The sequence below is a fragment of the Pseudomonas poae genome, assembly GCA_028869255.1.
Taxonomy (GTDB): Bacteria; Pseudomonadota; Gammaproteobacteria; order Pseudomonadales; family Pseudomonadaceae; genus Aquipseudomonas; species Aquipseudomonas poae_C.
Genome location: CP110972.1, coordinates 3,575,138 through 3,632,808, shown reverse-complemented (window position 1 = coordinate 3,632,808; position 57,671 = coordinate 3,575,138). Strand labels below are relative to the sequence as shown.

Annotated in this window: 42 protein-coding genes, 2 rRNA genes and 10 pseudogenes (2 of these 54 running past the window's edge); 29 read left to right on the top strand and 25 right to left on the bottom strand. The window is 60.9% G+C overall.

The window, feature by feature from the left end; genetic code table 11:
- From LRS56_16245 to mrdA, 3 genes and pseudogenes are all read left to right on the top strand, one after another.
- Nucleotides 1-448, top strand: a 23S ribosomal RNA gene (locus LRS56_16245) (it extends 2,444 nt beyond the left edge of the window).
- Between the two features lie 156 nt (nucleotides 449-604).
- Nucleotides 605-720 (top strand): 5S ribosomal RNA (gene rrf / locus LRS56_16240).
- Between the two features lie 297 nt (nucleotides 721-1,017).
- Nucleotides 1,018-2,909: pseudogene (gene mrdA / locus LRS56_16235) on the top strand (penicillin-binding protein 2).
- A gap of 1 nt (nucleotide 2,910) precedes the next feature.
- Here the strand turns inward: mrdA and LRS56_16230 are convergent.
- On the bottom strand, nucleotides 2,911-3,312 hold the full coding sequence (locus LRS56_16230) for a GFA family protein (GenBank protein WDU60453.1): 402 nt from the start codon (nucleotides 3,310-3,312) through the stop codon (nucleotides 2,911-2,913).
- Nucleotides 3,313-3,410: 98 nt separating this feature from the next.
- Between LRS56_16230 and LRS56_16225 the strand changes: the two genes are divergently transcribed.
- Complete coding sequence (locus LRS56_16225; GenBank protein WDU60452.1) at nucleotides 3,411-3,878, top strand: SRPBCC family protein; 468 nt, start codon at nucleotides 3,411-3,413, stop codon at nucleotides 3,876-3,878.
- 40 nt (nucleotides 3,879-3,918) lie between these two features.
- Here LRS56_16225 and LRS56_16220 read toward each other — a convergent pair whose 3' ends face one another.
- Nucleotides 3,919-4,506 (bottom strand): hypothetical protein, encoded by a 588-nt coding sequence (locus LRS56_16220; GenBank protein WDU60451.1) that lies wholly within the window; start codon nucleotides 4,504-4,506, stop codon nucleotides 3,919-3,921.
- A 45-nt stretch (nucleotides 4,507-4,551) separates the two neighbouring features.
- Nucleotides 4,552-4,879: pseudogene (locus LRS56_16215) on the bottom strand (TonB-dependent siderophore receptor).
- A gap of 139 nt (nucleotides 4,880-5,018) precedes the next feature.
- On the opposite strand from LRS56_16215, the pseudogene LRS56_16210 reads away from it, so the two are divergent.
- The 4 genes and pseudogenes from LRS56_16210 (at nucleotide 5,019) to LRS56_16195 (ending at nucleotide 9,412) form a co-directional block, all read left to right on the top strand.
- A pseudogene (locus LRS56_16210) lies at nucleotides 5,019-7,374 on the top strand (DNA polymerase II).
- A 68-nt stretch (nucleotides 7,375-7,442) separates the two neighbouring features.
- Complete coding sequence (locus tag LRS56_16205) at nucleotides 7,443-8,021, top strand: GNAT family protein (GenBank protein ID WDU60450.1); 579 nt, start codon at nucleotides 7,443-7,445, stop codon at nucleotides 8,019-8,021.
- 12 nt (nucleotides 8,022-8,033) lie between these two features.
- Nucleotides 8,034-8,666: a glutathione S-transferase gene (locus tag LRS56_16200; protein WDU60449.1), complete on the top strand. Its 633-nt coding sequence runs from the start codon at nucleotides 8,034-8,036 to the stop codon at nucleotides 8,664-8,666.
- 164 nt (nucleotides 8,667-8,830) lie between these two features.
- On the top strand, nucleotides 8,831-9,412 hold the full coding sequence (locus LRS56_16195) for a DUF4174 domain-containing protein (GenBank protein WDU60448.1): 582 nt from the start codon (nucleotides 8,831-8,833) through the stop codon (nucleotides 9,410-9,412).
- Between the two features lie 60 nt (nucleotides 9,413-9,472).
- On the opposite strand, the gene LRS56_16190 is transcribed toward LRS56_16195, so the two are convergent.
- The 15 genes and pseudogenes from LRS56_16190 to LRS56_16120 all read right to left on the bottom strand — a co-directional run bounded on the left by LRS56_16190 (nucleotide 9,473) and on the right by LRS56_16120 (nucleotide 29,311).
- Nucleotides 9,473-10,522 carry an acyltransferase family protein gene (locus LRS56_16190; GenBank protein ID WDU60447.1) on the bottom strand — a complete coding sequence of 350 codons (1,050 nt, stop codon included), beginning with the start codon at nucleotides 10,520-10,522 and terminating at the stop codon, nucleotides 9,473-9,475.
- 22 nt (nucleotides 10,523-10,544) lie between these two features.
- A complete protein-coding gene (locus tag LRS56_16185; protein WDU60446.1) occupies nucleotides 10,545-11,954 on the bottom strand; it encodes an oligosaccharide flippase family protein in 1,410 nt (469 codons plus the stop codon).
- On the bottom strand, nucleotides 11,954-13,387 hold the full coding sequence (locus LRS56_16180; protein WDU60445.1) for an O-antigen ligase family protein: 1,434 nt from the start codon (nucleotides 13,385-13,387) through the stop codon (nucleotides 11,954-11,956). The genes LRS56_16185 and LRS56_16180 overlap by 1 nt, the downstream gene beginning before the upstream one ends.
- Nucleotides 13,384-14,487, bottom strand: coding sequence for a glycosyltransferase family 1 protein (locus tag LRS56_16175; protein ID WDU60444.1), 1,104 nt, complete (start codon nucleotides 14,485-14,487; stop codon nucleotides 13,384-13,386). The genes LRS56_16180 and LRS56_16175 overlap by 4 nt, the downstream gene beginning before the upstream one ends.
- Nucleotides 14,478-15,696: pseudogene (locus LRS56_16170) on the bottom strand (glycosyltransferase family 4 protein). Before LRS56_16170 ends, LRS56_16175 begins: the two are co-directional and overlap by 10 nt.
- 8 nt (nucleotides 15,697-15,704) lie before the next feature.
- Nucleotides 15,705-17,033: a cellulase family glycosylhydrolase gene (locus LRS56_16165; GenBank protein ID WDU60443.1), complete on the bottom strand. Its 1,329-nt coding sequence runs from the start codon at nucleotides 17,031-17,033 to the stop codon at nucleotides 15,705-15,707.
- A complete protein-coding gene (locus LRS56_16160) occupies nucleotides 17,023-18,213 on the bottom strand; it encodes a glycosyltransferase (GenBank protein WDU60442.1) in 1,191 nt (396 codons plus the stop codon). Before LRS56_16160 ends, LRS56_16165 begins: the two co-directional genes overlap by 11 nt.
- Nucleotides 18,214-18,223: 10 nt before the next feature.
- A pseudogene (locus LRS56_16155) lies at nucleotides 18,224-20,202 on the bottom strand (exopolysaccharide transport family protein).
- A 14-nt stretch (nucleotides 20,203-20,216) separates the two neighbouring features.
- Nucleotides 20,217-20,993: a polysaccharide export protein gene (locus LRS56_16150; protein WDU65762.1), complete on the bottom strand. Its 777-nt coding sequence runs from the start codon at nucleotides 20,991-20,993 to the stop codon at nucleotides 20,217-20,219.
- A 28-nt stretch (nucleotides 20,994-21,021) separates the two neighbouring features.
- Complete coding sequence (locus LRS56_16145; GenBank protein WDU65761.1) at nucleotides 21,022-21,933, bottom strand: glycosyltransferase; 912 nt, start codon at nucleotides 21,931-21,933, stop codon at nucleotides 21,022-21,024.
- Between the two features lie 6 nt (nucleotides 21,934-21,939).
- Nucleotides 21,940-23,394: pseudogene (locus tag LRS56_16140) on the bottom strand (mannose-1-phosphate guanylyltransferase/mannose-6-phosphate isomerase).
- On the bottom strand, nucleotides 23,394-24,833 hold the full coding sequence (locus LRS56_16135; protein WDU60441.1) for an undecaprenyl-phosphate glucose phosphotransferase: 1,440 nt from the start codon (nucleotides 24,831-24,833) through the stop codon (nucleotides 23,394-23,396). The pseudogene LRS56_16140 and the gene LRS56_16135 overlap by 1 nt, the downstream one beginning before the upstream one ends.
- Before the next feature lie 444 nt (nucleotides 24,834-25,277).
- A complete protein-coding gene (locus tag LRS56_16130) occupies nucleotides 25,278-27,764 on the bottom strand; it encodes a TonB-dependent siderophore receptor (GenBank protein WDU60440.1) in 2,487 nt (828 codons plus the stop codon).
- A gap of 106 nt (nucleotides 27,765-27,870) precedes the next feature.
- A complete protein-coding gene (locus tag LRS56_16125; protein ID WDU60439.1) occupies nucleotides 27,871-28,809 on the bottom strand; it encodes a FecR domain-containing protein in 939 nt (312 codons plus the stop codon).
- Nucleotides 28,796-29,311 (bottom strand): sigma-70 family RNA polymerase sigma factor, encoded by a 516-nt coding sequence (locus LRS56_16120; protein WDU60438.1) that lies wholly within the window; start codon nucleotides 29,309-29,311, stop codon nucleotides 28,796-28,798. The genes LRS56_16125 and LRS56_16120 overlap by 14 nt, the downstream gene beginning before the upstream one ends.
- Nucleotides 29,312-29,471: 160 nt before the next feature.
- On the opposite strand from LRS56_16120, the gene LRS56_16115 reads away from it, so the two are divergent.
- Together LRS56_16115 and LRS56_16110 are read left to right on the top strand one after the other, a co-directional pair.
- Nucleotides 29,472-30,101 carry a LysE family translocator gene (locus LRS56_16115; GenBank protein ID WDU60437.1) on the top strand — a complete coding sequence of 210 codons (630 nt, stop codon included), beginning with the start codon at nucleotides 29,472-29,474 and terminating at the stop codon, nucleotides 30,099-30,101.
- A 313-nt stretch (nucleotides 30,102-30,414) separates the two neighbouring features.
- The gene (locus LRS56_16110; GenBank protein ID WDU60436.1) at nucleotides 30,415-31,842 is read left to right on the top strand and encodes an FAD-binding protein; all 1,428 of its coding nucleotides are present in this window, start codon (nucleotides 30,415-30,417) and stop codon (nucleotides 31,840-31,842) included.
- Between the two features lie 42 nt (nucleotides 31,843-31,884).
- On the opposite strand, the pseudogene LRS56_16105 reads toward LRS56_16110, so the two are convergent.
- Nucleotides 31,885-32,564: pseudogene (locus LRS56_16105) on the bottom strand (DJ-1/PfpI family protein).
- 90 nt (nucleotides 32,565-32,654) lie between these two features.
- On the opposite strand from LRS56_16105, the pseudogene LRS56_16100 reads away from it, so the two are divergent.
- Nucleotides 32,655-33,619, top strand: a pseudogene (locus LRS56_16100) (GlxA family transcriptional regulator).
- 63 nt (nucleotides 33,620-33,682) lie between these two features.
- Here the strand turns inward: LRS56_16100 and LRS56_16095 are convergent.
- Nucleotides 33,683-34,594, bottom strand: coding sequence for a TauD/TfdA family dioxygenase (locus LRS56_16095; protein WDU60435.1), 912 nt, complete (start codon nucleotides 34,592-34,594; stop codon nucleotides 33,683-33,685).
- A complete protein-coding gene (locus tag LRS56_16090) occupies nucleotides 34,591-35,586 on the bottom strand; it encodes an isocyanide synthase family protein (GenBank protein ID WDU60434.1) in 996 nt (331 codons plus the stop codon). The genes LRS56_16095 and LRS56_16090 overlap by 4 nt, the downstream gene beginning before the upstream one ends.
- Nucleotides 35,587-36,090: 504 nt before the next feature.
- Between LRS56_16090 and LRS56_16085 the strand changes: the two are divergent.
- Nucleotides 36,091-36,264, top strand: a pseudogene (locus LRS56_16085) (ATP-binding protein).
- On the opposite strand, the gene LRS56_16080 reads toward LRS56_16085, so the two are convergent.
- From LRS56_16080 to LRS56_16070, 3 genes are all read right to left on the bottom strand, one after another.
- Nucleotides 36,261-37,154, bottom strand: a complete 894-nt coding sequence (locus LRS56_16080; GenBank protein WDU60433.1) for an alpha/beta hydrolase — start codon at nucleotides 37,152-37,154, stop codon at nucleotides 36,261-36,263. The pseudogene LRS56_16085 and the gene LRS56_16080 overlap by 4 nt on opposite strands.
- A gap of 103 nt (nucleotides 37,155-37,257) precedes the next feature.
- Nucleotides 37,258-39,084: a glycoside hydrolase family 15 protein gene (locus tag LRS56_16075; protein ID WDU60432.1), complete on the bottom strand. Its 1,827-nt coding sequence runs from the start codon at nucleotides 39,082-39,084 to the stop codon at nucleotides 37,258-37,260.
- Nucleotides 39,077-39,877 (bottom strand): glucose 1-dehydrogenase, encoded by an 801-nt coding sequence (locus LRS56_16070; protein ID WDU60431.1) that lies wholly within the window; start codon nucleotides 39,875-39,877, stop codon nucleotides 39,077-39,079. The genes LRS56_16075 and LRS56_16070 overlap by 8 nt, the downstream gene beginning before the upstream one ends.
- 254 nt (nucleotides 39,878-40,131) lie before the next feature.
- Here LRS56_16070 and LRS56_16065 point away from each other — a divergent pair, with 254 nt between their 5' ends.
- The 15 genes and pseudogenes from LRS56_16065 (at nucleotide 40,132) to LRS56_15995 (ending at nucleotide 54,724) form a co-directional block, all read left to right on the top strand.
- A complete protein-coding gene (locus LRS56_16065) occupies nucleotides 40,132-40,881 on the top strand; it encodes an HAD-IA family hydrolase (GenBank protein WDU60430.1) in 750 nt (249 codons plus the stop codon).
- Between the two features lie 128 nt (nucleotides 40,882-41,009).
- A complete protein-coding gene (locus LRS56_16060) occupies nucleotides 41,010-42,086 on the top strand; it encodes a transaldolase (GenBank protein WDU60429.1) in 1,077 nt (358 codons plus the stop codon).
- Nucleotides 42,083-42,811 carry a sulfotransferase family protein gene (locus tag LRS56_16055; protein ID WDU60428.1) on the top strand — a complete coding sequence of 243 codons (729 nt, stop codon included), beginning with the start codon at nucleotides 42,083-42,085 and terminating at the stop codon, nucleotides 42,809-42,811. The genes LRS56_16060 and LRS56_16055 overlap by 4 nt, the downstream gene beginning before the upstream one ends.
- Nucleotides 42,812-42,821: 10 nt before the next feature.
- Nucleotides 42,822-43,547 carry an SDR family NAD(P)-dependent oxidoreductase gene (locus tag LRS56_16050; protein ID WDU60427.1) on the top strand — a complete coding sequence of 242 codons (726 nt, stop codon included), beginning with the start codon at nucleotides 42,822-42,824 and terminating at the stop codon, nucleotides 43,545-43,547.
- Nucleotides 43,544-44,680 carry a hypothetical protein gene (locus LRS56_16045; GenBank protein ID WDU60426.1) on the top strand — a complete coding sequence of 379 codons (1,137 nt, stop codon included), beginning with the start codon at nucleotides 43,544-43,546 and terminating at the stop codon, nucleotides 44,678-44,680. The genes LRS56_16050 and LRS56_16045 overlap by 4 nt, the downstream gene beginning before the upstream one ends.
- Nucleotides 44,681-44,687: 7 nt before the next feature.
- Nucleotides 44,688-45,458, top strand: a complete 771-nt coding sequence (locus tag LRS56_16040; protein ID WDU60425.1) for a class I SAM-dependent methyltransferase — start codon at nucleotides 44,688-44,690, stop codon at nucleotides 45,456-45,458.
- A gap of 10 nt (nucleotides 45,459-45,468) precedes the next feature.
- Nucleotides 45,469-46,697 (top strand): annotated as a pseudogene (locus tag LRS56_16035) (MFS transporter).
- Complete coding sequence (cysC, locus tag LRS56_16030; GenBank protein ID WDU60424.1) at nucleotides 46,694-47,308, top strand: adenylyl-sulfate kinase; 615 nt, start codon at nucleotides 46,694-46,696, stop codon at nucleotides 47,306-47,308. Before LRS56_16035 ends, cysC begins: the two are co-directional and overlap by 4 nt.
- A 96-nt stretch (nucleotides 47,309-47,404) precedes the next feature.
- Complete coding sequence (locus tag LRS56_16025) at nucleotides 47,405-48,049, top strand: CGNR zinc finger domain-containing protein (protein ID WDU60423.1); 645 nt, start codon at nucleotides 47,405-47,407, stop codon at nucleotides 48,047-48,049.
- 91 nt (nucleotides 48,050-48,140) lie between these two features.
- Complete coding sequence (locus LRS56_16020) at nucleotides 48,141-48,641, top strand: sigma-70 family RNA polymerase sigma factor (protein ID WDU60422.1); 501 nt, start codon at nucleotides 48,141-48,143, stop codon at nucleotides 48,639-48,641.
- A 29-nt stretch (nucleotides 48,642-48,670) separates the two neighbouring features.
- Complete coding sequence (locus tag LRS56_16015; protein WDU60421.1) at nucleotides 48,671-49,624, top strand: FecR family protein; 954 nt, start codon at nucleotides 48,671-48,673, stop codon at nucleotides 49,622-49,624.
- Between the two features lie 96 nt (nucleotides 49,625-49,720).
- Nucleotides 49,721-52,126, top strand: a complete 2,406-nt coding sequence (locus LRS56_16010) for a TonB-dependent siderophore receptor (GenBank protein ID WDU60420.1) — start codon at nucleotides 49,721-49,723, stop codon at nucleotides 52,124-52,126.
- Between the two features lie 420 nt (nucleotides 52,127-52,546).
- Nucleotides 52,547-53,212, top strand: coding sequence for a hypothetical protein (locus LRS56_16005; protein ID WDU60419.1), 666 nt, complete (start codon nucleotides 52,547-52,549; stop codon nucleotides 53,210-53,212).
- Nucleotides 53,213-53,476: 264 nt separating this feature from the next.
- Entirely contained in the window at nucleotides 53,477-53,638 is a 162-nt protein-coding gene (locus LRS56_16000) for a type III secretion effector protein (GenBank protein ID WDU60418.1), read from the top strand.
- Between the two features lie 321 nt (nucleotides 53,639-53,959).
- The gene (locus tag LRS56_15995; GenBank protein ID WDU60417.1) at nucleotides 53,960-54,724 is read left to right on the top strand and encodes a type III secretion effector protein; all 765 of its coding nucleotides are present in this window, start codon (nucleotides 53,960-53,962) and stop codon (nucleotides 54,722-54,724) included.
- A 9-nt stretch (nucleotides 54,725-54,733) separates the two neighbouring features.
- On the opposite strand, the gene LRS56_15990 is transcribed toward LRS56_15995, so the two are convergent.
- A complete protein-coding gene (locus tag LRS56_15990; GenBank protein ID WDU60416.1) occupies nucleotides 54,734-55,885 on the bottom strand; it encodes an MFS transporter in 1,152 nt (383 codons plus the stop codon).
- 144 nt (nucleotides 55,886-56,029) lie between these two features.
- Between LRS56_15990 and LRS56_15985 the strand changes: the two genes are divergently transcribed.
- Nucleotides 56,030-57,004, top strand: coding sequence for a diaminopimelate epimerase (locus LRS56_15985; GenBank protein ID WDU60415.1), 975 nt, complete (start codon nucleotides 56,030-56,032; stop codon nucleotides 57,002-57,004).
- Between the two features lie 294 nt (nucleotides 57,005-57,298).
- On the top strand, nucleotides 57,299-57,671 hold the beginning of the coding sequence (tssI, locus tag LRS56_15980) for a type VI secretion system tip protein TssI/VgrG (GenBank protein WDU60414.1). It continues 1,646 nt past the right edge of the window; the window shows 373 of its 2,019 coding nt (coding positions 1-373); its start codon is at nucleotides 57,299-57,301; its stop codon lies off the right edge, out of view.

Here is a 57,671-nt window from a genome sequence, read left to right as displayed (position 1 = left end):
TGATACCGCCCAAGAGTTCATATCGACGGCGGTGTTTGGCACCTCGATGTCGGCTCATCACATCCTGGGGCTGAAGCCGGTCCCAAGGGTATGGCTGTTCGCCATTTAAAGTGGTACGCGAGCTGGGTTTAGAACGTCGTGAGACAGTTCGGTCCCTATCTGCCGTGGACGTTTGAGATTTGAGAGGGGCTGCTCCTAGTACGAGAGGACCGGAGTGGACGAACCTCTGGTGTTCCGGTTGTCACGCCAGTGGCATTGCCGGGTAGCTATGTTCGGAATAGATAACCGCTGAAAGCATCTAAGCGGGAAACTAGCCTCAAGATGAGATCTCACTGGAACCTTGAGTTCCCTGAAGGGCCGTCGAAGACTACGACGTTGATAGGTTGGGTGTGTAAGCGCTGTGAGGCGTTGAGCTAACCAATACTAATTGCCCGTGAGGCTTGACCATATAACACCCAAGCAATTTGCTGACCTGAGAAGGCGCCAGATTGCGGTGTGTGAAGACGAAATGAACCGAAAGTTCGACGCTTACAAACACCGAAAGCTATCACATACCCAATTTGCTGAAGCGAGGCCAGCTGGTCACGACTCAGTACCCGAATTTCTTGACGACCATAGAGCATTGGAACCACCTGATCCCATCCCGAACTCAGTAGTGAAACGATGCATCGCCGATGGTAGTGTGGGGTTTCCCCATGTGAGAGTAGGTCATCGTCAAGATTAAATTCCAGAACCCCTGTTTGCTAACGCAAACAGGGGTTTTGTTTTGGGCGGTCGGAAAGTGGACTTGGCAGGGCGCGGCAGATTTCCATCGGCAGTGACCATGCCGCCTTCGGCTTGGCGGCCTTATTGGGCCCTGAACCCTCCTTTTATGAAAAATATGCACCCACCGCATGCCGTTGGGGAAATCGATGCAAAGTGTTTCTGCATTTTTGGTATGGTGCAGCACATTTTCACAAGGATTGATCTTTATCCGCAGGATGCGGCGTCGACCTTCTTCAATGAGATGCTGTAGAAATGCCTGAACCGATACCCATCAAGGATCACGAAAAAGAAAACCGCTTGGTTAACAAGCGCCTGCTCGCCTGCGCGCTGTTGGTGATTGGCATTACCTGCGCCCTGGTGGGCCGCATGTATTTCCTGCAAGTGGTGCAGTACGACTACCACTCCACTATTTCTGAAAACAACCGGGTGCACGTACTGCCCATTACGCCGACTCGCGGGTTGATCTACGACCGCAACGGCGTGGTGCTGGCCGACAACCGCCCCAGCTATAACCTGACCATCACCCGCGAGCGCACCACCGACCTCAAGGGTGAACTCGACGCCATCGTCAACGTGCTGCACCTGCCTGCCGAAGACCGTGCCGTGTTCGACAAGGCTTTAAAGCAGGCCCGCCACCCGTTCGTGCCGGTAACCCTGTTTTACGAGCTGACCGAGGAGCAGATCGCGGTACTGGCCGTGAACGAGTTTCGCTTGCCCGGAGTAGATGTAGAACCGCAATTCGTCCGTCACTACCCGTTGGGCGCGCACTTTGCGCACTCCATCGGTTATGTGGGGCGTATCAACGAGAAAGAGTCCAAGGCCCTCGATTCGGTGGAGTACCGTGGCACCCAGTCCATCGGCAAAACCGGTATCGAGCGTTTCTACGAGTCCGAGTTGCATGGCCATGTCGGTTATGAAGAGGTCGAGACCAATGCCCAGGGGCGCGTGCTGCGCGTACTCAAGCACACCGACCCGATCCCCGGCAAAAACATTGTCCTGAGCCTCGACGTCCATCTCCAGGAAGCGGCAGAAGAAGCCCTGGGCGACCGCCGGGGATCGGTGGTCGCTCTCGACCCACAAACCGGCGAAGTGCTGGCCATGGTCAGCAAGCCGAGTTTCGACCCGAACCTGTTCGTCACCGGCATCAGCTTCAAGGAGTATGCCGCGCTGCACGACTCCATCGACCGGCCGCTGTTCAACCGCGTCCTCAGGGGGCTCTACGCGCCGGGCTCGACCATCAAGCCGGAAGTGGCGATCGCCGGCCTCGACAGCGGTGTCGTGACTGCCCAAACCCGCGTGTTCGACCCCGGCTACTACCAGCTCCCCGACTTTGACCACAAATACCGCAACTGGAACCACAGCGGCGACGGTTGGGTGGACATGGACGCCGCCATCATGCGCTCCAACGACACCTACTTTTACGACCTTGCCCATAAACTCGGCATCGACCGCCTGCACGACTACCTGGCCGAGTTCGGGCTGGGTCAGAAAGTCTCCCTGGATATGTTCGAAGAGTCCGCCGGCCTGATGCCCTCCCAGGCATGGAAACGTGCAACCCGCCGCCAGCCCTGGTTCCCTGGCGAAACCGTAATCCTCGGCATTGGCCAGGGCTACATGCAAGTCACGCCATTGCAACTGGCCCAGGCGACGGCGCTGATCGCCAACAAGGGCGTGTGGAATCGACCGCACCTGGCCAAGACCATCAATGGCGTGCCGCCGGTGGACGAGAACCCGATGCCCAACGTGGTCCTCAAGGACCCGCGTGACTGGGAACAGGTGAACCACGGCATGCAACTGGTGATGCATGACCCGCGCGGCATTGCCCGGGCCGCCGCGCAGGGCGCGCAATATCGGATTGCCGGCAAGAGCGGTACTGCGCAAGTGGTCGCGATCAAACAGGGCGAGCGCTACAACCGTGAGAAGACCTTGGAACGTCACCGCGACAACGCCTTGTTTGTTGGCTTTGCCCCGGCGGAACATCCGAAAATCGTGATTTCGGTGATGATCGAAAACGGCGAGGCGGGGGGCGCGTGGCAGGCCCGGTGGTGCGGCAGATCATGGATGCCTGGTTGCTCGACCAGGAAGGCCACCTGAAGCCGCAATACGCAACCCCGGCCAAAGCACCGGGAGACCCACGCGTCTAAGTCATGCCTCCCACTCGTCCCACTGCTCTATGCCTTCACAGGCCAGCCAGGGCACGTCGTGGGCCGTCCAGATGTGCGCGGTGGGCCTGACGCCCGGATCATCATCCAGCGTCGCCACCCGCACGATCACATGGGGCTGATGCCCACGTTCGGCCATCAGATGTGAGCCGCAACGTGAGCAGAAATGCCTGAATTTGCCTGGCGAAGACTCGAACGACGACAGCAGTGCCTCGCCTTGCGTCCAGCGAAAATGCTCGCGCATCACCCCAGCTGTCGCTACAAACGCGGCTGCATGCACCTTGCGGCAACTGTCGCAGTGGCAGTGGCTGATGGGCATGTCCAGGCTGTCGACCTGGTAGCGCACACCTTTACAGAAGCAACTTCCATTCAATGGATCAGTCATAACGTATTGCCGGGTCAAGGACGGGATCATCATCATTGCTTACAACCCAAGGTTGCGCATTGTTTGATGTCGCCTACTGTCAATGGAGGAGGTGACTTATGCACGTATTAGATCGCATAGAACGCAAGGTCCTGCTGAACGCTTCACGCAAACAGGTTTGGGAAGCACTCACCAATGCCGAGCACTTCGGCAACTGGTTCGGGATTGCCCTTAAGGGCAAAACCTTTGTCGCGGGGGAAACCATCGAGGCGCCGATCACTTATCCGGGTTACGAACATGTGATCTGGAAAGCCAAAATCGAACGCATTCTGCCGCAAACGCTGTTTTCTTTCTGGTGGCACCCTTTTGCGGTCGAGAAGGGCGTCGACTACGACCAGGAGACCCCGACACTGGTGGAATTCACTATTGAGGACCGCGCACCGGGCATTCTGCTACGGGTGGTCGAGTCCGGCTTTGACGCAGTGCCGCAGGCCCGCCGCCAAAAAGCCTTCAAGATGAACTCCCGGGGCTGGGATGAGCAGATGGGCAACATCGAGACCTATCTCAGTCGCGCCCGTCAGGCCTGACCTCAACGGGCATCATGATTGATGCCCGTTTTTACGGCAGTCAGCCTTCGTGAGCGGTGGTGATTTCCAGGGTGTCGGTAAACGTCACCAGCACACTTTGCCCAACCTTGAGGTCTTTGAGGCCGGCCTGGATTTGCGGTTTTTCCACGTTCAACACTTTCTTCACGCCGGCTGGATTTTCCAGGGTGACCTGGTTTTTCTGCAGGTCGATATGGGTGATCTTCAGTTGCACCTGCACCTGGCGGAAGGCTGCACCACCTGGGTTGGGGTTATCGGCGGTGGCGCGGATCACGCCGGTTTTTTCGCTGGCATCCGGCGCGCTTTTGTCCACGTCGGTGTCCAGCACGGCAGCGACCGAGTGCGTGGTCAGTACATTCACCTGGTCGCCAACCTTGAGGTTGCCCAGATCCTTGGCGGCATCGCTGAGTTGTACATGCACCGGGCCACCATCGGCGCCCTGGAGTACCACCTGGTGCTTGGCGGCGTCCACGGCCAGCACCTTGGTGGTGACTTCATCGGCTTCAAGGGATTTGGACAAGGGGATATCGGCAGCGAAGGCGCTGAGGTTGCCGGCGGCCAGGAGCGTAGCCAGGGCGATGGCCTGGCGAAGAGGGTGAGCTGCTTTCATTGACAGGACTTCCTTGTGAGTTAAGCCACTGAGTCTAGTGGTGAGTCAGCGATGCGCAAATCCACGGTCGCCTCGGGTCAGGTAGCCGCCCAACGCCGATTCCCAGTATTGGGTATTGGCCACGTTCTCCACTGTGGCCCCCAGTGTCACGTCACGCTGTAGCGCGCCCATATCGAAGCGGTTCCAGGTCGGCAGGCTCAGGTTGTTGGCGGCGTCGGCGTACTGGCCGTCGGTGCGCAACTTACGCCCGTTCACGCTCACGCCTTGCAGGCCGGGCAGGGGCTCACCGAACACAGTCAGCGCTGCACCCGAGTGTCGCACCGTAGATGTGCCTATCGACGTTGACGCCAACTTCAGTCTGCTTTGAACGGGCGGAAAGGGCTCCGATGCAAAGGACAGGAATTATTATTAACGTATTGCAACAAATTTATGAGATTGCACTCTGCGTGCACGTGTTTGTGCGGATGCCGAGTAGAATCACGCCCTGAAAGCGATTCCTGAGGTGCGGTACGGTGGATTTACAGCAGGGTTTTGTCCTGACCCGGCATTGGCGCGATACCCCGGCGGGCACGGAGGTCAGTTTTTGGCTGGCCACTGACCAGGGCCCACGGTGTCTGCGCCTACCCGTGCAGACCTCGGTGATGTTTATCCCCGAAGCCCATCGCAAGCCGCTGGATTGGCTGCTCAAGGGCGAGCGCGATATCGAGTTGCGCCCACTGCAGCTGTGCGATTTTCACCACCGCCCCGTGTTGGGCCTCTACACCCGCCAGCACCGCCAGGCGATGGACGTGGAAAAACGCCTGCGCGCCGCCGGCGTCGATGTCTACGAAGGCGATGTACGCCCGCCCGAGCGTTACATGATGGAGCGCTTCATCACCGCTCCGGTGTGGTTCGGCGGCACACCGGATGCCGACGGCACGCTGCTCGACGCGCAGATGAAGCCCGCGCCCGATTACCGGCCGCCACTGAAACTGGTGTCCCTGGACATCGAGACCACCGCCCAGGGCGACCTCTATTCCATCGCCCTCGAAGGTTGCGGCGAGCGCCAGGTGTACATGCTCGGCCCGCCGAATAAACCCGATGCAGTGGACTTCAAGCTCGACTACTGCGACACCCGTGCCCAACTGCTCGAACGCCTTAACCAATGGCTTGCCACCCATGACCCCGACGCGATCATCGGCTGGAATGTGGTGCAGTTCGACCTGCGCGTTCTCCACGAACACGCCCAACGCCTCGGCGTGCCACTGCTGCTGGGGCGTGGTGGTGAAGCCATGGCCTGGCGCGAACACGGCAGCCGCAATCACTATTTCGCCGCGGCGGCGGGCGCTTGATCATCGATGGCATCGAAGCCCTGCGCTCGGCCACTTGGAGTTTCGAGTCCTTCAGCCTGGAAAACGTCGCGCAAACCCTGCTCGGCGAGGGCAAGGACATCTCCACGCCGTACCAGCGCATGGACGAAATCAACCGCATGTTCGCCGAGGACAAGCCCGCCCTGGCCCGCTACAACCTCAAGGACTGCGAGCTGGTCACGCGGATTTTCGCGAAGACTGAACTGCTCAAGTTCCTGCTCGAACGCGCCAGCGTCACCGGGCTACCGGCCGACCGCAACGGTGGCTCGGTGGCGGCGTTCACCCACCTGTATATGCCGCTGATGCACCGCCAGGGCTTCGTGGCGCCGAACCTGGGGGACAAACCGCCCCAGGCCAGCCCCGGCGGGTTTGTCATGGACTCGCGCCCCGGCCTCTACGAATCGGTACTGGTGCTCGATTACAAAAGCCTTTACCCGTCGATCATCCGCAGTTTTCTGATCGACCCGGTGGGCCTGATTGAGGGGCTCAAGCACCCCGACGACAGCGAGTCCGTGGAAGGCTTTCGCGGCGCACGTTTCTCGCGTACCCGGCATTGCCTGCCATCCATTGTGGCGCGGGTTTCCGAGGGCCGCGAAGAGGCCAAGCGCAACCACAACGCGCCGCTGTCCCAGGCATTGAAAATCATCATGAACGCGTTTTACGGCGTGCTCGGCTCCAGCGGTTGCCGGTTCTTCGACACGCGGTTGGCCTCGTCGATCACGATGCGCGGGCACCAGATCATGCGTCAGACCCGTGAGCTGGTCGAAGCCCAGGGCTATGAAGTGATCTACGGCGACACCGATTCCACCTTCGTCTGGCTCGGCAGCGCGCATTCCCAGGAGGATGCCGGGCGCATCGGCCAGGCGCTGGTGCAGCACGTCAACGCATGGTGGCGTGAGCATCTGCACAGCGCGTACGGACTGCAAAGCGCCCTGGAGCTGCAATACGAAACCCACTTCAGCCGGTTCCTGATGCCGACCATTCGCGGCGCGGAGGAGGGCAGCAAAAGCGCTACGCCGGCCTGGTGGTACGCGGCGACGGCAGCGAAGAGATGGTCTACAAGGGCCTGGAAACCGTGCGCAGCGACTGGTCGCCCCTGGCTCGGCAATTCCAGCAAGAGCTCTACCAGCGCATCTTCCACCGCCAGCCCCATCAGGACTACATCCGCGACTACGTGCGCCGCACCTTGAGCGGTGAGTTCGACGAATTGCTGATCTACCGCAAACGCCTGCGCCGTCGGCTGGATGACTACGAGCGCAACGTACCGCCGCATGTGCGCGCCGCACGCCTGGCCGATGAGTACAACGACCGCCTGGGGCGCCCGCGCCAGTACCAGCGCGGTGGCTGGATCAGCTATGTGATCAGCGTCAACGGCCCCGAGCCGTTGGAAGTGCGCCAGGCGCCGATTGACTACGACCACTACGTCACTCGGCAACTGCAGCCGGTGGCCGATGCGATTCTGCCGTTTGTGAATGACGATTTCGCGACCTTGGTCGGTGGGCAGATGGGCCTGTTCTAAAACGCTTGATTCAGGTTGTCGGGAGGCTGCACTCTTGGGCTCTCACGACCCCTGACGGCGCTGCTTCCATGACGCATATCACCCTGACCGGCACTACGGTCGAACTGCTGCCCCTGCAACCGGAACACAAGCCTGCGCTGCTCGAAGCCGCCGCCGATGGCGAGTTGTGGAACCTCAAGGTCACCAATGTGCCCGGCCCGGACACGGTCGACAACTACATCGACACCGCGATGGCCGGGCGGGAGGCGGGCAGCGTGATCCCGTTTACCATCGTGCGCAAAGCCACCGGCCAGGTGGTCGGCAGTACGCGGTTCTGGAAGGTCGACCGGGTCAATCGCAAGCTGGAAATCGGGCATACCTGGCTGGCGCAATCCACGCAAAAAAGCGGCATTAACACGGAAGCCAAACTGTTGTTGCTGACCTACGCTTTCGAGGTGCTGGACTGCGTGCGCGTGCAATTCACCACCGATGAACTTAACGAAAAGTCCCGCGCCGCGATCCTGCGCCTGGGGGCCGTGCAAGAAGGCATCGTGCGCCACGAACGCATCATGCCCGACGGGCGCAAGCGCAACTCGGTGCGCTTCAGCATCATCGATGCGGAATGGCCGCAGGTGAAGGCCAATTTGCAGGCCAAACTGCAACGCTAGGAGGAATGGCCCATGTACACGCTCTATGGCATCGACGAATCCGGCTCCTGCATGATTGAAATTGCCCTGCAGCGCTGTGCAGTGCCGTGGCGACGGGTGGATGCAGCCTCTTGGGCGGACGGCGCGGGCAGCGATGAACTGGCCCGCATCAACCCGCTCAAACAGGTGCCCACCCTGGTCACCCCCGAGGGCCAGGTGCTGACCGAAAGCGCGGCGATTCTGATCCACCTCGGCCTGGAGTTTCCCGACGCGCATCTACTGGGCGGGGATCGCGGTCAGGTCCTGCGTGGCCTGGTGTACATCGCCGCCAATTGTTACTCGGCAATCGGCATCATCGACTACCCGCAGCGCTGGCTGGGCAACGCCGATGAGGCAGTGCAGGCGCAATTGGTCACCGGTACTCGCCGTTACTTGCACCAGGCCTGGGTGGTGTTTGCCGAACAGTTTGCCGGCCAGCTGTTCGCCGCGAACGGTGCGCCGAATGCACTGGGGATCATGGCGGCGGCGGTGTCGCGCTGGGATGAGGCGCGGGAGGCGTTGGGCGCCCTGGCCCCAGGCTTTTCCCAGACCCTGGCGCAGGTGGATGCCGACCCCGTCGTAGCGCCCGTATTTGCGCGGCATTGGCCGGACTGGAACGCCGCCTGATGTTGCGCAATCAAACGAAACAATAACCCTGGAACCCGGCCAACCCCTTGCGTAGCGGGCGTCCTGACCTAGGCTTTCTGAACGTGGTGCAGGAATCATCCTTGAATTTGACTGTCGCAGACATGAAACTCAAGAACCCTGCATGAAATTCAAAGGAGGTGCGCATGCTCATCCGGTCGCTGACCCTGGCTACCTTGATGGCTTTTACGGGGCCGCTGTTGGCTGCTGATGATATCAACCCGCTCAAGCAGGACTTGGGCAAAGCCCGGCCGCTGGTGGTGGTGGAGCTTGATTCCGGCAACGAGACCTTGGCGACGCTCAAGAAACAGCTGGATGAGCCTGCCACCAAGCAGTCCTTTGAAGAGCGCAGCATGGTGTTCTACACCGTGAAGTTCGGCAGCATCGGTGCTGAAGGCGAGAAGTTCGCCAAGGACCCGAAGGACAACAAGAAACTCACGCCGCCTGAAACCAATGCGCTGATCCGCGCCCTCAAGCTGGGCGCCGGCAGCGGCACCAAAGTGATCCTGGTGGGTAAGGACGGCGAGAAGAAAGTCGAGAAGACCGTGCCACCGGATACCCTCGACCTGAAAGAGTTTTTCAGCGCAATCGACCAGATGCCGATGGCCGAAAAAGAAACCGCCGCCCCGGCCGAGCCCGAACCTGCCGCAGCGGCCCCGGCCCCGGCCAAAGGTGCCAAGCCGGCCAAGCACGGCAGCAAGCCCGCCCCTCAGCAACTCGACGATTGAAACACCATGCCCAATGTGGGAACGACGGTGCGCCGCTCCCACGTTGGCTCTCCAGCGCTCTTAAGTTGTAGCCTTTTCCCTGGTCGCTTTACGCACCGGAAACGGAAAGTAGAAAAACCGCAAAAACGCCACCCGCTTGATCACTTCCCCGATCAACAACGGCACCACCACCGCCACCACAAAACCGATGCAGGCCGCGACAAACGCGTGCAGCCCCAGACGCTCCATCAGGTCGAAGGTCTTGTGCTGGATCTCGCCATGAAAAATCAGCAGGATCAGGGTCGACTGGCCGATATAGGTCATCACCCGGGTGATCAGTGCCGACACCATCAACACCTTCGCCAACGCCCAGCACAGGTACACGCCAATCACCGCCAGCAGGCTGGTCCACAGCCAGTGGTCGTAGCGGCGCTGCGCCAGGTCCATGGTGTCGCCCCGGTAGAGGAACACGGCGGCAAACAGCGCCACCGAGATCAGCAAGGTCAGCAGTGACCCGGCATGGCTGCGCAGCCAGTCACGCAGCAGGTAGCCGTAGACGAAACAGGCGCTGCTGATCAGGGTGATATCCAGGCTGAACGGCAGCCCGGGCAGCACCCAGGTTTGCCCGCCGAGGGTGACCGGCAATTGCCAGAAGAGCGGCAGCATCCAGATGCCCACCAGCAACGGCACCAGCATCAGCGCGCAACTCACGGCCAGCGGCAGGCGCTGGATCAGTCGCAGCAACACCCAACTGAACAGGATCGCTACCCAAAAGTGCGGCAGGAACCACAGCGCCTGCCACGGGATGGTATCCACCGAGGCGTACAGCACGCCGCCGATATCCGGCAGCAACGGTTGGCCCCGCAGCACATCGCGCACGATCACATACACCAGCATGGTGAAGAAAAACGGCTTGAGCAGGCCATCCGCCTTGCGCACCGCCATCTCCCCAAAAGGTTGTTCCGGCTTGAACAGCACCCCCGACAGAAAGAAGAACAACGGCAACACGAACGACGCCAGGATCGGGTACATCAGGTCCCGGGACGTGGCGACAAACCAGCTGTGGGCATACACGATCACCAGGATGCCGATGCCTTTGGCGATGTCCATTTGTATCCAACGATGTTTCATTCGAGTTTCCCCGCCCAATCAGTCATGCCTTGCGCCACGGCTTCAGCCATAGCCCCATCCCAAGCAACACCCCGGCGCCTGCCAGGGTGCTGAGCCCCAGTTGCAGCCACAGGTCTTCAATGCCAAACAGCGCCAACGCGGCCAGCCCCATCAGCAGCGCGCTGAGCAACCCGTGCCGGGCCCATGGCAGGGCGCCAAGCAGGGCTTGGCGTTGCATCAGCAATAGCGCGGTGCAGATCACCCCGGCCAGCGCGGCCAAGGGGATACCGGCCAGGCCGAAGGCAAAGGGCAGGGCGCCCAGCAGCAACACGTTGACCAGGCTGCCGAGCAATTCACACCGCAGCGGCTGGCGCGTATCGCCGGCCGCATAGGCATAGCGTGCGAGCAGGGCGTTCCAGGCGCCGAATACCAGCGGCACGGCAAACCCGGCCAACAGCAGCGGCAACGGTGAGTCCGCCGACTGCTTGGGCAGCAACAGGGCCACCAGGCTCGGCGCTGCCGCCACCAGGCCGACGCCGGCGGGCAGGGTCAGCACGCTGGCGGTTTCCAGGCCGCGCTTGAGCAAGGCCAGGCGCTCGTCACCCTGGCGCCGGCTCATCATGCCCAGCAGCACCTGGTTGAGGCTCATCAGCGCAATCAGCGGCAGGTTCATCAGCTTGCGCGCCAGGTTGACCCAGGTCACCGCGCCTTCCCCCAGCAGCGACGCCACCAGGCGCTCGATCAGCGCCAGGCCCTGGCTGGCCCCGTTGCTTATCAATAAGGGGCCGATACGCTGGCCCAGCTCCCGCAAGGGCGCCAACGTCAGCTGCCAGCGCCATGGCCGCCAGCCCTGGCGCCACACCGACGGCAGCAGTGCCAACGGCATCAACAGGCTGCCGGCCAGGCAGGCCAGGGCCAGTGAGTGAGGTTGGCTCGCAGTGCCCGCCAACGCCAGGTAAGTCACCGGCGGCAGGTTGAACAGCAACGAGCCCAGCCCCGCCAGCACAAAGCGTTCGCCGGCCTGCAACGGAATGCTGAACAGCGCATGCAGCATCAACCCCGGCACGCACCACGCGACGATCTGCAGATTGCCCGCCGCCAGGGCCGTGGCATTCGCCGCCAGCCCCGGGCCGAGCACCTGCACCAGCCACGGTGCCAACAGCGTCAGCAGCAGGCTGGTGGCCAGCGCGATCAGCAGCAAGGCCGGAAACAACACCGCCAGCCAGCCCAGCCGCTCGTCGTCCTTGCGGGCCAGGTACAGCGGCAGCGCGGCGGCGCTCAACACACCACCGGCTAACGACATGCGCAGCGCTTCCGGCAAGAACAACGCGATCAGGAATGCATCACTGCGCTCACCCGCACCCCAGGCCGCCACCAGCAACCATTCGCGGGCGAACCCCAGGCACAGGCCCAGCAGGGTCGCCAGGGTCAACCAAACAGCCGAACCGAGCATCAGGGCTGCGCGCCATCGGGCAGCGGCCGGCTATGCACCACCCGCTTGAGTTGCGGCAGACGCGCCGGAAACAAGCGCCGCGCCTCCAGCACATTGATGCCGACCATCAGCCAGAACAGCGCCACCATCACCACCGCAAAGCTGAAGTAGTGGTCGAACAAACCGCTGACCAATGCCGACAGAATCCCGCCGGTGGTGCCCAGCCACAGGGCGTTGTCCTTAGTCAGGCGGATCGGGCCTTTTTCCGGGCGCGCTTCACGCCACCAACGCACGGTTACCGCGACAAAAAACAGCATGCCGACGATGCCGATCTTGTAGATGTAGTTCAGCCACAGGTTGGAAATCCCCAAAAAGTGAGTGTCCGGCACCGGCGGGTCGACCTTGAAGCCGATGCCGAACGGATAGGCCGCCACGGCCTGGGGGAACATGCGGTATTCGTCGAAGCGTACTTCGGTACTGGCGTTGTTCGACGAGAAAATCGTCGCCAGCCGTTCCTGCAGCGGCGGGTAAGCCATCACCAACGCCACCGTCAACGCCGCGCCTATCATCAGCAGGCGCCCGGTGTACGGCACCCGGCGCGTGGCCATCCACATCAGCACCAATGCCAGGCTGACCATCGCCCCACGGCTACTGGCCAACAACAGCGCGGCCGCGCCCAGGCAGGCCACGCCCAGGCCCAGTGCGCGTTTCCAGCCTTGCTCGGTCATGCCGAAACAGAAGGCCAGGGGCAGCAGCAGCGCCATGATCCCGCCGATGGCGTTCGGGTGGGTCCAGGGCGAGCCCATGCGCGAGGACATGGCCTCCAGGCCGAATTTCAGCATGTCGAAGTTGGCGTAATTGAACAGGGCCAGGATCGGCGCGATCCCGGCCCCGGAGCGCGTGCGCACAAACACCGCAATCGACAGCACCAGCATCGCCAGGGTGCCCAGCAACAGGGCGATGACCAGGGATTCGCGGTGTTTTTGATCCACCAGCAAGCGGGCGGCGATAAACACCCCGGACAAGTTCAGCAGCCAGCGCAGCCAGTTGGCCACGCCGCTGGTGTCGGCCTGGATGGTGACCTGGCCGACAATGAACGGGAATACGCTGAACAGCATCAGCCACAGCAGCATCTGGTCGGTGGGGCGTCGCGCCAGGCCCGGTGTATCGGGCAGGCGCGCCAGGAAACCGTGCCACAGGATCGCGCCCCAGGTCAGGGCCAGGATCGCTTCGCTGACCGTGCTGCGAATGCCCAGGTTGACCGTGGAAAACGGCATGAACGTCGCCACAAAGGCGAACAGCAACAGGCCCCAGAACGGAAAGCGCAAGATGGTCACCGCACCCGCCAGGCCGACCACGGCGAGGAACGCCTTGGCCGGTGACAGCAACAGGGCCACTGCGCCAAACAGCAGGCCGAAGAGAATCGCGACGAGGCTTGCCAGGTTTACTTTCACTGCAGTTCCTCGATCAGTTCGGCCAGGCGCCGGCGATAGGCGTGATGGTTGAAGCGCTCCGCCCACTGGCGCCGTTGCTCGGGGGAGTCTTCGTCGGGTTGGTCCGCCAGGCCGACCATCAACTGCACCAGCGCCGGGCCGTCGGTGGGCGAAAAACGTGGCGCCGACGGCGGGGTGATTTCATCCAGCGACGTGCCGCTGGCCACTGCAACCGGGGTGCCGACGCTCAGCGCTTCGATTACCGGCAGGCCAAAGCCCTCGGCATACGAGGGTTGCCACAGCCGCGAGGCCTGGCGGTACAGCGCGTGCAGCTCGGCATCCGACACGCCGCTCAGCGCCCGAATCCCCGGCAGTGAGCGCTGCGCTTCGGGCAAATGCTCCAGGCTGCCCACCAGCACCAACTCCGGCACGGCAGGGGATTGGCGCCGCGCCTGCTGCCAGGCATCGACCAGAAACGGCACGTTCTTGCGCAGCTCGCGGGTGCCCACCAGCAGCCAGTAGCGTTGTGGCAGTTGGCGGGCGGACAGGTCCGCCGCCAGTTCGGCAAAACCGTCGACCTGGTTGGGCAGCACACGAATCTTGCCCGCCGCCTTGGGAAACAGCCGTGCAGTCTCGTCGGCGCTGTACTGCGACGGGGTCCAGACGCGGTCGGCGCTGTGCACCGCGTAGGCAATCGACAGGCGATCGCTGGTCTTGTAGATCAGCGCCTTCAAGCGGTTGGCGTGGTAGTTGTTCAAGGTGATCTGAAACAGATCATGCAACAGCACCACCGTACGTAAACCCTTGGGTTTGGGGGGCAACGGCAAGCCCATATTGAAGGTGCTGATGTACAGGTCGATATGCTGTTCACGCAAGGCTCGCGGCAAGAAGCCGGCTTCGAAACGCAGGCGATTCTGCGGCTGGTGCATGGCGGTCTTGGCGCAACCCCATTCCGGGCAGTGCGCCTGCAAACGGGTTTCATCGCCCAGGGGCGCCACGGTAAACCGCTCCAGCTCGATGCCGGGCAGGCTGTACAGGGCGCTTTCCAGTGCATACACCTGGCGGCTGATGCCCGATTGCGGCGAGGTGCCGACAGTGCGGTAATCCAGGCCTATACGCATACCGGCGCCTTTTGCTTTTGCGGCGCAAGGCTGGTGTACACCTGCTCCAGTTGGCTGGCGGCGACGCTCCAGTCATGGGCGCGGCGCACATAGGCGCGGCCGGCTTCGCCCATCGGGGCGGCGGCATCGGGGAATTGCAGCAGGCGTACCACGGCGTCGGCCAGGCTGCTGGCGGTCTGGCCGCCGAGGTAGTCCAGGCCTTCCACCAGGTCCAGCCCCGACACACCTTGCGCGGTGCTCGCCAAGGGCAGGCCGGCGGCCAGCGCTTCCAGCACTTTGAGCTTGGAACCGCCCCCATGGCGCAACGGCGCCAGAAACACCGAACAGCTCGACTGCAGGTTCAACAGGTTGGGCACAAACCCTTGCCATTCGATACGCGGGTCCGGCCAGCGTTCGCGCCAACTGCCCGGCATACCGAAACCGCACACGCTCATGCGCGCGTCCGGGCAGCGCTCCCAGACCTTGGGCAGGATCTCATCCAGGGCCCATTCGATGGCATCCACGTTCGGCGCATATTCATAGTTGCCGAGGAACAACACACGCCGTGCCGACGGGTCCGGACGGGCTGCGGCGAAGTGGTCGCAGTCCACACCGTTGACCACCACCGGTACCGGTTTGCCGGCGATCTTGGCCAGCACTTGCGCATCGCTCTCGGTGACTGCCACCACCTGCGTGGCCTGGCGCATCACCCGGCGTTCCCAGCGGGTGTAGCGCCATTGATCGTAGCGAACAAATGGCAGCGCCCAGCGCGGAAAACGGTCGTACGTGGCGGCGCCGAGGGCCGATTCGACGTTGTGCTCGGTCAGCACAAAGGGCTGGGATTTGCGCGCCAGCGTATCTTCGTAAGGCTGGAAGCTGTAGCTGTGCTCAATCTGCACCACGTCCCAATGGTCGTTGAGCAACCAGTTGAAGGTGTCCTGCAATTCGCCCGCCAGGCCATTCACGCTGGCCAGCAGCGGGTAGGGCGCAAACAGCCCGGCCAGCAGGGTGGTGACGCTGCGCAGCGGGCGGCGCGGCAGGATGATCAGCTGTTCGAGAAACCCCTCCAGCACCTGGCGGTCGGTGAGCGACACCGGGTGTTTGTCATGCAGCAGCAAGGTGATCCGATGGCCACGCGCAGCCAGGCTGCGCAGCAGGGTGGAACTGGCGCGTTTTGCCGCCGCTGGTGGCGGGCCAGGGCGAGTAGGGCAGGATCCATAAAATACGCATGGCAGGCCTCAGTCCCATAACAGAATTTGCAGGTTCGGCTTGACCGGTACAGTCAGTCCGTTGGAGCCGCTGACCGGCGTTTGCGTGCCGCGCAGCGGGTCATACAGGGTGGCGCCGGCAAGCCCGGGCAAGTGCGCGTTGCCGCCTTCGGCCGACCAGAAAAACCACAGCTTGCGCCCGTCGGCGCGGGTCCAGCCGATGCTGAACAGGCCGCCCGGCAACTGGTCGGCGCCGGGTGGGTCGGCGGGGGTCAGCGCCGGCCCGCTCACGTCGAGGAAGTTTTTCAGCGCGGTATAGGCGGGCTTGGGGTTTGCATCGATATCGAGCAAGCCATAGGACTGGTCACGCACGCTGGCGCGCTGGTCAAGGTCGCTCAGGGTGAACAGGAAAATCTTGTCGTAATCCATCGCGCTCATCAGGGCCAGGCGGCGCAGGATGTAATCGGCCTGGCCTTGCCGGGTGATGATGTCCTGAGCGTCTTTGGGCCCGGGGTAGGTCGACCAGCCCCACTCGGTGCTCCACAGGGTGTTCACGCCGGCGTTGCGCAGGCCCTGGTTGAGGGCGCTGGTCTTGGCGATAAAGTCCAGGTTGGCCGGGTCATTGCCTTCGGGCAATTGGGTGTAGGGGTGGTAGGACACGGTGCTGTTCAAACTCGCCAGGCCGAGGGCGCCGAGTGCGTCGAACATGGTCTGCCCGTTGGGCATTTCGCTGAAGAAGGCCATGCCGGCGGCCACCACTGGTTTGCTCGGGTCGACCGCACGCAGTGCCGCGGCGGTGGCTGTGAGCAGCGTGGCGTAGCCGGCCGGGTCCGCTACCGGGCGCCAGAAGCCCAGCAGGTTCGGTTCATTCCACACCTGCCAGGCGTTGACGCTGGGATAGCGCTGCGACAACAACGCCATGCGGTTGGCGAACACATTCGGGTCTTTGGGCGGGTACTGGTCCTGATAGGGCGCACCGACCGGCGCGGTGGTGGCGAAGGGCGCCGAGCCCACCAGGTAGAACACCGACTTGAGTTGGTTGTCTTGCAGCTTGCCCACCAGTTGATCGAGTGTCGCGACCTGGTACTGGGTTTCCACCGGTTCCAGTTGGTCCCAGTGCAGGTCCAGGCGCACCCACTCCAGGCCCAAGTCCCTGAGACGGTCGATCTGCATCTGATAACGCGCAGGGCTGAACCACAGGAACTGCGCGTTCACCCCCAGAAAGTCTTTCCACACCACGACCTTGTTGCCCTTGAGCACATGGTTTTCGGCATCCGCCTGGCGCCCCCATAAAAATGCAGTCAGTCCCAAGACGGCAACCACCGCGAGGGTGGCCACCCAGGTGCGTTTACGCGCCATGGTGGGCTCCTTTGATGGCCTCGCCAAACAGCTCGGCGAACTTCTGCGCGGTCAGCGGCCACAGGCGTTCACGGCCGATTTCCCCGGCGCGCTCGGCCCAATCCCGAGCCAGTGACGGGGTGCGGGCCAGGCGCAGCAGTTGCTCGCTCAGTGCGGCCACATCGCCTTCGGGGTAGATGGCGCCGTTGCCGCTGGCGACTTCCTCGGCAAACGCCCGCGCATCGGAGGTGATCGCGCCGCGCCCGCAAGCGGTGGCCCAGGACAGCGCCCCGCTGGTGCCGCGCTGGCGTCCCAGCAGGCCGAGTTTTTTCGATTCGCGATAGGGCAGCACCATCACATGGTGGGCCTGGATGGTCCGGGCGATTTCGTCGGCGGGCAGGTTCAGCCGCCAGTCGATGGCGCCGGTCAGGCCGAGTGCGGCGATCTGACTCTTCAGTTGCTCCAGATAATTGCCGCCTGCGCCAAACGCCATTTCCGCGGCGGTGCCACCGGCCAGGGTCAGGCGCACACGGTCGCGCAATTCGGGGGCTTGTTCGAACACATTGGCCAGGGCCTGCACCAGGTCTTCGATGCCTTTGCCGCGGTAGATAAACCCGAAGTACAGCAGGCGCAGGGGCTCGAGGGCGGGCAGCGGCGCCGGTGGTACGGCCAGGTTGGCGTGGTTGATCACCGCCACTTTGCCGGGCGGCAATTGCATGCGTTGGCTCAGGCAATCAGCGCCCAGGCGGGTAAGCGTCACCAGCCGGGTCAGGCCTTTGGCGACCTGGCGTTCTTCGCGCAAGGTCAGGGGGTCGGCCAGCACCACCGCCGCCTGGGGCAATGGGCTGGGCAGGCGCTCCAGCAGGTTCAGCGGAAACGGCAGTTGCTCACGCCGCCACACCATGCGCTCCGGGTCGTGCACGGTGGCCGTCAGCGGCAGGTGCGAATAAGCCTTGCGCAGTTCGCGCAGGGCCAGAAATTCCCCCAGGCGCCCGCCGCCCAGCTCGGCGTGGACCAGGTCCACACTGTGCCAGTTGAAGGTGGCGACCGCGTGTTTGATCGCCTGCGAGTTGCTCGCCACCCCGGTCAGCGGTGTCAGCACCGTCACCCCGAGTTGTTCCAACGCCGTGCGGAAGTGGTTCGCGTAGTCGGCGATCCCGTTTTTTTCCGGTGGCAAGGGCGCGAGCAGGGCGATACGCATCAGAACGCCCCCGGTACTTGGCGATGGTGCGCAGCACTTTGCTCGGCACTTCAAACTTGCGACGGTTGATGATGATGCCGTCCACCTTGCCGAACGCGGTGTTGAGGATCGACAGCGCGTGCTCCACCACCGGCACCGTGCTTTTGCGCGCTTCCACGACCAGGCCGATCAGGTCGGCGCGGCGCAAGGTGATAAACGCATCGCGGTTGTCCAGCAGCGCCGAGGCGTCCAGCAGCACCACTTCGCCCGGCGCCGCCGCTTCCAGCCCGCCGACCCGTACATTGATGCCGTTCTCACGCAGCAACAGGCGCAGCTGCTCCACCACAAACGTCACCCCTTCGCCATGCCGCGCCGAGGTCAGCCCCAGCACCAGGCCCTGTTCGGCGATGCGCGCCGGCTGCAACAGGCTGTACAGCCGGTAGATGCTTGCATGGAAAGCGTTGGTACTTTGCGCGGTGGTGGTGTCCAGCTCCGGCAGGGTAGTCCACAGCGGCAGGCCGAACTTGCGTTCCACCAGGCCGCCATCGTGGATACGCTGGTCGAGCAGGTAGCACAGGTAGATCACGAGCAGGCCGACGACGATCGCGAACGGGATCGCCAAAATCAGCATCACCAGGGTTTTCGGGAAGATGCGGCCGGGGTTCAGGGTGGCTTCTTCGATCACCGCGATGTTGCTGATCTGGCTGTTGTCCAGCTCACGGTCGATGCGCGATTTCTCCAGGTTGTCCACGTACAGCGCGTAGTTGCGCTCGGTGGTATTCAGCTCGCGGGAGAGGCGCGCCAGTTCCGGTTCAATCTCCAGGGCTTCCTTGCGCTGACCCTCAAGGTTCACCAGTTGCTTCTGTTGCTGAACCAGTTGGGTGCGCAGCGCCAGGTTGTTACTCGACTCATCCAGCAGCACCCGCTGCAAGTGGATTTCAGGGTGTTCGGCGCACGGTTTTCCGAGGCCTGCACGGTGTTGCTCTCGCTGGCGACCATGCCCTGCATTGCACGGATCGACGCATCCAGGGCTTTGACCGGCGGCGCGTTGTCGGTGTAGGTGCGCATCATGTCGGCTTTTTCCAGCAGCTTCTGGTTAAGCAGGCGACGCAAATCCTGCTGCTGCGGGTTCAGCGCGATCTGGCGAACGGTGGTGACTTCCTTGGGCTGGCCCTTGAGCTGGTTGCGGGTGCTCTGGATCGCGCTGTCGGACGAGGCGATCAGGCGCGTGGTGTTGAACACTTCGCCACGCAGTACGTTGATGCGTTCGGACAAGTCTTCCAGGCGGTCGGTGATGCTCGCGGCGCCGATCTGGTTGAGGTGCGTGAGGATCTGTTCCTTGTAGCTCTTGATCTCGGTGGCGCTGTTTGCCGCCTGGCCTTCATAGAAGGCGTACAGGCTCTTGCGCCCCAGGGCCTGGGTGCGTTCGTTGATATAGGTCTCGACCCAGTCCTTGACCACCGCCTGGGCAATCTCCGGATCGCCCCAGGTGAAGGTGATATCCATCACCGTGGAGCCGGCGGCGTGGCTCACGTCAAAGCTCTTTTCCAGGCTGGCGGCCAGGCGTTCCACGGGGGTGGTTTTTTCAACCACGCCGACGGTTTCCAGCACCACGCGCAGGCCGTCGAATACCGCGCCCACCGCGCTTTTGACGGTGTACTTGACGCGCTTGAAGAAGCCTTCGGGCGGCGGCGCGTTGTCGATCACTTCCAGGTAGTGCTCGGCCACCGCACGCACGATCGGGCGCCCGGTCAGCAGGCGCTCTTCGTCGACAATCGGGTCGCGCTGGGTGCTGGGCATCACCAGCGCCTGGCGGTTGCTGATCTCGATCGGCAGCGTTGAATCACGCCCTGGCTTCACCAGCAGGCGCGCGGTGGATTCGTACTTGGCCGGCAGCAAAAAGGCGCCCAGCAAAATGATCACCAGCGCCGCGATGGCCGCCAATTTGAACTCGTGCCGGAAGATGAAGAACAGGCGCAGAAGATCACGAAAAGAACGGATCTCGATCATGGGATGTCGCTCCTTTAGTTATTGCCGCCGCTGGTTCGGGTGTAGTTGTAGCCAACCCCAATGGACTTGGTGAACGGGATCAGTTGGTTCAAGTAGGTATCCACTCCCTGGATGCGCTCGCCCACGTTGGACTTGGGTACGAACACCACATCGCCGCGTTGCAGTTGCACGGGTTTGCGCCCGTTGGGGCCGGTTTTGAGGTACTGGCTGAAGTCCAGGAAGTAGGCGTGGTAAGCGCCTTGGGCATCTTCGCGCAGCAGCGCGACCATGCTCGCGTTGCCTGACGGGTTCACCCCGCCGGCGCCGATAATCGCCTGTTCCAGGGTGTTGGCCGTGGCGATCTGCACCGCCGTCGGGTTATTCACCGCGCCGCCGACGATCACCGAGTTGCCCGGTGCCTGGTTGATGTTCACCGTCACACGCGGCTCGCGGTACACCGGCGCGAGGCTTTTGGTCAGGTCGGCTGCCACCTCGGCGGGCGTGCGCCGCGCCACCTGGATCGGCCCCAGGAACGGGTAGTTGATCTTGCCGTCGGTTTGCACCGTATACAGCGTCAGCTCGTAGATGGTGCTGACGTTGAACGCCGACAGGGTGGGCATCTCGCCGGCGTCGCGCACGATGCGCAGTTGGTCGCCGATGCGGATGCGTTCCACCGCTGGCGGCAACTGGGCGAGCTGGTCGAGGGCGCGCTTGCCATCCTCGACGGCCTGGTCGTCCGGCGGCACGATGCGCGCAGGCGTATTGCAGGCCGCCAGGGCCAGCATGGCCAGGACGAGCATACTGCGTTGGATCAAGGGGGACTTCCTGTTCGTCATGCTGCTACCTCCAATAACCGGGAAACATGCTGATGCGCCGCTTCAGAGACAGTGGCAGGCGACGTTCCAGGTGGCCCAGCCGGTAGCCGAGCAATTTGAACGCGCTGCGCACCAGCACTTCGGGCACGCGGTGCAGGGCACCGGCTTTACGCAAGGCGGCGAGTTCGGCCAGCACATAGCGCTTGCCTTCGCCTCCTGCATCGCCAAAGGCCTGCTTGATCCATGGCTCGCGCCCGTAGAACACGCCGATGTCGAAGTAGCGGTGAAACTCATCCATCAGTTTGTAATCGTGAGAGTGATGCACCAGCGCCGTGGCGGCGTAGCGCACCTTGTAGCCTTCAAGCAGCATGCGCGCCGCCACAAAGGCGTCCTCGCTGCCGATCACGTCGGCGGGAAAGCCGCCCACCGCTTGCAGCACGCTGCGCCGGTAGACGGAGAACGAGTCGGAACTGAAACAGGTCTTGATCCCCAGTTCCGGGGCATCCGCCAGGGTTTTGCTGCGGCTCTGTTCCGGGTAGTTGAAGTGCCGCGACTGTGCCCCAAGCACGCCGGCATCGGGGTGCGGCAGCTGGCGGCCGTAGGCCACGCCGTTGAGCGGGTCCTGCTGCAATTCGTCGAGCAGGTTGGCGAAGGTCTCGGGCGTGGCGGGGATGGCGTCCTGGGTCATCACGATCAGCGCATCGCCGCCCACCTGTTCACTGGCCCAGCGCCGGGTGCCGCCGTGGTTGAAGTCGCGGGCGTCGATCACTTCGACCCGCGCACCGAAGGCGCGAAAGCGCGCCACGGTGTCATCGTTGGAGGCGCTGTCCACCACCAGCATTTCGTCCGGTTGCAGGGTTTGCATCTTCAGCGCCGGCAGCAGGCGCGCCAGGTGGCTGGAGGCGTTACGGGTCGGGATGATCAGTGACGTGCGCATATCATTTTTCACGTCAGCGGGCGCACGCCCGTAGATGTCGTCAAAGCGCACAATGTCGTCCTCGCCCAGGTACTCGCCGCTCTGCACCTCGATCATCACCAGGTCGATGATGCCGGGGTTGGTCAGGCGGTGTTTGTGCCCGGCCGGAATGTAGGTGGACTCGTTGGCGTTGATCAGGAATTCACGCTCGCCGTTGGTGATCTGCGCGGCGCCGCTGACCACCACCCAGTGCTCGCTGCGGTGGTGGTGCATCTGCAGCGACAGCGAAGCCTGGGGCTTGACCACGATGCGCTTGATCTTGAAGCGGCTGCTTTCCTCCAGCACCGTGTAGGTGCCCCACGGCCGGGTGACAGTGCGGTGCAGGCTGTACGCCGGATGGTTCTGGCGCTTGAGTTCGGCGACGATGTAACGCACATCCTGGCTGCGTTTGGCGTCGGCGATCAGCAGCGCGTCGGGGGTGTCGACGATGATCAGGTCGCGCACGCCCACCGCGCCGAGGACGCGCTTGGGCGAGTCGATGTAGCAGTTGTGCACGTCATGCAAAATGGCTTCGCCATTGACCTGGTTGCCATGCGCGTCGCTCGGGGTGAGCGCACGCAGGGCTTCCCACGAGCCGATATCGCTCCAGCCGATGTCGCAGGGCACCACGGCCACTCGCTGGGACTTTTCCATCAGGGCCACGTCGATGGAAATATCCGGCGCGCTGCCGAATGCCTCCGAATCCAGTTCACGCTGGCGCGAGGTTTTATTCTGCAGGCTCTGGCTGTGCTCCAGCGCGGCGCGGGCGGCTTCCAGTACGTGCGGGGCATGCGCGGTCAGCTCATCCACCAGGGTGCTGGCCTTGAAGCAGAACATGCCGGCATTCCACAGGTGCTTGCCGCCGTCGAGGTAGCCTTGGGCGGTGGCCAGGTCGGGTTTTTCGACGAAGCGTTTGACCCGGTTGCCGTGGCTCAGCGGTTCACCTTGCTCGATATAGCCAAAGCCGGTCTCCGGGTGGTCAGGCTGGATGCCGAAGGTCACCAGGTAGCCGGCTTCGGCGAGGTCGCGGGCCTGGGTCACGGCCTCGGCGAACGCCACTTCGTTGAGGATCAAATGGTCGGCGGGCATCACCAGCAACTGCGCGTCGCCGCCGAAATGCTCCTGCACATGCAGCGCCGCCACGGCAATCGCTGCCGCCGTGTTGCGGCCGAACGGCTCCAGCAGCAGGTCCAGGGGCAGGTGGGCCGTGTTGACCAGGCGGTAGTCGTCCAGGGTGCGAAACAGCAAATCGCGGTTGGTCACCGTCAACACGCTTTCCACGCCGGGCAGTTTGGCGGCGCGCTGGAAGGTTTTCTGCAGCAGGCTCTGGCCATCGCGCATGCGCATGAACGGCTTGGGCATGTTCTGCCGCGACACCGGCCACAGCCGCGTGCCCGAACCACCGGAAATGATGCAGGGAATTAATCCGTTGAGTGTGTTCATCAATAGACTTCCTTGGTGGAAAGGACGGCCGGGACCGTCATGAAAACGATGTACAGGTCAAACCACACCGACCACTTGGAGATGTACTCCAAGTCGTACTCGACACGTTTCTGGATCTTGAACAGGGTGTCGGTTTCACCCCGGTAACCATTGATTTGCGCCCAGCCGGTAATCCCGGGTTTTACCCGGTGGCGCGAACTGTACTCGCTCACCGCCACTTCAAACGGCACACCCGCCGCTTTGGTCGCCGTGGCGTGCGGGCGCGGGCCGACCATGGACATGTTGCCCAGCAGCACGTTGAACAGTTGCGGCAGCTCGTCGATGCTGGTCTTGCGGATGATGCGGCCCACGCGGGTGATGCGCGGGTCCTGGCGGGTGGTCTGGCGCTCGGCGGTGAAGTCGCTCTGTTCGGTGAACATCGAGCGGAACTTGAACACGCGGATTTCATTGTCGTTGTAGCCATAGCGGTTCTGGCGGAACAGCACCGGGCCCTTGGAGTCGAGCTTGATCGCAATCGCCGTCGCCAGCATCACCGGCGACAGGCAGACCAGCGCGATGCTTGCCAGCAGCAAATCCTCACAGCGCTTGATCACCGGCGACCAGCCTCGCAGCGGCAGTTGCGAAGTGTTGAACATCAAGATGCCGCCCACGTCGGTGATATGGCTGTGGCCGTAGCGCAAGGCGGCCATGTCGGGCACCAGCATCACGTTTACCGACAGCTGCCGCAGGCGGTTGACCAGCCCGTGGATGCGCTGCTCGGCGGCCCAGGGCAGGCAGATCATCACCTGGTTGACCTGTTCGGCGCGGATCAGTTTTTCCAGGTCGCGGGTGTTGCCGAGCAAGGGCAGGTTGCTCAGTTCCTTGGGAATGCGCTCGGTGCGGTCGTCGATAAAACCGATCAGGCCGGAGCGGATATCACCGTTGCGCTGCAGATGGTCGGCGACGTGCATGGCGGTGTCGGTAAAGCCCAGAATCACCGTGCGTTGCAGGTATTTGCCGGCGCGCATCAGCTTGCGGTACAGGCGCAGCATCAGCAGGCGTTCGAGGCAGAACAGCAGCAGGCTGGCGAAGTACCAGGCCACAAGGTTGCGGGGGGTCAATTGCGGGAAAAACAGCAGGATCTGGTACATGAACAGCAGGATACAAAATGCCGCCGACCAAGCTTTGACTTTGGTTTTCAGGCGCAGGCGATTGCTGAACAGCTCCTCGGAATAGATGCCCAGGGCCTGGAACAGAATGATGGTCAGGACCGCGAAAAACACCAGCAGCCCGATGAAGTGGGCGCGCAGCTCCGGGTCCATCGGGTCGATGAAAATCACCAGTACCAGAGGCGGCAGTATGGCGCTCAGGCCATGGATCAATTTGATAAAAACAACAAAGAACTCAACAAAACCGGCGCGCGTTAAAAACAGGCTGTCGACGGACGACTTTTCTCGCATAAAACATCCCTCATTGCACTCCAGACTCTGCTGTTCGGTTGTTTGTTCAATAAAGCAGCAGGCCGCTTTAGAGGGCAATTCGAACTACGACTACTCTGGGTAATACGCAACTATCAATCCAAATGCGCATACAGAAACAGCTGCCCATTTGAAGGGAATTTGCGGGGGTAGTGGCTAAAGGAGTGTTTCCTTTTCTGCTTAGTCAACGAATTGACAGTGGCGCGGAGGTGGCGTGCTAGACAGGTTGATTAGTCTTTTTTGCGGCATTTTATTGACATTCCTTGTCCGAACACTCGGGTAATAGGGCCTGTTTTTGAGTGTAGGAACAAATGCAGGATTTTTCCTGCTTAAAGGAAAAACCTTTTTCAAACAGCGGCGGGATTGGGGGACAAAGAGGGGGTGGCAAGGCGCACTAAGTGCCCGGCCACCGGGGGGTTCGCTGGATCAGAAGTTGCCTTTCAAACTCACCGTGAAATTTCGCGGTTCACCATAAAAGTTGCCCTGGGAGGCTGTACCGACAGTGTTGTAATAGTTTTTATCAAACAAATTGTTGCCGTTCAGTGCCAGCGTCCAGGTGTCGTCGAGACGGTAAGCCAGGCGCGCGCTCCAGACCGCATAACCGGCCTGTTCCAGCTTGATGGTCTGTACGCGGTAGTTGCTGCTCTGGGCGTTGACTCCGGTGCCGACGCTCCATTTCGACAGGGCTCCGTCGAGCGTGTAGTCGCCCCACATCCGTAGCATGTGGCGCGGTACGTAGGTGTTGGAACTACCGCCTTCGAGGGTGCTGTCGATGTTCTTCAGCGACTTGGTCTGCGTGTAGGTGTAGCCCCCGGACACTTGCAGACGCTCAAGCACTTCACCGCTGATTTCGGCTTCTACGCCCTGGGCGCGCACCTTGCCGGTGTCGGTGTAGCAATAGCCGTCGGCAGAGGTCGGGCAGAAGCGGGTGTAATCGGTTTCGGCGCCGTTTTTCTCGACGGCGCGGAACAACGCCAGGGAGCCGTTGAGGCGCCCGTCGAACCACTCGCCCTTGATACCCAGCTCGTAGTTGTCACCGATTTTCGGCTTGAGCGCGGCGCCATCGGCGGTGGCATAGGCACTCTGCGGCTGGAAAATATCGGCGTAGCTGGCGTACACCGACAGGTGCTCGTTGAGGTCGTAGATCAGCGCGGCAAACGGCGTGACCTCGCCGGTTTCCTGGGTGTGTGCGTCTTGCGACGTCCATTCGCCCCAGCCCAGGCCGTAGGACTGGCGGCGGTTCTCGTACCAGCTCACGCGGCTGCCCACGATGAACATCAACGGCTCGGCAAGGCGCAGGCGCAAGGTGGCGTAGGTGCCGTACTGGGTGGCGGTTTCCTTGATCGTGCCGCCGCGGTACATGTTCGGCCAGAAGGTGCTGTCGGCCGGCTCCGGGAAGTGGTGGTCGGGTTGATAGATGCTCTGGCGCGTAGGCAGGTTCTGGATCGCGTAGATGTCGTCCTGGGTGCCCCGGCTGCCGTTGGCGCCGAGGATCAGCTCGTGTTCCAGGCCAAAGGCTTCGAACTTGCCGTCCAGGTAGGCATCAAGGCCGAAGTCCTTATGGTCGTAGTCCATCAGTGCTGCATAGGAGAGGGCGGTGGGGGCCGGGTTGCCATAAGCGATGGTGCCTTCGCTGGCGGCGTACTTCATGTCTTGCAGGTTGCGGCTGTGTACCGCCGCCACCTTGAGTGTCCAGTCGTCGTTGAGGTGGTGGGTGAGGTCGGCGAAAAACGTGGTACGCCGGCTTTGCCAGTCGTTCCAGGATTGGCCCAGGCAGGTGGAACGGCTCAGGTTGGCATTTTTGCCGTCGGCATAGCGCGGCAGGCCGCCCCAGCAGGGTGTGGCGTCGACGTCTTCGTAGCTGGCGCCGACGCCCAGGGTGGTGTCGGGGCTGAGGTCGAAGTCGAGGGCGCCGTAGAACGCCTGGTCCTGGCGCTTGGCGATGTCCATGTAGGAACCGCGATTCTGTTGACTGACAGTCGCCCGCCCACGCACGGTGCCCGCGTCGTTCAGCGGGCCGCCGGTGTCGACGTCGGCGCGATAGTTGTCCCAGGTACCAGCGGACAGCGACAGGCTGGTGGTGGGTTTGGCCTGGGGCCGCTTGCGCACGAAGTTCACCGCGCCGCTGGCGGTGCCGGCGCCCTTGAGCATGCCGGCCGCGCCCTTGAGTACTTCCACCCGGTCATAGATCGCCATGTTGGCGCTGAAGCTGTCGGCCTGGGCATAGTCCTTGCCCATGTCCAGAGGGACGCCGTCGTACTGGTATTGGCCGAGCATCTTGAAGCCACGGGAATAGAAATATTTGCCGCCCATGGGCGATTCGTAGCTGGTGATGCCGGGTGTGCGTTCCATCACGTCATCGATGGTGGCGACGTTCTGGTCGTCCATCAATTGGCGGGTCATCACACTGACCGATTGCGGTGTTTCCCGCAGGCTGTGTTCGCCTTTGCCGATGGTCACCGCACCGGTGGTGTAGGAACCGGTGCCATCGGTGGTTGCCCCCAAGCGTTCGCCTGTCACCGTGGTAGCCCCCAGGTTCAGCGCGCCGCTGTCGGCCACTTGCGGCAACAGCAGCCAGGTGCTGGCGCTTTGTCGCTGGGCTTGCAAGCCCTGGCCGCGCAGCAACTGGCCCAGGGCTTGTTCAGGGTCAAGGCTGCCGTCCAGGCCATTGCAGGTCTTGCCGGCGACACTGGTGGCGTCGTACGACAGGCTGATGCCGGCCTGGCGGGCAAACTGGTCCAGCGCCGAGGCGAGGGGGCCGGCGGCGATGCTCCATTGGCGGGGCTGGGTGTCCTGGGCGGGCGCGTCGGCCCATACGGCCAGGGGCACGGCGCCGCTGCCCAGGCAAGCGCCGAGCAAGGCGGCCTGCACCGCGTGCTTGAGGGGTGATCGTTTGGACGGGAACGCTTGCATGACCGCGGGGTGCTCCTGAAGGAAGTAAACAGAATCGGCCTGTTGATCGGCCTTTCCTTACAGGTCGAACGGCAATGAGAATTCACCTCATTTATTTTTTACAGGATTACACGCGGGGTATAACACTCACCCAATAGCGGCTGCGGTAGGTGACGTCGACCGGCAGCGATTGCGCCACCAGGCTTAATACCTGGTCGGTATCACTTAGCTGATAAGTGCCCGAGACCCGCAACCCGGCCACGGCTTCGCTGCAGCGCAAGAGCCCGCTGCGGTAGCGGCTCAGCTCGGCGAGGAAGTCGTCCAGGCGCATGTTGTGGGCGCTGATCACTCCATCGCTCCAACCCCAGGGGTCCAGGCCATTGGCGAGGGGCGAGCGAATGCCGTGGCGGTCGAACAGCACCTGTTCGCCGGGCTTGACCACCTGGCGTGCGCTGTCAGCCATTACCGCCACCGTACCTTGTTGCACCGCGAGCAGGGTGCCCTGGGCGTCTTCGCGTACCAGCAAGCGCGTGCCGAAGGCTTGCAGGTAACCGTCGCGGGTCTGCACCCAGAACGGCCGGCTGTCAGTGCCGGTGGTCAGCAGCATTTCCCCCTGGCGCAGATGTACCAGGCGGCGCTCGGGGGTGAAGGTGGTGTCGATCGCACTGGCGCTGTTGAGCTGGATCCGGCTGCCGTCGCTCAGCGCCACCCAGCGCCGTTCGCCGGTGGCGGTGCGGTAGTCAGCCATCAGGGCGGGCAGCGGCGTGTAGTCGCGGCCGAGCCAGGTCAAACCGGCTGCACCGGCCACCAACCCCAGCAGCTTCAAGCCTTCGCGACGGCTGATCCGTTGGCGGGCACCGCGCAGGGCATGGCGGCCGACCTGCGCCGGCAGTGCGCTGAAATCATCATTCATCGACACCACGCGCTGCCACACCTGCTGATGTTCGGCGCTGGTGTGCAGCCAGCGGTCGAACGCGGCGGCGCTGGCGTCATCGGCGACGTTGAAGCGCAGCTTGATCATCCATTGAATGGCCTGGTCCACCAGGCGCGGGTCAGCATTCGGCATAGCGCAACCGATAACAGGCGTGCAGCGCCTTGGCCAGGTCGCGCTCTACGGTGGCCTTGGACACGCCCAGGCGCAGGCCGATCTGCGCACAGGTCAGGCCGTCCAGTTGCGCCAGCAGGAAGGCTTCGCGCACCCGGGGTTTGAGCTGGTCGAGGAGGCGGTCGATGCGTTCCAGGCTGTCGAGAATCAGCCGCCGGGTTTCCTCCGACGGCACCTCGGCTTCGGGGAAATGCGCGAGGCTTTCGAGGTAGGCGCGCTCCAGTTCGCGGCGCCGGTACTGGTCGATCATCAAACTGCGCGCAATGCTGCTCAGGTAAGCGCGAGGTTGCTGCAAGGTCTGCTGCTTGCGTGCGTTAAGCAGGCGCACGAAGGTTTCCTGCGCCAGGTCGGCGGCATGTTCACGGCACCCGGTGCGTCGGCTCAACCAACCGCGCAGCCAGGAGTGATGGGCATGGTAAAGCTGGCCGATGGCGGCATGGTCCAGTGGGTGATCGCTCGACATGGGCATCCTGGCGCAGCAGTCTTAATTGATAATGTTTCGCATTCTAGACGTTGGCCGTGACAATGAGCAATTACCCGCGAGCAATGTATCCAGCACAATTTTTTGTTCGCCGCTGTAGGCGCGGATTAATCTGCAGGCTTTCCCGGTGGATGACGTGAGCATGATCGAGCCTGCAACCCTGGCGGTTTTTTCCGGTGCTGTTTTGCTGTTGCTGTTATCACCGGGGCCGAATATGGCGTTTGTCATCAGCCATGGCGTTACCCATGGCTGGCGCGGCGGGGTGGCCTCGGGCCTGGGCATCGGCGTGGCGGACTTGCTGCTCACGGCATTGACCGCCACCGGCGTGACCGCCGTGGTCGCCAGTTGGCCGCCGTCGTTCGACCTGATCCGCAATGCGGGGGTCGTCTACCTGCTGTGGCTGGCGTTCAAGACCGTGCAAAAGCGCCCCGGCGCGATGACGGATCAGGTCGAGCCGGTGCGTCTGCGTCGCGTGTTTCTACGGGCCATGCTCAACAGCCTGCTCAACCCCAAGGCGCTGCTGTTCTTTGTGGTATTCCTGCCGCAGTTCGTGCGCCCCGAGGCGGGGCCGATCGCCATCCAATTGCTGGTGCTGGGCGGCGTTCTGACGTTGATCGCCGCGGTGTTTCATGTGCTGCTGGGGATTTTCGGCGGTGCCGTCAGCCGCTTTTTTGCTGGCCGTCCGGTTGGCGCCGTCTTGCAGAAATGGGGCTTGGCTACAGTGCTGATGGCTCTGGCCGTGCGTCTGGCGCTGATGCCTCGACCAAGCTGATGGGGCGCTTAAAAAACGTCGACTTGCGGCCTCGTCGCCCCAGCGAATCTGCTGGCAGCCAGGCACCTGCGACGTAGGTTTTTTCCGGTTTGTTGATGTCTGGCTGACGCTTTTAATCACACCGCGTGAGCTGCGGCCAGTTACATATTTTCTGTATTACTTGTCCGTTTGAAAGTGAGTGGTGGCTACCTAAAGATGGCGCTCCCTCGCCTGAGCAGACCATCATGACAAGAGAATTTTCCTATTTACTTTACCGTGTGGCACGCACCCGCCGCGCTCGACTGTTCGATACGCTGCGCGTCAGGGGATACGAATGACTGCCCCTGTGATCGATGTTGTCGTTGTCGGCGCCGGCCCCGTAGGCCTTGCCTGTGCCTACCTGGGCCGGCTGTGTAATCTTCAGGTAGTGATCGTCGATAAATCTTCGGCTCCGCTTCAAGTCGGACGGGCTGATGCTCTCAACGCACGAACGCTGCAGTTGCTTGAGATCGTTGATCTGTTTGACGAACTTCACGCCAAGGGTAAACCGTGCAACACCAGTTCGGTGTGGGCCGACGGTAAGTTCACGTCGCGTCAATCGACGTGGTGGGACGCGCTGGAGGGGTGTTTTCACAAGCATTTCCTTATGCTAGGGCAATCGTTCGTCGAGCAGTCGCTGGATGAGAAACTCAAGGCGATGGAGAGCGCCGTACGCCGCGACACCTGGGTCAGTGATATCAGCGTTACCGACGATGGGTGTACGACAGTCCTGTCGACCGGCGAGATTATCAAGTCCAGGTTCGTGATAGGTGCCGACGGCTCGCGCTCGTTTGTGCGCAGCCTCTTCAATGTTCCTTTCGCGGTGACGTATCCGCAATTGATCTGGGCGGTCCTGGATGGCGTGATCGAGACTGATTTCGTGAAGGTTCCGGAAATCATCGTGTTCCAGGCTGAAACCTCCGATGTGGCCTGGATCCCACGCGAAGGCAATCTGGATCGATTTTATGTTCGCATGGACGTCAAGGATTTCACCGTCGAACAAGCGATCGCCAAGATCAACCGTGCCATGCAGCCGCACACGTTGCGCTTCAAGGAAGTCGTCTGGTTCTCGCAGTTCTCCGTAAAAGAATCGGTGGCCGAACACTATGCAATTGCCGACAAGGTGTTTCTGGCGGGGGACGCTTGCCATATCCATTCGGTAAATGGTGGCCAGGGTTTGAACACCGGGTTGGCGGACGCTTTTAACATCATGTGGAAGATGAGCATGGTGCTCAATGGCGATGCGCCAATCGAGCTTCTGCGTACCTACGAACAAGAGCGCAAGCGGGTGGCCATGGGGGTTGTCGAGACGTCTGGCGAACTTGTGCGTACCACCAAGTATTCCGAGACTGGAACGCATGCCAACGACTACCTCAAGGTTGTCGAGCGCAGGGCTGGGTACATCACCGGCATGGGGGTTCGTTACGGCGAGCATGAGCTTCATGGCACGCGTGTGCTCGACTTCCCGGTCCACCACAACGGGGAGAACGCGGGCACGCGTCTCTATTCGCTGCTCGACTATCGGTTCTTCACGCTTCTGGTCTTCGGTGACTGCGAGTTGAAGTTGGATCTGCCGCCCTTCGTCAAGCTGATCAGGATTGACGAGGAACACAGCCCTTACAGCGATCAAATGATCCTGGTTCGCCCCGATTCCTATATCGCTACCTCATGCTCACTCACGGACATATCGGCGGTTACGGATTACCTCACAGGGTTATCTTGATCTGCGATTGAGGCCGAGCGCCGAGGCGCTCAGCACTCGGTTTTACCCTAGCCGTGCCGCGGCCCTTGCCACGATCTCGCCGCGCATTTTGCGCGATTGTGCGGTGCGTTTGTTGGCCTCCTCCAGCACTTGCGGGGGGCTGTATCAGGCCGTCCTGCATCAAAAGGCGGTGCAGGTGCGTATTCAATTTGCAGTTGCACCAATTGCGCCGTCGCTTCGCCGTAAAGCTCGGCCGCCAGGGTCAGGGCAAAATCAATCCCGGCCGTAATGCCTCCGCCGGTTAATAAATTGCCATCACGTACCACGCGTGCCTGCACCGCAATCGCGCCCAGTGGTGCGAGCATGTCATGGTATGCCCAGTGAGTGGTTGCCTGACGCCCTCGAAGCAGACCGGCTGCGCCCAGCACCAGTGAACCGGTGCACACCGATGTTACATAGCGTGCGGTCAGGGCCTGGGCGTTAAGGAAGTCCAGTGTCTGCGAGTCTTCCATCAACGCTCCGACACCTGTGCCGCCGGGTACACAGATCACGTCCAGCGGCGGGCAATCGTCATAGGTCATGGTTGGGGTGAACACCAGCCCTGTGCTGGATGTGATGGGCTCGAGGTCTTTCCACACCAGGTGCAACTTCACGTCGGGAAGTGATCCCAGAACATCGTATGGCCCGGTGAGGTCCAGCTGCTGGATACCGGGAAACAACAGAAAGCCGATCTGCAAGGTCATGGTGAAACTCCTGAGGGAGAGATGGACGGCTTGACTCTAGCGTCGTAGGATTTGGCCTACGCGCCATTGAGCCCACTAATCACGCCAACCATGCCAAAAATCATCCACGTGCTGGCTTTTCCGAATGTTCAAGTGCTCGACGTTACAGGGCCGCTACAGGTCTTTGCGTCTGCCAATGATCTGGCCCGTCAGCGGGGGCTAGCAGTGCCTTATCGCGCCAATGTGATTGCATCGCAGTCGACGCCGGTGATGACCTCTGCCGGTTTGGCGCTGGTAAACGAGCCTCTGCCCCCGGCCGACAGCCCCTGCGACACGTTGGTGATTGCAGGTGGCTGGGGTGTTTATGGCGCTGCTGAGGATCACGCACTGGTCGATTGGGTTCGGCACAAGGCGGGGGTGTCTCGCCGGGTAACCTCGGTATGCACCGGCGCTTTTTTACTGGCCGCTACAGGCCTGCTGGATGGCCGTCGGGTAGCGACTCACTGGACTCGATGTGAAGAGCTTGCCTTCAAGTATCCGAAACTCAAGGTTGAGGCCAACCCGATCTTTATCCAGCAGGGGGATGTCTGGACATCGGCCGGTGTCACTGCGGGAATCGACCTCTGCCTGGCATTGGTGGAGGAAGATCTCGGGCGACTCATGGCCTTGGAAGTGGCGCGGCATCTTGTGGTGTTTCTCAAGCGCCCTGGGGGCAATCGCAGTTCAGCGTGACGCTATCCCTGCAAAAGGGCAGCAGCCGATTCACTGAGTTGCATACCTGGATGGCCGAACACCTGACACTTGACCTGAATATCGCGACGCTCGCGGAGCAGGTCGGTATGAGTGAGCGAAGCTTTGTCCGTCACTACCGCGCTGAAACCGGGCAGACGCCGGCGCGAGCCGTAGAACTGATGCGTGTGGAAACGGCTCGTCGGCAACTGTCCGACACTGCTGCTTCGATCAAACGGATCGCCGTGCAGTGTGGGTTTGGCTGTGAGGAAACCATGCGCCGAAGTTTTTTGCGTACGGTTTCGATAACTCCCCAAGCGTATCGTGAGCGGTTTTCCCGGCCGTAATGGCGTGAGATGGCGGTAGCCTTGCACATTGAGACCGCCGCCATCAGTGATCAAGTTTCAGATTTACGTCGACAGGCTAGGCTCGCCTCCCGCTCGCTGCATGACACCCGACACATGCGGGTTGCGCAGGGGCGGTTCGCTATGAATATGTACTCGGCGCAAATGACGGCCACTACGCTGAGTAAAGCTTTCCCGGCCATGCAGGAGGGTAAAGTTGTCCGTCAGTAAAATATCGCCGGTATGCCATTGATGAGCATAGTGGACACGCGGGTCGTGAAGGGCGGTGTTGAGACTGTCGAGCAAAGTCGCTTGCTCACCCGCTCCAATGCCGCTGAAAGTGTAGGTCGATGGGTTGATAAAACTGCTGTCACCTTCCACCGGTTGCTGGCAATACCTCATAACCGGGAACTGACGGTGTGGATGGGCACCGATGATCGGTGCGCGTGCCGTATTGCTATAGAGTTCGACGGTGCGCTGATAGCTGCCTGTGGCCTTGCTCCACAGGTCACGCATCTGCGGTGGTGCAATACGTAGCGCATGGGCAGTGTTCGAAAAAGTCGTGCGGCCGCCTTGATGCGCCTCGATTGCGTTCACGCACTGGAAAATCTGAAATTCGGGCACCGTTTCCAGGTACATACCATCCCAATGCAAGGGGACATAGCTGTTGGCAAAGATGTGATCGTTTGCATCGGCATGCTCCTCCAGTTCCAGCACGGCGCCGAACGGCCACATCATGATCTGCCCGAAGTGGGCACAGTAGCGGGTGAGGCTCTCGGGGCCGTCGAAACTGTCGAAACCGCGCAGCAGCACCAGTTGATGGCTGTGCACCAGCGCACGCAGCCACGAAACCGGCAGTTCGCCCACATGCCGGCGATCTTGCATCGGCTTCAGCATTACGCCGAATTCCGGCGTTTGACCGGATTGGGCCGGCAGCGGCGAAACGGTGACGAGGCTCTGTAGGTTGAGGTCCCTCATACGGCGTTCTCCAGGATCATCGCGTTTTGCATAGGCGGCGTTTCGAGGATGTAATGACTTGGCGATTCGTCCTCCATCACCAACTGTGCCCCACACAACTGCGCTGCATGCCGACTCATAAGCACGTACTTTTCGCCGACCTTGACTGCGACACCGTGCCAGGGTGTCATCCAGCAGTCTTGTGTCGGCATCATATGTATACCGATTTTCAGGCTGGTCGCAGGCTGTGGGTGAATTGAAAGTCGGATTGCATTGGGGAACTCATCGGCAAGTAGCGCCCCCCACGCCCAACTGCGCTGGATAACACTGACGGCAAGAAGTTTGGATTTTTTCTGCAGCGAGTTCTTCGACCCGACATAGTCGGGTGCCCAGTTATCCTCAAACATAAATCGCGTGATAGCTCGATACAGCAGTACACCGTCCTGAGATTTCATAAGCGTACTTTTTATCGAGTCGCAGGGTTCGGCGTAGCGTGCGGCCATCAACTGACGCAGACGGGCGAAATCCGTCGCTGAGGCATCGAACTGGGCGCAGTCCTCAAGGTTATAGAGCCTCAAATGTTCTGGGTATGACTGCGTAATTATCGTTTGAATAACGTGCTGGTAGCGACTCACATCCTGATCGTCGACGCCAATCAAGTCGCTGAAGACGCGGCCATCAGAGCAGATGGTCAGTTTCGCGCCTGGCGAGTAGATATTCTTGATATTGGCGCACAGCGTGTTCAGCGCCTGCAGGCAGATTTTTTCTGCCATGTCCGGCAGTTGGCCAAGGACCTTGCGCAGGTTGGGCGACTTGGCAGGAAAGGCCGGCAACACCAATTCGACTGGTTTGCCGGCCTCAACGAAGTATTGAATACAAGGGATTTGCACTTTGCTAATTGTTTCTAACTCCTCGTTTGAGTTGCCGGCCGAGTTGTGCGTCGGGTCTCTGCGATGAATTTTCAGTATCTCTTGTAGGATGCGGGATGCAGTGTCGTGTGATTGATTTTCCATGAGGCTACTCCATGTGGCTTTATTGGTTTTTCCTGTTGTCATGTATCGCAGCAATGACGTCCGTTGCTTAAAGACGGAAGTAAATAAAGCGCGTGGTACGTATCCAGCTGTGTCGATACGTTAAAAATCTTTACATCTTCTTTGGCTAATTAGTAGGGCTGCACAATGATTTGTAGCAGGTTTAAATGTTCGGTTTTGAACATTGGTTGAGGGGGCGGTTGTTATATGTTTATGAGTTGTTTGATGCAGTGGCTGAGAGTGTCGGGAGGTGTCTGCGCTGTTTGAAGTGGCTAAACACGTCTGTTTAAAATTATTAGAAATTATTCGAATTAATGTGAAGGGGGGCGAGCGCGCTGTTGAAGCTTGATTTGATGTCAGTGAATGTAAATTTTAAACATTGTTGTATGAGGTTTTTATTCTGGCTGTAGGAGGTTTTGAAGTTGTTATGTTGCAGGGGTGCTGTTTCGCGTGTGCGACGACGACGCGGGGATCGGCGCGGCGTAATTGCCCTACGTCTTTGAACGTTACTGGACTTCCCGCGAGGGCAACCCCATTGGCAGCGGCCTGGGCTTGTATCTTTCCCGCGGCATTATCCAGGCCCACGGTGGCACGCTCTGGGCACAAAGCGTAGCGGGGCAGGGCAGGGTGTTCAGCTTCAGAGTGCCGGCTGCGCTTTAGCGCCTGTCGAGTAACTCAAGGATCGCCGCGACCGTCACCTGCGGCGCTTCCTGGGGAATATTGTGGCCCACGCCGGGCAACACCTGGCGCCGGTAGAAACCGCTGAAGTGTTCCACGTCGTCATCTTCTTGCGGCGGCGGGCCCACGCCATCATCGGCGCCGCACAGCGAAATGCTCGGCACCGCAATCGCCGGTTGCAGCGCGAGCGCCTGCTCGATGGCTTCCAGTTCGGGGTCGCCGGGCGCGTACAGGAAGCGATGGCGATAAGAGTGAATCACCACGTCGACAAAGTCCGGGTTATCGAACGACGGCGCCGTCTGCCGATACAGGTTCGGCCCCTCGGCCCAGGACGGCGACCACAGTGACCACAACAACTTACAGAACTCCCGACGATTGGCGGTCAGCCCGTCCACACCGCGCTGGGTATGAAAGTAGAACTGGTACCACAATCGATGCTCCGTTTCCGGTGCACGCGGCGTGATGGATTTGGCAATGTCCTGGATGTTGTAGCCATCCCCGGTCACCAACCCGCGCACCCGCTGCGGCCACAGTGCCGCAACAATACACGCGGCGCGCCCCCCCCAGTCATACCCGACGAGCGTGGCCTGCGGGATCGCCAGCGCGTCCATCAAATCCAGCAAATCCTTGGCCAGCGCCGCCTGTTGGCCGGAACGCATGACCTGTTCATTGATAAACCGCGTAGGCCCATAACCGCGCAGGTACGGCACCAGCACCCGGCAACCACGCTCGGCCAGCACCGGGGCGATGTGGTCATAGCCGCGCGGGTCGTAGGGGAAACCATGCAGCAGGATTACCGGCTCGCCGTCAACGGGGCCGTGGGCTTCATAGGCCACGTCGAGCATGGTGGTGCGTACGTAGAGAATCGGCATGGAGGGCTCTTCCGGGTGGGGCAGGCGTGCTGCAACTCTAGTCCAAAGCTGTGACGCAGCGCTTCGCCTTTGAAGACAAAGCGCTGACTTGTCTAGCTCCAGGTCACGGCTGCCAGGTGGTTTTCTCCCCACTGAGCTTGCGGTCCAGGAAGGTCGCCGCGCTAATCAGCGCCAAGTGGCTCAAGGCTTGGGGCGTGTTGCCCAAGTGGTGGGCCTGGCTGTCGAACTCTTCGGCGTACAGGCCCAGTGGGTTGGCGTAGCGCAGCAGTTGTTCGAATTCCAGGTGGGCCTTTTCGACTTGGCCGGCGCGGGCCAGGCATTCGACGTACCAGAACGAGCAGGCGGCAAATGCGCCCTCGGTGCCTTGCAGGCCGTCGATCTGGCTGTCGTCGTTGCGGTAGCGGTAGACCATGCCATCGCGCACCAGGCTTTTCTGGATGGCTTCCAGGGTCGAAAGCCAGCGCGGATCGGTGGCCGCGACAAAGCGTACCAGCGGCATCAACAGCATCGAGCCGTCAAGGGCCGTGCTGCCGATATGCTGCACAAAATGCCCACGTTCTTCGTTCCAGAAGTTGCTCCAGATGTCGGCGTAAATCGCCTGGCGCGTTTGGTCCCAGCGCGCAAACGGCGCCGGCAGTGAGCGCTTGTATGCCAGGCGGATGGCACGGTCCAGGGCCACCCAGCACATCAGCCGCGAATGCAGGAAGTGATGCTGCTCACCGCGCATTTCCCAGATGCCCACGTCCTTCTGGTTCCAGATCTCGCAGACCTGATCGGCGACTTCCACCGTGTGTTTCCAGCCCTCATGGGAAATGGCTTCGCCGTACTTGTTGACCAGGTACACCGCGTCCATCAGCTCGCCATAAATATCCAGCTGGATCTGGTCGACCGCCTCATTGCCGATGCGCACCGGCTTGGCGCCGCCGTGGCCGCTGAAGTGGTCCAGCGTGGTTTCGGGCAGTTCCTGACGCCCGTCGATGCCATACAGGATATTGATCTTGGTCGGCTGGCCGCAGCAGTCGCTGACCCGGCCCTTGAGCCAGCGCATGTACGCATTGGCCTCCTCGACAAAGCCCAGGCGCATAAAGGCGTAGACGGTAAACGAGGCGTCGCGGATCCAGGTGTAGCGGTAGTCCCAGTTGCGTTCGCCGCCCGGAGTTTCCGGCAAGCCAAAGGTGGCGGCGGCAATAATGGCGCCGTGTTTGCGCGAGGTCAGCAGCTTGAGCGCCAAGGCCGAGCGGTTAACCATTTCACGCCAGCGCCCGCGATAGTTCGACTGTGCGATCCAGCCGCGCCAGAATTTCAAGGTGTGGGCCAGCGCCAGGTCGGTGCAGCTGCTGTCCACCCGTTCATCGTCCTGGCCACCGAGTACGAACTCGGCACCTTCTTCCTGGTCCAGCACAAAGCTCGCTACAGCGGCCCCGTCCTTGACCTGCAGCGGGTGGCTGCCGGACAGGCGCAGGCCAGGCTGGCCGTCGGCGCGAAAGCACACCGTGCCGTTATCCAGCGCCGCAACGGTAGGCGCGCGTGCATAGTCATGGCGTACGGCGCAGCGCAGGTGAATGCTGGCTGTGCCGCTGACCACGCGGACCCGGCGAATCAGCAGGGGCAGGTCATCGGGTTCTTCGCTGATGACCAGCAGGTCGGTGATCTCGACCACGGCTTCATCACTGAGCCAGCGGGTTTGCAGTACGTTGGTGTCGGGCAGGTAAATTTGCTCGCGGCGGGCGTTGGGCAGGTCCGGGGTGAGCTGGAAAACCCCGGCCTCGGGCGTATCCAGCAGCGAGCAAAAGATCGCGGGGCTGTCGAATTCCGGCCAGCAGAAAAAATCGATGCTGCCTTTGTCGTTCACCAGGGCCGCACTGCGCATATCGCCGATGATGCCGTGCGCATCGATGGCGCTTTGTGGTTCGTTTTTCAAATCAACCATTGTCGCGAAACTCCGGATACAGGCTCATGCCGCCATCAATAAACAAGGTGCTGCCCACGACATAGTCGGACGCATCACTGGCCAGCCACACCACCGCGTTGGCCACGTCTTCCACATCGCCGACGCGGCCATAGGGGATCAACTTCAGCAGCTCCTTTTCGGCTGCGCCTTCGGTGGCCGCGCGATTGATCGCAGTCCGAATCGCTCCTGGCGCAATGCCGTTGATGCGGATCCGCTGCTCGCTGACTTCCTGGGCGAGAGTGCGCATCAGCATTTCCACGCCACCCTTGGACGCCGCGTAATTCACATGCCCGGCCCAGGGGATCAATTGGTGCACCGAACTCATATGGATGATTTTGCCGGCGGCCCGTGACACGCCTTCACGGATGCCCTGGCGTTTGAACACCCGCACCGCCGCCCGGGCGCACAGGAACTGGCCGGTGAGGTTGACGCCGATCACGGCGTTCCAGTCGTCGAGGGTCATGTCGACCACTGCGGCGTCCTTTTGCATACCGGAGTTGGCCACCAGGATGTCCAGGTGGCCGAAGGTCTCCAGGGTTTGGGCGAACAGCCGCTCCACGTCGGCTTCTTTTGATATGTCGGCGCCGACGGCAATTGCCCGGCCGCCCTCGGCGTTGATCTGCTCTGCCAGGGCTTCGGCCGGTGCCGCCTGGCTGTTGTAATTCAGCACCACGGCCGCCCCGGCTTGCGCCAGGGCCTTGGCCGCGCCAGCACCGATTCCGGAACTGGCGCCTGTCACCAGGGCCACTTGTTGCTCCAACGAGATACGCATTGCTCACCCGCCCTAAAAATCGTGATTTCAAGCAGCTGACTGACGGCGCGCAACGGAAGTTCACCCGTGTGATTTTAGCGACTACAACCATGGTGATAAATGGAATAAAAGAATAATAAGAAATAACCATAAGATACTAAAAAACCGCTCAAAAGCGTTTGACAGGGTTTTTCGCCGCGTGTCTTATAGGCACACCTCAACCCGCTCCGTTGGTAGTTCGGAAGTCATCGCGGGGCCACCTATAAGAGATGTCTATGTGCCTTTCGGCCGTTATAGGAGAACTACCGGACCAGGAAAAAGTGGCGGTCAATAGTGGCGTGCCCAAGTTGGTTATCTTCGATTGCGACGGTGTACTCGTGCAAAGTGAAGAGATCACCCTGTCTGTGTTGATCACCTTGCTTAATGCCCAAGCAGTGGGCGGTACACAATTAGAGTGTGCGACTTATATCGAGCGTTTTCGTGGGCGCAAGATTGCGGAGTGCTTATATGAAGCGCAGCACGTATTAAATATTGAATTGAACAGCGAGTTTGAATCGCAGTTTCGACACCACGCGCTGAATGCCTTGACGCGTCACTTGAAGGCCACCGATGGCATTGTTGAAGTTCTGCAGGCGTTGGAGATTCCCTATTGCGTAGCGTCGAGTGCGCCGCGCAACAAGATCGAACATTGCCTGCGTCTCGCGGGGCTGTTTTCTTACTTTGAAGGGCGAATATTCAGTTGTTATGAGCTGGGCCGTTGGAAACCGGACCCTCTGGTGTTTTTAACCGCCTGTGACACTTACGGTATTGATGTCGCTGATGCCCTGGTTATCGAAGACAGCGTTACCGGTATACAGGCCGCCGTGGCCGCCACTATCAACGTGTTGGGTTTCGGTCCGCCGGATCGGCACTCGATGTTGGCTGACGCCGGAGCACTACCGTTTTCTGATATGCGTGATTTGTTGACCCTTATTAACGAGCGAACTTACTCAAGGAGGAGGCGCTGTGAACACACTCGGTTATAGAGAACGGCTTAAGCGGAATAACCCCGGTTCAGAAGTCTGGTGGGATTCATCAACCGCGGTATACGCGCCGTATAAAAAGCACCTGCTTGATAAGTACCCCCGCAGCGGCCGCTTATATAGAACAGTTGATGCCGGATGTGTTCTTGCCTGCCAACGGTTTTAGCAGCGTGACCACCAACCCTCGGCTGGTGACGGCCGTTATCCTCGAAAAACGCGAGTATTGGGCGTCGCGCTTTAACCTGGCGAGCCTGTCTCCCGCCGAGCTGCGCAAGAAGCTGTACAACGAAGTGATCACCGAAGGCGCTGCAGCGCTTGCACCGCTGTGGGTTCAATCGGCCCAGGCCGAAGGCTGGATGTGTGCCCAGGTTGAGCCTGTGGATGTGCGTTGCACCGAACGCATGACCGCCAGGGGCCTGGAACTGCAGCTGCTTGCACCGAATGTAATGGTCAAGGTGCCGGGCAGCCTGGAGGGTTTGGCCACCGTCGAAGCCCTGGTGGCCCAGGGCGGTTCGGTAAATATCACCTTCTGCTTTACGGTCTCGCAATTCCAGGCCGGTATCCAGGCGATACAGCGGGGCATGGCAACCGCGTGCAGCAACGGTATCGACACCCGTCATTGCAAACACGTGATCACTTTCATGATCGGGCGCTTCTCCTGCCAGCCCGAGTTCGCGCTGCAGGCGGCGGAGCGTGGCCTGGCGCTGAGCGCCGAAGAGCTGCGCTGGGCCGAATTGCTGATTTACGAGCAGATACAGGCGCTGGTGACGGCCTGCAAGGTGCCGGTCAAGACCCTGCTTTCCAGCATCAAAATCGATGTCGACGAGCGCGGCAACAAGCACTGCTGGCACCTGGAAAAGACCGGCCTGAGTACCACCTGCTACACCTTGACGCCGGACGTGGTGGAGTTTCTGATCGAGCGCGAAAGCCACGGTAAGCCGGTATTGCCGGCGGTGGATGCACTTGAGCCGCCGCCTTCGACCTTCGCCAAGCTGCTCCGCATCCCGTACTTCTGCGAAGCCTATTTGCTTGACGGCATCGAGCCATATGACTTCGGCAACCACGAAGCCTTTATCAACGCCTGCAATGAAGCCAACAGCGCGCACCGGCGCCTGACGGACTATTGCGTTCGACTCTGCCCCGTGGCCAAGCCGTTCAAACGCTCGCTCAACGCACTGCTGGCCGCCGAGTTCGGGGTGATCGCATGAACAAAATGGTCGGGTTATGGGCGCACCCGCGCTCGCGTTCCACCGTGTTGGAACGTGTGTTCATCGAGCGTGGGGATTTCGAGGTCTTCCACGAGCCCTTCGCTCACATGGCGTTTTCCGAGGATTCGGCGATCCCGTCGGATGAATGGGACCACAGTCTGCCCACGACGTATCAGGGCATAAAACAACACCTGCTCACCGCCAAAGAACGTGCAAATGTGTTTCATAAAGACATGTGTTACCACTGCCTGGATGACTTGAAAGTTGATGTGGGTTTTTTGGCGCAACAACACAACATCTTTCTTATTCGCGAACCCGCCAGCAGCATTATTTCCCATCATCGGGTGCATCCCGATATGCCGATGCAGGCCATCGGGCATAAAGCGTTATATGAGATTTTTTGTGTAGTAACCAAACTCACCGGAACAGTCCCGTATGTGATTAATGCGGATGACCTTGCTGCCGAACCCGAACGCGTTATTCGTAAACTCTGTGATTACTTGGGTATCGAGTTTCTACCGCACGCGCTGACCTGGAAACGTGAATGCCCACCCCAGTGGAAAACCTGGAGAAGTTGGCACGTGGCGGCCGAAAACAGTGAGCGAATTGTTTCGCCGGCTACACCGCACATTGATATGCAGACGCTCGAAGAGCATCCGAAGTTAAGGGCGCTGTACGAATACCATCGCACGTTTTACGCGCGCATGAACGAATTTTGCCAATAGGGATTGTTGTATGAAGAAGTTGATTGTTACCGGGGCCGCCAATGGCATTGGCCGGGCGACCGTGGAAAAGGCAATTGAGGACGGCTATTTCGTTATTGCCGCCGATAAGGACGCCGAGGGCCTGGCTACGTTGCAACATCGTTATGGCGTGGACGTAGTGGAAACGCACGTTGCCGACTTCGCGGACAATACAGTTATCAAGGGTTTTATCCCCATGCTGTATGAACGCCACACCACTATTTACGGGCTGGTTAATAACGCCGGTATTTATCACGGTAAAAGCGTTTACCTCTACAGCGACGAGCAAATCGACGAAATCCTCAACGTCAACCTCAAGGCGCTGGTCTATCTCTCCAAAGACTTCGCCGAACGCGAGATGCGGCACGAAGCGCCGCGCAGCATCGTCAACATTGCCTCGGTGGCGGGGGAGGTGGGCAGCTGTGATGCCCTCTACGGTGCCACCAAGGCGGCGGTGATCGGCCTGACCAAAGCCAATGCCTGGAATTTCGCACCGTTTGTGCGGGTAAACGCCGTGTCGCCGGCGCTGATCCATGACACCGCGATCTACGACACCATCCCCGAGTACCGACGCGCCGAGTATGCGCGCCAGGAAATCCTCAAGGACCCCATCCTGCCCAGCGGGGTTGCCGAGGTGATTCTGCTGCTGATCGGCGAAGGCATGCGGCACATGACCGGCAAGGTCATCCCGGTCGACAACGGAGCCTACCCACGATGAGCCCGTCGATGCGCAAGAAAAAGCTGCTGCTGGTGGGCGCGGGTAATCTGTGCCTGCAGATTCTGAAGATTCTCGGGCCGAAAAATGCCTTCGAATTCGTGGTGCTGGGCCGCAATGAGGAGGCCACGATTCGGCTGTGTAACCTGGTGGCGCTGTCGTGTGCGCAGTTGGGCCAATACATTGCAATCAAGCCGGTGGTCGCCGACTTGACGGATATCGGCAGGGTCACGCGGGTGCTCCGCGAGGAGGCGCCGGACATCCTGGTGAACTGCGCGTCGTTGCAGTCATGGCGGGTGATCACCGGCTTGCCCAAGTTGTCGTTCGAGAAACTCGACAAGGCACAGTTCGGCCCCTGGTTGCCCATGCACCTGACGCTGATGCATAGCTTGATGCAGGCGGTAAAGGCCTCCGGGATCACGGTCAAAACCGTGAATGCGGCGTTCCCCGATGCGGTCAACCCGATTCTGGCCAGGGTCGGCCTGGCACCGGATATCGGTGTGGGCAACGTCGCCAACCTGGTCCCTGCCACACGTCTTTCGATTGCCCGGCTGCTGGAGTGCTCACCCAGCGAGGTGCAGGTGCAGCTGTATGCCCAGCATTACTTCAGCCACTACGTGCCCCGCGACGGGCTACCCCCACGTGCCAGCTACCGCTTGTTGTATGAGGTGCACGGCAGGCCGCAGGCCGACCGCCTGCCTGCCGAGGCGATTTTCTCCGGGGTTAAATCCGAATTCCGGCGCCTGGGCGGGGTTGATGGGCAGTTCCTCACAGCCTGTTCGGCGGTCACCGTCATCGAGGGGTTGTTTTCGCCCACGCCCGTGCTGGTGCATGCACCAGGCCCGCTTGGGCTGCCGGGCGGTTATCCGGTGCGGCTGCACGATGGGCGCATTGAAGTGCTGTTTTCCGACGCCTGTCCTCAGGACGAGGCGGTGCGCATCAATACGATTTGCCAGAGCCAGGACGGCATCGACGAAATTCATTGTGATGGATCCGTCACCTACAACCCGCAATGCATGGCGGTCATGGAAACGATGTTGGGGTATTCCAAGAAGACCATGTCGATTGAGCAGTCCGCCGATTTCGCCCGCGAGCTGGCGAGCAAGTATTTGTCTTTCAAAAATTCAACCTGGTAGGTGTGTGATGAATCAGTTGTCGGAGCAAAAGCACAACGAAGTTGCCAGTTATTCAGCGCAATATTCGGCGGATTTTGTCGAGCGTTGGGACGAGTTGATTGATTGGGAAAAGAGAAAGGCCGGGGAGGGCGGCTTTTTCGAAAAGCTGCTGCGCGAACACGGCGTGCGCTCGGTGATCGATGTGTCGACGGGCAGCGGCTTCCATGCGGTACAGCTCAAGCAAGCGGGGTTTGAGGTGGTCGCCACCGACGGCAGCAGCACGATGCTGACCAAGGCGCGGGCGAACTTTCGCGAGCGCGGCCTGGACATCGAGTCGCACTACATGGACTGGCTGGCGCTCGACCCGACCGTGCTCGGGCGGTTCGATGCCGTGGTGTGCCTGGGCAGTTCGCTGTGCCATGTATTTGCCGCGCACGACCGGTTGAGGGTGCTGGAAAAGTTCAGGGCGTTGCTCAAACCGGGTGGGCTGCTGATTGTGGATCAACGCAACTTTTTTGCGATTCGCGCCGGCAAGTTCAAGGCCAGCGGTAATTACTATTACTGCGGCACCAACGCGTCGGTCAGCCTCGGGCAGGTTGATCAGCACCTGTGTGAGTTCATCTACACCTTTGATAATGCCGAACAGTATCGGCTGAAGGTGTACCCGTTATTGCCGGGTGAATTGGCGACGCAGGTCCTTGCGTCCGGGTTTTCAGCCCATGAAAGTTACGGTGATTTCGAGCGTGACTACGACATGATGGAGTGTGATTTTGTCATTCACACTGCGCGCGCCATATAGGGGGCAGACCATGAGCACACTCGTACAGAGCACCCCGCGCACACTCGACAGTGTGGTGCTGGCGGTGGTGTTGACCGGCTTTGTGGCCAGCACCTATGGGTTCGGCGTTTATCTGTTCGCCAACCTGGTGGTGGACATGCGCCGGGACATCGGTTTCGACTACACCACGGTGGGCGTGATCACCGGCGGCGCGCAGATCGGCTTCCTGCTGTTTTCGTCGGTTACCAGCTATATCAGCCGTTTTTTCGAGGGCTGGAAAATCAGCCTGGTGTCCACGGTGATGACGTCCCTGGCGTTGCTGGGGCTGAGTGTCAGCGACAACATCTGGTTATCCGGAGCGCTGTTGATTCTGCTCGGCGGCTGTTCCGCGTCGGTGTATATCCCGTTGGCGGAAATCGTCACCAAGGGATTCAGCCCGGGTAACCGCTCGCGGGTCATGGGGCTGATTTCCAGCGGCACCAGTTATGGCGTGTTCATCAATGGCTTGTTGGTGTCGTTTCTGACCCTGCATGGCGGTTGGCGCTCGATCTGGCTGACCGCCGGCCTGATATCGGTGGCGTTGTGCGTGGTCGCTTGGTTTCTGTTGCGCAACATGGCGGCGGGCCAGGATGTCGGGTTTTCCGGGGCGCGCTCGACCGCCGTCGGCAGCGACAAACCCTGGCTGAGCCGCTCGCTTTATCTGACCTGGGCCATCGCCTTTCTCAATGGGATGGCGCTGCTGCCGTTCCAGACGTACCTGGCGCCGTTCCTTCGGGATGAACTGGGCGTGTCGGTGCAAGACACCGGGTTTATCTGGACCACCATTGGCGCCGTAGGCATGGCCTCGGGCTTCTTGGTGGGGTGGATTGCCGACAAGGTGGGTGTCAGGGCGTCGTTGGCGATGTGCTTTTTGAGCGCGGGACTGGCCGCGGCCCTGGTGTTCAGTTTCAACAGCATTGCGCTGTTCTACCTGGCGGCGTTTTTGTTCGCGCTGGCGTTTTATCCGATCTTCGGGCTCGTCCCCAGTTACATCGGGCAAATCGTGCCGGTCAACCGCCTGACCCAGGCATTTGGCATTGCCAATGTTTTGATTGGCCTTGGGGGCGTCTGCGGCAACTTCCTGGGGGGTATTCCAAGGACCTGACCGGTTCGTTCTCGACGGTCTATTGGGTGGTTGCGCTGTTGCTGTTCGTGCAATGCGTGATGGTCTTCATGTTGGGTAAACAACCGGTTTCAGTGACGCAGGAGCAACAGCCATGAGTTACTTTGCGCAACGTCAAAACCAGAATTTGCATGCATTTGCGTTCAGCCCCCTACGCGCCGAACACCTGCGTATGAAGCAAAAGCCCGTGGTTATCTGGATGACCGGTATCTCCGCGTCCGGCAAGTCGACCATCGCGGATGCATTGGACGTCGCCCTGCAGGCCCAAGGGCGCTTCACCAGCATTATTGATGGTGATTCGGTGCGCGGCGGGCTGTGTCGGGACCTGGGTTTTACCGACGGTGACCGGGATGAGAATATTCGGCGGGTCGCGGAAGTTGCCCGCTTGATGCTGGAGGCGGGGTTGATCGTGATCGTGGCGCTGATCTCGCCTTCGGCGGCCAGCCGCCATTACGCACGCTCGATCATCGGCAATGAGTTTTTTGTTGAAGTGCACGTGGATGCGCCGCTGGCAACGGCCGAACAACGCGACCCCAAAGGCTTGTATAAAAAAGCCCGTGCGGGGCTGATCAAAAACTTCACCGGTATCGACTCCAACTATGACCTGCCGGTGTTTCCGGAGGTGCACTTGAATACCCAGGCGCTGTCGGTGGACCAGTCTGTCGAGGCCATCCTGGATTGGCTTGCACGTAACGAGGATCACGCGTAGCCGTTGGTCTTTGCGTCGGTTTGCCATTGTCTGCAACTCTGTAAAACAAGGTACTCTGCGCCATCGCCGCAAGACCGCGTTTACTAAGGAGCAGGCATGACGCACTTTACGGGCACTGTAAAATCGATCCGTCTGATTGGTGGGGCCCGGGTATTGGACTTTATCAATACCACCAATGGCCGGCGCCCCGGCACTGCACTCAAGTTCAAGGAAGAGCGCCTCACCAGTTTTCAATTCTTCTTTGAATGGGCGTTACATGCGTCGTTAATCTCCTCCCGGGAGTTTGATGCCTACAAGCCCATGGTGTTTGAATCGCCTATTCCCTATCAGCCGAACCTGGACGCGATTATCGCGTTCAGGGAGTGCCTGTACGCGGCGTTCTATCCGATGTCATTGAACCAGGCCGCGCCGGATGACGCCTTGCAGCAGATCAATCACGCGTTCCAGCAAGGTGTGGCCTGGCGGATACTGCGCTCGGTCAACGGCAGGCCTGCCTGGGACTGGCTACCCTGCACCTCGGCGCAGGAATTGACCACCTTGCTGATCGGGCGTCTGGCGATTGAGGCCACGCAATTGCTGGTGTCCGGTGATCTCCAAGCGTTGAGGAGCTGCAGCGCTACCGACTGCGATTGGGTGTTTCTCGATATCTCCAAGAACAAGCAGCGCAAATGGTGCCAGATGAGCGTATGCGGCAGCCGCGAGAAACTGAGCCGCCTCAAGCAAGTGGCCGCCCAGCCATAATTGCAGCGCAACGGCAGCGACGACGGGTAGTAATTGCTCCGCTTAATAGGAAGCATTACTATTCACGCCCCGCCTTCCCAGTGCTTCCGCGATGATTCCTCAGCCGCCCCGCAGAACAGGCTTTTTGCAGCATTACGAAGAGTTGATCGGAACCTGGACGCGTCGCCTGAGAAACCGTCAGCAGGCTGAAGATCTGGCCCACGACACCTTTGTGCGGGTGCTTGAGGCAAAATCCATCGATATTGCGCAGCCGCGTGCCTATCTGCATCAAACCGCACGCAATATAGCCGTGGACGCCTATCGACGCGAAGACCGTCGTGAAGCCATGGCGCTGGAAACCTGTGATCAGCGCTCGCCCGACAGTGGTGACCCGGAGCATTTCATGCACGCGATCCAGTTGGCGGACTCCATCGAACGGGCCCTGGCCGAATTGCCGCTCAACTGCCGCAAGATTTTCATCTGGCAGAAAATCGAGGGCCTGACCCAGCAGGAAATCGCCGAGCGCCTGGGCTTGTCTAAAAACATGGTGGAAAAGTATATGATCCGCACCCTGCGGCATCTACGCGACCGCCTGGACGCGATGGCCCCATGAACCATGCCCGCTTTGAAACAGGACCTTCCATGATGGATAGCCGCACTCGCGACGAAGCCGCGCACTGGTTTGTACGCCTGCAGGACGCCGACGTGAGCAGCGCCGAGCGCGAGCAGTTCGACGCATGGCGCACGGAGCAGCCTGAACACCAATATGAATTCGATGTGTTGCAAGGCATGTGGACCGCCACCGACCTGGTGCCCAAGGCCCGCCTGCAGGCACTCTGCGAAGCACCGGCCGAGCGCCCCCAACGCCGTGCAGTGTTGCGTTACGCGGTGGCGGCCAGTGTGGTCGCCGTCGCCCTGGGGCTGGGACTGTTCAGTGGTCTCGGCCAGCCCAAACCGTATACGGCCGAGTTCAGCACCCGCCTGGGCGAACATCGCCAGGTGGCGCTGCCCGATGGTTCGGTGATGGACCTCAACAGCCGCAGCCGTGTCGCGGTGCGCTATGAAAAAGACCGACGCGGCGTGGAGCTGAAGCAGGGTGAGGCGATGTTCAGCGTCGAGCACGACACCCGCCGGCCGTTTGTGGTGGCGGCCGGGGCAGGGCAGGTGACGGTCACCGGCACACGCTTTGATGTACGCCGCGATGACGACCAGACCCGTGTGGTGGTTGAGGCCGGCACCGTGAAGGTGCAAGGCCGTTCGCCGGATGAGTTGGTGACCCTGACGGCGGGCCGCGGCACTCACGTCGACAGCCAGGGCCTGGTGGCAGCGGCCTACGCCGTGAACGCCGAGGAACTGACAGCCTGGCGCACCGGCAAGCTGGTCTTCAATAACGCCTCGCTGGGTGAGGTGGCCCGGGAAGTCTCGCGTTATCGCGAGCAACCGTTGCGGGTCAGTACCCCGGCGGTCGGCAACCTGCGCCTGACCAGTGTATTCAAGGCCAACGACACCGACGCCTTGCTCAAGGCCCTGCCACACATCCTGCCGGTGGCGTTGCGCACCTTGCCGGACGGCAGCCAGGAAATAATTTCCCGCTGACATTCAGGTTTTTTCGCGCTCATCGTCTTCTCCTGCAACTGCAACTGGTTTGCATTAACAGCCGCATACTCTTGCGATCACAGGACTAGGTTCGACGTGAAAAAACTTGCCGTCTACAACAATAAAATCTCCCGCTGGGCGCCGCTGGCCCTGGCGCTTGCGGTCAGTGCCGCGGTGCCGTTGGCCTACGCTGCCGACGGTATTCATATCCAGGCTCAACCCCTGGGCGCGGCATTGAGCCAACTGGGCCAGCAGACGTCGCTGCAAGTGTTCTTCAGCCCCGATATCGTCGCGGGCAAGCAGGCTCCGGCGGTCGACGGCAACCTGTCCCCCGAACAGGCCCTGCGCCAACTGCTGCAAGGCAGTGGCCTGGATTACCAGATCGACGCCGGCTCGGTGACCCTGCGCCCGTTGAGCGGCGGCACCGGTGAAGCCGGTTCGCCCCTGGAACTGGGTGCTACCGACATCAAGGTGGTCGGTGACTGGCTGGGCGATGCCAACGCCGAAGTGGTACAGAACCACCCCGGCGCACGTACGGTGATCCGCCGCGAAGCCATGGTGGAGCAGGGCGCGATGAACGTCGGTGACGTGCTGCGCCGCGTGCCCGGTGTGCAGGTGCAGGAATCCAACGGCACCGGCGGCAGTGATATTTCCCTCAATGTCGGCGTTCGCGGCCTGACGTCGCGGCTGTCGCCACGCTCCACTGTGCTGATCGACGGCGTACCGGCGGCGTTCGCGCCGTATGGTCAGCCGCAGTTGTCGATGGCGCCGATTTCCTCGGGCAACCTGGACAGCATCGATGTGGTACGCGGTGCCGGCTCCGTGCGTTATGGGCCACAGAACGTCGGGGGCGTGATCAACTTCGTGACCCGCGCCATCCCCGAGAAATTCTCCGGCGAAGTCGGCAGCACCCTGCAAACCTCCGCCCATGGCGGCTGGAAGCACATCGATAACGCGTTTATCGGCGGCACCGCCGACAACGGCATCGGCGCGGCGCTGCTGTACTCCGGGGTCAACGGCAACGGCTATCGCAACAGCAACAACTCCAACGACATCGACGATGTGATCTTCAAAACCCACTGGGCGCCGACCGATCAAGACGACTTCTCGCTGAATTTCCACTACTACGACGCCAGCGCCGACATGCCCGGCGGCTTGACCCAGAAGCAATTCGACGCCAACCCCTACCAATCGGTACGCGACTGGGACAACTTCAGCGGCCGCCGCAAGGACGTGTCCTTCAAGTACATCCGTCAGATCGATGACCGTACCCAGGCCGAAGTGCTGACTTACTATTCCGACAGCTTCCGTGGCAGCAACATTGCCAACCGCGACCTCAGGACCCTCGGTTCCTACCCGCGCACCTATTACACCTTTGGCATCGAGCCGCGGGTGTCCCATGTGTTCGACGTGGGGCCCAGCACCCAGGAAGTCAGCCTGGGTTATCGCTACCTCAAAGAAGGCATGCACGAGCAGGCCACCAGTCTGAGCCTGGTCAATAACGTACCGACGCCGGTAGGCCGCAATGATGGCCACGTTTATCAGGACCGCACCGGAGGTACCGAAGCCAACGCTTTCTATGTCGATAACAAGATCGATATCGGCAAGTGGACGATCACCCCGGGTATCCGTTTTGAAGACATCCGCACTGAATGGCACGACCGCCCGGTTATCCCGCTGACCGGCCCGCGCACTCTGGAAAAACGCCGCGAGATCCACAACAACGAGCCGCTGCCGGCGCTGAGCGTGATGTATCACCTGTCTGATGCCTGGAAACTGTTCGCCAACTACGAGACCTCGTTCGGCAGCCTGCAATACTTCCAGCTGGGTCAGGGCGGCACCGGCGACCAGACCGCCAACGGTTTGAACCCGGAAAAGGCCAAGACCTACGAGGTGGGCACGCGCTACAACGACAGCGTGTGGGGCGGCGAGCTGACGTTCTTCTACATCGACTTCTCGGATGAGCTGCAATACGTCAGTAACGATGTGGGGTGGACCAACCTTGGTGCTACCAAGCACACCGGTATCGAAGCGTCGGCCCACTACGACCTGTCCAACCTGGACCCACGTCTTGACGGCCTGACCGCCAATGCCGGGTTCACCTACACCAAGGCCACCTCCGAGGGCGACGTGCCGTTCAAGGGCCGTGACTTGCCGCTGTACTCCCGTGAAGTGGCGACCCTGGGGCTGCGTTACGACATCAACCACTGGACCCACAACCTGGATGTGTACGCCCAGTCCGGCCAGCGCGCACCGGGCACCACCAACACCTACATCACCCAGGGCACGGCGGATGGCCAGTTCGGTGATATCCCGGGTTATGTCTCAGTCAACGTGCGCAGTGGGTATGACTTCGGCGAGCAATTGTCCAACCTCAAGCTGGGGGTTGGCGTGAAAAACGTCTTTGACCAGCAGCACTACACGCGTTCGAGCGATAACAATGCCGGGTTGTACCTGGGCGAGCCACGTACGTTCTTTGTACAGGCCAGCGTAGGGTTCTGATCCGTACCTGATAAGGAAAAGTCGCAGCTCTTTTTGGAGTTGCGATTTTTGTCTGTTTCCTACAGCGTTAAGGCATGTTTCTCCTCAGAATCAGGAACTGATCACGACACAAGGGCCACACAGGGATAGCGGAAAATCGCGCCCACTGTAATGGAGAAACCTATGTCGGTATCAATGCAGGACACCCCCGCATTCGCTTCATGCACCTCTGACCAAGCTCACGGCGATGCCAGCGTCAGGGACAAAGCCAGTCCGTCGGCATCTGCTATGCCATTCGCCAGGCACAGCCACACTGCAAACGTCAGTTTCCATGCTCACAACGCTCAGTCCGGGCCTGTGTTCGGCGAGTACCCCACCGCAACAGACCTTCACAACCCTGCCAATCAGCCTGATCACGACGCTCCTCTGACGCCGGGCTTCATGCATCAGCTCAAACATTTGCTGGCGCACTTGTTTGGCGGGCATCGGCCGCAACGCCCCGATTTCGGCACCCCGTACCCGGTTGCACCGGGCAGGCCAGACCCGCAGTACTCATCGAAGAGCCCCAACGAGTTGACCAGGCAGTTGCGTAACAACTTCAGTGCCTTCCAGGACCCCGTGAATCCGGGATTTGTCAGCGCCGCCAGTATTTATGCGATGGCGAATAAAGGCGCGTCCACCAACCCCGCCATTAACGAGAATATTCGCCTGGCCAACGAGCTGCTGCGGCGCCCGGACTTGATGAAAGCCCTCGATCGGCAAGGCGCGACCGGAGCGCTGGACGGACGGATCAGCCAGCAAAACCTGAATGCGATTATCAGTTCCAACAACCCATTCAAATACACCACCGACAAGCAGTTGGCCGCCGAGATGCTCCATCATTTCGACGCGTTGAACGGTGGGCGCACAGGGCAAGAGTTGAGCTTTACAGACCTGAGAACACTGGCTGCGCGCAACCTGACGGGGAACTCGGCCCAGGATCACCTGACGCGGTTGGCCCAGGAAGCGCTCAAGCGCGGCGAGGTGTTGAGAACCATGGACAACCTCAACGGCCGCGACAATGACGGACGCATCAACCGGGAGGCGCTGCGCAAGCTGTCGCGCTGATCGACAGTCAGGCGCCGCAATGCGGCTGCGGCGTCTGCCTCGATCATTTAAGGAACTCTTTACAGGCATTTGCCACATAGATCCTACACACCGGTTTTGATCAGGCCGTTCGTTTTGTCAGATCCCAAGTGAGGGCTAGCAAATGACTTCAACCTCGTTTAATTCCCCCAGTCCTGCTGTCACGAGCTGTTTCGCAACACCCATGAAACGTCAGGGGCAGGCTTGGTCGGACCCACCAACGAGCATGCCGCAGAAGCCCGACGAATGAGGGCTTTTGCCGGCCAGCGCAAATTCCAGGCGCCGGTTGCCGATGACTTTTACCGGGGCATGCTCGCCGACGGGCAAAGCTATGGCGGCAACTCGCTGAAACACACCGGATTGATCAATAGCCTGGCGGCCTGGTGGCGCAGGCACACGCTGGATTGACCACCTTGCGTGGCGGCGATTTTTACATGCTGTCATGGGTAGGCGTGCAATAACCGGAACTGCCACGTTCATCCAACCACACAGGTGGTGCTTGTCTGAATGGAATCAATTCGATGATTTCGGTCGCCATGGTGGCGATCACCCGGCAGGCGAGTATCTGAGAAGAGTTGGAGAAAACCCATGACAGTCGAGGGTGCACTACCTCACAGCCGGCCCCTGCTCCTGGACGGCCCGGCCGTACGATCAGCGTCGGTGCCCACTGATGCCAGGAACGAGACCCATCCCGCGCCCCCGCAGGAGCCTGCGCGCAGGCCCTTGCTGTTGCGCGGAACCTTGTCGGTGCTGCATCACCGCACGTTGCAGAACTTCCCCGTGGCCCGTGCGAACCTGTCCCCACCCGGCATAACGTCCACCGACAGCCAATTGGCGACGGCCCTGGAAAAAGCCTTTGGCCTGCTGCACCCCTTTCTGAATGACGGGCGCTTGACCTGGTCGTCGCTGCAGCGGGTTGCCGCTCGGCACACCGGTGAAAGCGAAGCGCTGGACCGAACGGTGGCGGTGGTCAGGGAAATCCTCAAGCGCCCGCGGTTGAGCGACGCAATCCTGAGTCGCGACGGTGATATCACCCGCGACAGCCTTGCGGCAGCCGCCCAGGCGTTACAGGGCAACAGCTCCCCGAGCCTGTTCAGCCAGGACCCGTTCCATGCCCATGGCAATGCCCAAGTGGTGCAAGCCCTGCAAGGTCAATTCGAGCAATTGCGAGACAAGACCAGGGACCGCACCTTTCTCTTCGAGCACCACCAGTACCTCGAAATTGCCACGCTCAAGGCGGTCATGCAGGACCCGTACGATGTGGATCAACTGGGCGCACCGGTGCTGGAACCGTCTACGGGCATGCCCCGGCCCAAGTACAGCGAACTCTGCGTCTACACGGCAAAGAACATTCTTGAGCGCCCGGGGTTGCTGCCTGCATTGGCGCGTGCGAGCGGCGCCCGGTTGTTTGGTCCGCCGCACAAGGAAGGCTGGCTCAGCAACAAAAGCCTCGATCGCTGGCTGGAGCAGGACGAGGCGCATAAAGCCCGCTGACGCGCCGGCTTACACCTTGAGGATTTTGCCGCTGATGGACACGGCCGCCAACAACACCGCGATCAGCACAAAGGCGGTGCTCAGGCTACTGCCATGGGCGATGAAACCAATCACGGCGGGGCCGGCAAGAATGCCCGCGTAACCCAAGGTGGTAATGGCTGGCACGGCAATATGTTCCGGCATGACCTTTTGCTTGCCGACGGCGGTGTACAACACCGGCACGATATTCGAACAACCGGCGCCCACCAGCGCATACCCCAGCAGTGCGGTTTCCCACGCGGGGAACCAGGTTGCCAGCAACATACCGGCGGTGGCCAGCGCGCCGCCGATCACGATCACTCGGGTCGCGCCCAGGCGCCGCACGATGGCATCACCGGTCAGGCGCCCGGCGGTCATGGTCAAGGCAAACGCCGCGTAACCCAGGCCAGCGTAGGCTTCGTCCAGGCCGCGCTCGGCGCTGAGGAACACCGCGCTCCAGTCCAGCACCGCGCCTTCGGCCAAAAATACAATAAAACACAGGCAACCGATAAACAGCACCACGCCGTGGGGTATCGCAAAGGCCGGCCCCGAACTCTCGCTGCCGTAAGGCAGCAGGTGCGGCCCGGCCTTGAGCAACGCCGCAATCATCACGACGATCACCACCAGGGTCGCCTGCAGCGGTGAAAGGCCCAGGCCCAGCAGCCCTGCGACACCTGCCGCACCGACAATCCCGCCCAGGCTGAACAACCCGTGAAAGCCCGACATCATGGTTTTGCCGCTGGCTCGCTCGACGATCACCGCCTGTAAATTGACCGTGGAATCCACCGTGCCCAGGCCGGCCCCAAACAGGAACAACGCCGCTATCAGCAAAGGTATCGAAGTGACCGTGGCCAGCATCGGCAGCGCCAGGCAGATCATGATCGTGCCGGCGCTCAGCACGCGACGGCAGCCAAAGCGCGAAGCCAATGCGCCCGCTGCGGGCATGGCGATGATCGAACCCACCCCCAGGCACAGCAGCAACAGGCCCAGGGTGCCTTCACTCAGGTCGGCGCGGGCCTTGGCATACGGCACCAGCGGTGCCCAGGCGGCGATACCGAAACCGGCGATGAAAAAAGCGATACGGGTCGACATTTGCTCCAGTCGCCCGGGAACCACGGGCGCAGAAGTGGGGATGGCAGTCATGAAAAATCCTTGGTTTTGCGTTCAACGAACGATGTCCGGCGTGACATCCTTGCACATCAGGCATTGGTGGGCGAGTCGGGTTCCCTCACAATCGAACGGCCTGCTTACGTTTCTATAACCTGCGACTGTCAAGGTGGATGCTCAATGACCCCGTTCTACGATGCCCGTGGCAACATTTATGGCGTGGTCAGCCCGACCGCCTTGAGAAACCAGGGTATCGAGTTACCCCAGAGCGCGGCCTTGGCCGCGAGTACACGCAAGGCTTGGACACTTTCGGCCATTGCCCGGGAGTGCGGCTGGGGCTCAATGCCACGCCCAACCGGTGCCAAGGCGCATCGCTGTGATGGGCTGCTGGTGGGGCCATTCCAGGCCGAGCCGCCGTTTGACCTGTTGATCGTCAATACCGACGGCTCACTGGCCGAGCGCAGTGGCAACGGCTTGACGATCTTTGCCCAGGCGCTCACCGATCAGGGCCTGATGACCGAGGCCAGTGAGTTGCGGGTGCATCATGACAAATCGGATGCACCCTCACCGGTTGCCACCCTGGTGACACCTGCGGTGTATGAGCAGGTTGCGGGGTTCTGGCTGGCGCTGGGTTTGCCCGAGTTCGGGCCATCGGCCGTGGGCGCGCAGGGCGTTGAGGGCGGCGACGAACTCAGCCACGTGAGCGAGCTGGCAGCGATCAACCCACACTGGGCGCACAGTCAGTTTGTGCGGGTGGGCAACCCCCATTGTGTGACGTTGGTCGAGCACGTATCGGCCTTGCCCGACAACCTGCCGATGCAACAGCCAGCCCTGTTCGAGCCACTAAAGGCGATTGCCTTCGCGCCCCCCGAAGGCGACGGCCGGCCTTGTGTGGCCGGGGTCAATTTGCAATGGGCGGCGCGTCAGCCCGGTAACCGAGTGATCGCAAGGGTGTTCGAGCGAGGTGAGGGGCCCACTGCGTCTTCCGGAACCAGCGCCAGTGCTGTGGCTTGTGCAGCGTGGCGTGCGGGTTGGGTCGAGCATGGCGAAGTCGCTGTGGTGATGCCGGGTGGCACTGCGCCAGTGCGCTTGCATGTTCAGGCCGATACATTACTGAGCGTCAGCCTGTTCGGGACTGCCCAGCCGCAGGCGTAATGTTTTTTAACGACTCATGCCCTAAGTTGGTGTGAGGCGTTTCTCTATTCATTAGTTATGTAGTTTGATTGTTTGTGTAGGGCATTTCTTGTTGTTAAGAAGTGGCTATTTGATTCGATTTAATATTTTGTAAAAGACCTTTCCAACTTCAGTGTACGAAACTTCTTTTTTGATTTTTTACGGCCGATTTCTGCCTGGAATCGCTAAGCTTCAGGGCGTTCAGGCACTTTTTCTCGGCAATTTATTCCACGGGAGGAAGTCTTTCAGTGTCGTAAGTAAGGCGGGTAACAACGGATGGTTAATACGTTTGTTGCGTCACGTTTCAAATTGATTGTTTCAAGTATGAGTACCGACTTCCAAGTACTGGCCTTCAAAGGCAGCGAGGTGCTTGACCAGCCGTTTTTCATACAGGTTCAGTTGGTCAGTGAAAACCCATCGATTGACCTCGAGACGATGCTCCATCAACCCGCCTACCTGGATTTTGGCGAGGCTGACGCAGGTCTGCATGGGCAGGTATATGCCATCGGTCGAGATGACCCTGGTCGACGGCTTACCCGCTATCACCTGACCCTGGCACCGCGCCTGGCCAGCCTTGCTTACCGGCGCGACCAGCGGATTTTCCAGCAGCGCAGCGTGCCGCAAATCATCGCCGCCGTACTCGAACACC

Excerpts from the sequence above, each read along its gene's own strand:
- LRS56_16230 (WDU60453.1), bottom strand. The coding sequence starts at position 3,312 with ATGACTGATCCATTGAATGGAAGTTGCTTCTGTAAAGGTGTGCGCTAC.
- LRS56_16225 (WDU60452.1), top strand. The coding sequence starts at position 3,411 with ATGCACGTATTAGATCGCATAGAACGCAAGGTCCTGCTGAACGCTTCA.
- LRS56_16220 (WDU60451.1), bottom strand. The coding sequence starts at position 4,506 with ATGAAAGCAGCTCACCCTCTTCGCCAGGCCATCGCCCTGGCTACGCTC.
- LRS56_16205 (WDU60450.1), top strand. The coding sequence starts at position 7,443 with ATGACGCATATCACCCTGACCGGCACTACGGTCGAACTGCTGCCCCTG.
- LRS56_16200 (WDU60449.1), top strand. The coding sequence starts at position 8,034 with ATGTACACGCTCTATGGCATCGACGAATCCGGCTCCTGCATGATTGAA.
- LRS56_16195 (WDU60448.1), top strand. The coding sequence starts at position 8,831 with ATGCTCATCCGGTCGCTGACCCTGGCTACCTTGATGGCTTTTACGGGG.
- LRS56_16190 (WDU60447.1), bottom strand. The coding sequence starts at position 10,522 with ATGAAACATCGTTGGATACAAATGGACATCGCCAAAGGCATCGGCATC.
- LRS56_16185 (WDU60446.1), bottom strand. The coding sequence starts at position 11,954 with ATGCTCGGTTCGGCTGTTTGGTTGACCCTGGCGACCCTGCTGGGCCTG.
- LRS56_16175 (WDU60444.1), bottom strand. The coding sequence starts at position 14,487 with ATGCGTATAGGCCTGGATTACCGCACTGTCGGCACCTCGCCGCAATCG.
- LRS56_16165 (WDU60443.1), bottom strand. The coding sequence starts at position 17,033 with ATGGCGCGTAAACGCACCTGGGTGGCCACCCTCGCGGTGGTTGCCGTC.
- LRS56_16160 (WDU60442.1), bottom strand. The coding sequence starts at position 18,213 with ATGCGTATCGCCCTGCTCGCGCCCTTGCCACCGGAAAAAAACGGGATC.
- LRS56_16145 (WDU65761.1), bottom strand. The coding sequence starts at position 21,933 with ATGCGCACGTCACTGATCATCCCGACCCGTAACGCCTCCAGCCACCTG.
- LRS56_16135 (WDU60441.1), bottom strand. The coding sequence starts at position 24,833 with ATGCGAGAAAAGTCGTCCGTCGACAGCCTGTTTTTAACGCGCGCCGGT.
- LRS56_16130 (WDU60440.1), bottom strand. The coding sequence starts at position 27,764 with ATGCAAGCGTTCCCGTCCAAACGATCACCCCTCAAGCACGCGGTGCAG.
- LRS56_16125 (WDU60439.1), bottom strand. The coding sequence starts at position 28,809 with ATGCCGAATGCTGACCCGCGCCTGGTGGACCAGGCCATTCAATGGATG.
- LRS56_16120 (WDU60438.1), bottom strand. The coding sequence starts at position 29,311 with ATGTCGAGCGATCACCCACTGGACCATGCCGCCATCGGCCAGCTTTAC.
- LRS56_16115 (WDU60437.1), top strand. The coding sequence starts at position 29,472 with ATGATCGAGCCTGCAACCCTGGCGGTTTTTTCCGGTGCTGTTTTGCTG.
- LRS56_16110 (WDU60436.1), top strand. The coding sequence starts at position 30,415 with ATGACTGCCCCTGTGATCGATGTTGTCGTTGTCGGCGCCGGCCCCGTA.
- LRS56_16095 (WDU60435.1), bottom strand. The coding sequence starts at position 34,594 with ATGAGGGACCTCAACCTACAGAGCCTCGTCACCGTTTCGCCGCTGCCG.
- LRS56_16090 (WDU60434.1), bottom strand. The coding sequence starts at position 35,586 with ATGGAAAATCAATCACACGACACTGCATCCCGCATCCTACAAGAGATA.
- LRS56_16080 (WDU60433.1), bottom strand. The coding sequence starts at position 37,154 with ATGCCGATTCTCTACGTACGCACCACCATGCTCGACGTGGCCTATGAA.
- LRS56_16075 (WDU60432.1), bottom strand. The coding sequence starts at position 39,084 with ATGGTTGATTTGAAAAACGAACCACAAAGCGCCATCGATGCGCACGGC.
- LRS56_16070 (WDU60431.1), bottom strand. The coding sequence starts at position 39,877 with ATGCGTATCTCGTTGGAGCAACAAGTGGCCCTGGTGACAGGCGCCAGT.
- LRS56_16065 (WDU60430.1), top strand. The coding sequence starts at position 40,132 with ATGTGCCTTTCGGCCGTTATAGGAGAACTACCGGACCAGGAAAAAGTG.
- LRS56_16060 (WDU60429.1), top strand. The coding sequence starts at position 41,010 with ATGCCGGATGTGTTCTTGCCTGCCAACGGTTTTAGCAGCGTGACCACC.
- LRS56_16055 (WDU60428.1), top strand. The coding sequence starts at position 42,083 with ATGAACAAAATGGTCGGGTTATGGGCGCACCCGCGCTCGCGTTCCACC.
- LRS56_16050 (WDU60427.1), top strand. The coding sequence starts at position 42,822 with ATGAAGAAGTTGATTGTTACCGGGGCCGCCAATGGCATTGGCCGGGCG.
- LRS56_16045 (WDU60426.1), top strand. The coding sequence starts at position 43,544 with ATGAGCCCGTCGATGCGCAAGAAAAAGCTGCTGCTGGTGGGCGCGGGT.
- LRS56_16040 (WDU60425.1), top strand. The coding sequence starts at position 44,688 with ATGAATCAGTTGTCGGAGCAAAAGCACAACGAAGTTGCCAGTTATTCA.
- cysC (WDU60424.1), top strand. The coding sequence starts at position 46,694 with ATGAGTTACTTTGCGCAACGTCAAAACCAGAATTTGCATGCATTTGCG.
- LRS56_16025 (WDU60423.1), top strand. The coding sequence starts at position 47,405 with ATGACGCACTTTACGGGCACTGTAAAATCGATCCGTCTGATTGGTGGG.
- LRS56_16020 (WDU60422.1), top strand. The coding sequence starts at position 48,141 with ATGATTCCTCAGCCGCCCCGCAGAACAGGCTTTTTGCAGCATTACGAA.
- LRS56_16015 (WDU60421.1), top strand. The coding sequence starts at position 48,671 with ATGATGGATAGCCGCACTCGCGACGAAGCCGCGCACTGGTTTGTACGC.
- LRS56_16005 (WDU60419.1), top strand. The coding sequence starts at position 52,547 with ATGCATCAGCTCAAACATTTGCTGGCGCACTTGTTTGGCGGGCATCGG.
- LRS56_16000 (WDU60418.1), top strand. The coding sequence starts at position 53,477 with ATGAGGGCTTTTGCCGGCCAGCGCAAATTCCAGGCGCCGGTTGCCGAT.
- LRS56_15990 (WDU60416.1), bottom strand. The coding sequence starts at position 55,885 with ATGACTGCCATCCCCACTTCTGCGCCCGTGGTTCCCGGGCGACTGGAG.
- LRS56_15985 (WDU60415.1), top strand. The coding sequence starts at position 56,030 with ATGACCCCGTTCTACGATGCCCGTGGCAACATTTATGGCGTGGTCAGC.